We start from the raw sequence: 55,630 nt of genomic DNA on the forward strand, positions 1-55,630 counted from the left end.
CCGGATCTGGAAGGCGGGTAACCGCTGGAGGTGACCGGTACTAATAGGCCGAGGGCTTGTCCATATTTGCTCGCGTCCACTGTGTTAGTTCTGAGGCAACGACCGTGTGTTTTCCGGTCTAATCTCATAGTGTTTCGGTGGTCATAGCGTGAGGGAAACGCCCGGTTACATTCCGAACCCGGAAGCTAAGCCTTACAGCGCCGATGGTACTGCAGGGGGGACCCTGTGGGAGAGTAGGACACCGCCGAACAATTTTTGGGAAAACCCCCGTTCCATTCGGAACGGGGGTTTTTCTGTTTTCGTACTACTGTGGTCGACATGAATTACCTGATTCGGTCCGTCCGCGCTGATGAGTGGTCCGCCGTGAAGGCGTTGCGGCTGGTGGCGCTTCAGGATCCGATTGCACCTCTCGCTTTTCTGGAGACCTATGAGGACGCCGTTGGCCGGCCGGACTCCTTCTGGCAGGAGCGCACGGCTTCCGGCGCGGAAGGGGCACAGGGGGCACAGACGGTTGTCGCCGAGGCACCCGACGGTCGGTTCGTCGGGACGGTGACCGTGCTCATGGAGGAGGCCGGGACCACGGACTGGGCGGGGTTCCCCGTGGAGCGGAAGCAGGGGCATCTCGTGGGGGTCTTCGTGCGGCCCGAGGAGCGGGGCAGCGGGCTCACCGACGTGCTGTTCGACGCCGCTCTGGAGTGGGCGTGGGCGCACGGGGCCGAGCGGGTGCGACTGATCGTGCACGAGGACAACGGGCGGGCGCAGCGGTTCTATCGCAAGGCCGGGTTCGAGCCGAGTGGTGTGGTGGTGCCGCTCGCGGCGGTTCCGGGGCAGTCCGAGCTGGAGTTCGTGCTCGACCGTCCCTGACCGGACGGGGACTGCACGGGGGCTACACGGGCAGTTCGACGTCCGGCCAGCGGGTGCGGGCCTGTTCCCGGGACCGGAGCAGGGCCAGGGTCGGTAGCCCTCGGTCCGCTCCGGTGGCCAGCAGCTCCGGGAGCTGGGGAAGCGGAGCCACGGCTGCGACGTCGTCCAGGACGAGCGTCAGTGGTGGGTCGAGGCGACCGGCGGATGACCGTTCGGCCATGTGCCGGCCACGCTCGACCACGCTGGAGGTGAGGGCCGTCAGGAGGGGCATCGCGCCGGGGTTGGTTCTGGGGTCCTCGATGGATTCCCCCACCACATAAAGCGTGCCCCCTTCGTCGACGAAGGAATCCAAGGCGAGGGCATCATTTCGGTTGGGAGTGCATGCCTCGCGGATGTTGACGGTGAAGAGGGCGGAGAGGGCTCGGGCCGTCAGTTCCTGGGCGATGTCTCTGCGCTCCGGGTGGGCTGTCAGGGCTGCTTCGAGTTCGCCCGCGGCGCCTGGGGATGCCTTCGGGTGGGTGCGGAGGGTTCGTACCGCGTCCTGGATCTGGGTGCCCTGGCACCAGCGGTGGACGTGGCGGATGGTGCGGCCGTCTATGGCGGCAGCGTGGAGGTAGCTGCGGAGGAGGGTTTCCGCTACGTCGGTGACTGCCTGGTCGATTTTTGCGGTGGGGCGGATGGGGGCGAGGAGGGCGGTGGCTCTGGCCTTCGCTGTTTCCTTGTGCTCGCAGCCGGTGGTGGGGGACCAGTGGAGGCGGGCCGGGGTGTCGCAGAGGTGGGTGGGGTCGTAGACGTGGACCGGGCCGAGTTTGGCTCTGGCGTCCTTGGTGTCCTGCCAGATGGTGGGGTTCGAGGTGACTACGAGGGTGGGGCCCTCCGCGTCCCTGATGGTCTGGGTTGCGGTGGGGTGGCGGGTTTCCCTGGGGGCGTAGAGGACCGCGCCTTCGGCGCGTGGTGTTTCCCACCCGCCCACCCGTTCACCCTTGGACAGAGAAGTGGGCAGCTTGGCCGACGTCGCCGTTGCACGGAGTGGCGCAGCCGACTGGGGGAGCCCGGGTGGGTTGCTCGCCACGGGCGGCTGCGGCTGCGGCTCCGGTGCCGGTCTCGGGGCCGGTACCTCATGGGCCGGTGCCTCGTGTGCCGGTGTCTCAGAAGCAGGCGTCGGTTGCGGAGCCCTACGGCGTTCCCGGGCCGCCAGTTTCTCCGCTCTTGTTCTCGCTCGTACCGCTCTCCAGCGGGCCAGGGTTCCCATCACGAAGATGGTCAGGACGGCCAGGATCAGCAGTTGGCCGATGAACAGGCCCCAGACCAGGCCGTAGCCGGAGAGTTGGTCGGTCGGGGTGTCGGGCCAGGCGCCGGGGATGTCCTGGGGGTGGCCGATGAGGTGGCGCATGGCCAGGGGGGTGCGGGTGAAGGTGACGGCTCGGGGCCAGGTGCCGTGGGCGAGGAGGCCCGCGAGGCCCGTCGCCGTCCAGACCAGCAGGGTCATGCCGAGGAGGAAGGCGAGTATGCCGACCAACAGGCCGTCCGGGATGCCTCCCTGGGCGTCCCGAGCGTCCTGTCGGCGGTCGTCCGGTCTCACCACTGCCCGACCCTCCTACCTACGCCACCGTCGACTCGGAGTCGCCCATGTGCTGTTCGACGAAGGCCGCCGCCCTCTCCTCCGCCTCCAACTCGGCGGCGCGCAGGGCGTCGTCGGTCAGTTCGCGGTCCGCGGAGGACTCCGTCATCGCGCGGTCGGTGAAGACCAGCGGGCGTTCCGTCTCGGTGACCAGGTGTTTGACCACCTGGACATTGCCGTTGACGTCCCAGACGGCGATGCCGGGGGTGAGGGACGGGATGATCTCGACCGCCCAGCGGGGCAGGCCCAGGACGCGGCCCGTGGCTCGTGCCTCGTCGGCCTTCTGGGCGTAGATCGTGCGGGTCGAGGCCATCTTCAGGATCGCGGCCGCCTCCTTCGCCGCCGCTCCGTCCACCACGTCGGACAGGTGGTGGACCACCGCCACGAAGGACAGGCCGAGCCGTCGGCCGAACTTGAGCAGGCGCTGGAAGAGCTGGGCCACGAAGGGGCTGTTGATGATGTGCCAGGCCTCCTCGACCAGGAAGATGCGCTTCTTCCGGTCGGGGCGGATCCAGGTGTGTTCCAGCCAGACTCCGACGATCGCCATCAGGATGGGCATGGCGATGGAGTTGCGGTCGATGTGGGACAAATCGAAGACGATCAGCGGCGCGTCCAGGTCGATGCCGACCGTGGTCGGGCCGTCGAACATGCCCCGCAGGTCACCGTCGACCAGGCGGTCCAGGACGAGGGCCACGTCCAGGCCCCAGGCACGGACGTCCTCTATGTCGACGTTCATCGCCTCGGCCGACTCCGGCTCGGGGTGCCGTAGCTGCTCCACGATGTCCGTGAGGATCGGCTGGCGTTCGACGATCGTCTCGTTGACGTAGGCGTGCGCGACCTTCAGGGCGAAGCCGGAGCGCTCGTCGAGGCCGTGGCCCATCGCCACCTCGATGATGGTCCGGAGCAGGGCGAGCTGGCCGGTCGTCGTGATCGCGGGGTCGAGGGGGTTGAGGCGGATCCCCATGTCCAGGGCGGCCATGGGGTCCAGGCGGATGGGAGTTATCCCCAACTCCTGCGCGATCAGGTTCCATTCACCGACGCCGTCCTCGCCCTGGGCGTCCAGGACGACCACTTGGCGGTCGCGGAAGCGCAACTGCCGTAGGACGTAGGTCTTCTCCAGGGCCGACTTGCCGTTGCCGGACTCGCCCAGGACCAGCCAGTGGGGGGCCGGCAGCTGCTGGCCGTAGAGCTGGAAGGGGTCGTAGATGTAGCCCTTGCCGGAGTAGACCTCGCGGCCGATGATCACGCCCGAGTCGCCGAGGCCCGGCGCGGCGGTCGGGAGGTAGACCGCCTGGGCCTGGCCGGTGGAGGTGCGGACCGGCAGGCGGGTCGTCTCGACCTTCCCGAACAGGAAGGACGTGAAGGCGTCGGTGAGGACGGACAGCGGATCCCGCATGCTTGGTCCCCTACTTTCGGATGCCGGTGGCGAACGGAAGCGTGTTCACGAAGGCGCGGTGGTGCTCGCGGTCGCACCACTCCAGCTTCAGGTACGACTTTCCCGCCGAGGCCCGGATGGTCCGCTTGTCGCGGGCCAGGGCCTCGGGGGAGCGGGAGGAGACGGTGATGTAGCCGACCAGGTTCACGCCGGCCGCGCCGCTCGCGAGGTCCTCGCCGCGCTGGTCGAGGCGGGAGTGGGCGGCCACGTCACGGGGGTCGATCGTGCGGTTCATCTTGGCCGCGCGCGAGGCCTCCGCCACGTCGTTGGTCTTCTCGGTCAGCATGCGCTCGATGGCGACCTCGGTGGGTTCGAGGTCCATCGTGACGGCGACCGTGCGGATGACGTCCGGGGTGTGGACGAGGAGCGGTGCCAGGAAGTTGACGCCGACGGGGGTCATCGGCCACTCCTTGACCCAGGCCGTGGCGTGGCACCAGGGCGCGCGGGTGGAGGACTCCCTGGTCTTCGCCTGGAGGAACGTCGGTTCCATGGCGTCGAGTTCGGCCGGCCAGGCGTTGCGCTTGGTCATCGCCTGGATGTGGTCGATGGGGTGGTCCGGGTCGTACATGGAGTGGATCAGCGAGGCGAGCCGGCCCTGGCCGAGCGGCTGGCGGACCCGGATGTCGGCCTCCTGGAGGCGCGAGCAGATGTCGGTCAGCTCGCGGGCCATGACCACCGCGAGACCGGCGTCCCGGTCGAGCTTGCGGCCGGACTGGGGGCGGGCCGCGCGGGCCATCGCCTGGGCCTCGGCGGCCAGTTCGCGGGTGTAGTGCATGCAGGCGACCAGATAGGCGCGGTGCTGCTCGCTGCTGGTCGACACCATCGACTGGAGTTGGTCGTACGACGTCTGGAGCCAGGGCAGCGCCTTGTCGTCCCCGCGTACCGCGACGTCCTTGGCGTGGGCGTCGGGGTCGGCGGGCAGGGTGCGGGCGAGCATCTGGAGGCGGGTGACGAAACCGTCGCCGTTGGCCACGTGCTTGAGGAGGGTGCCGAAGCGGTCGACGAGGGCTTCCTGGTCCTCGGAGTCGCGCAGGCCGACGCCGGGGCCCTCGATCTCGATGGCGGCGGTGACGGTACGGCGGTCCGCGTGCAGCAGTACGGCGATCTCGTCGGGGCCGAAGGGGGCGGCGAGCCAGTTGATCCGGCCGATGCCGGGGGGCGGGCCGACCTCGACCTCGCGGCCGTCGACGTGGGTGCCGGCCTCCATGACGGAGGAGCGGTAGGTGGTGCCCTGGCGCAGGGTGCGCTTGTAACTGCGGTTGATCTCGAACCACTTGTAGAAGGTGCGGCGCTTGTACGGCACGTAGACCGCGGCCAGCGCGACGAGCGGGAAGCCCATCAGGAGCACGATGCGCAGGGAGAGCACCGGGACGAGGAGCCCGCACATCATGCCGAGGAACGCGCCCACGATGATGAGCGCGATCTCGCCGGTCTCACGGTTCCTGCCGACGATCGCGTTCGGCCGGGCGCGGCCGATCAGATATGTACGGCGGGGCGTGACCGTATGCGACACGTGGGACTCGGTCGTCAACGCCCGTCACCTCCTGTGCTGTTGCTACTGCCGTTGCGGGTGTTGCCGGCGTGCGGGGTGTTCACCGGGTTGGCCGCGCGGGGAGCGGGAGCGGCGGAGGGGACAGATCCGCCGCCTCCGTTCGGGGTGCGCGAGCTGTGCGCGGCGACTCCGCCGGACGCCGGGTTGCTCGGGCGGGCGCCCGAGCCTCCGGAGGCCTGACCGTTGTTGTCGGCCCGGGAGCTGTGGGTCTTGATGCCCTGGGCGACGAGGGTCGCGGGGGAGCTGATGACGGCTGCCGCCTTGCCCTCGGCGTTCTGCATGATGCGGTTGTTGCGGGAGCCGGCGATCTCGTCGCCGAAGCCGGGGACGAAGCGGTAGATCATCGCGCTGGCGAAGATGGCGAGCAGGATGATGGCGAGGCCGGAGACGACGGCGGAGAAGGCGTCGGGGCCGTCGTCGGAGGAGAGGGCTCCCGCGAGGCCGAGGACGATGACGATGACCGGTTTGACCAGGATGACCGCGATCATGATGCCGGCCCAGCGGCGGACGTGGCCCCAGAGGTTCTTGTCGACGAGGCCGGCGTAGACGACGGTGCCGAGGAGGGCGCCGACGTAGAGGAGGGCGGCGCGGATGACGAGCTCCAGCCAGAGGACTCCGGCGGCGAGGATGCTGACCAGGGAGACGACGATCAGCATGATGGGGCCGCCGCCGATGTCGTTGCCCTTCTCCAGGGCGCCGGAGAAGGTGCCGAAGAAGGTGTCGGTCTGGTCGCCGGTGGCTTTGGCGAGGACCTCTGAGACGCCGTCGGTGGCGGAGACGACGGTGTAGAGGATGAGGGGGGTGAAGGCGGAGGCGAGGACGGTCAGCCAGAGGAAGCCGATCGCTTCGCTGATGGCGGTGGTGAGGGGGACGCCTCGTACCGCGCGCTTGGCGACTGCGAGCAGCCACAGGAGGAGGGTGAGGATGGTGGAGGCGGCGAAGACGACGGCGTACTGCTGAAGGAACTTCTGGTTGGTGAAGTCGACGTTGGCGGTGTCTTTTACGGCTTCGCTGAGCTTGTCGATGGTCCAGGCGGCGGCTTTGGCGCAGCTGTTGGCCAGGGAGGACATGGGGTCGAGGGTGGTCGTGGGGTCGTCGGTGATCGACCCTCCGCTCGACTTGTTGCTGCGGTCGCTCTCGCACAGAGTCCTCGCGGCGCCGCTGAGGAGACGGCAGGCGTCGTCGCTCGCCGAGGGCGTCGGTGTGGGCGTGGGGGCCGCGAAGGCGCGGGCCGCGAGCAGCACGGTCGCGCTCTGTACGGCCGTGACCGCGGCGGCGGCCTTGAGCACGTAGCGACTACCGGGCATAGGTGAACCCTCCGTACTCGTCGACAGCCTTTGCCATCTCGTCGGCGCTGGAGGCCCGGTCGTCGCCGGGGACGGGCGCCGGGCCTTCCTTCTGGGACTGTGTGGCGACCTTCCAGTCGCCGGAGACCCAGTCGAGCTGCATGGTGATGGTGAACCAGCTGTTGGTGACGGGGTTCGTGGAGTTCTCGCCCGCCATGCCGAGCAGCCCGCTGCACCAGACCTCGACGGTCACGCTGTTCTGGGCGGACGCGGTGACCTTGGTGCCGATGGGACTCGTACGGGATACGAAGGTGTAGCCGGCGGGCGTGGAGCCGTCGTCGTTCAGCCCGACGGTCTTGTTGAAGGCCGGTGTGTAGGCCCGGTCCAGGGTCGACCGGAACCCGTCCAGACGCGCGGGGGCGACGACGGTCTGGAGGATCGCGTCCCGCCTGGCCTTGTCGAACATGTCGGCGGCGCCCAGCGCCACCGCGTAGTTCGCCGCCGCGCTCTGGGCTCCCTGCGGGTCATGCGCGTAGCCGGTGGGAATCGCACCCGAGGTGCCCTGTACCGGTTTGGTCCCGGTCGGGGCCGTGGACGAGCTCTTCGGTTTGTCTCCTGTTCCCGTCGCCGTGGAGTCGGAGGTGTTGTCGCCGCGGTTCGCGAAGGCGATGGCTGCGATCAGGAGGATGATGACGCCCACGACCGTGATGAGGCTTCTGGAGCTGGAGCGGGGGGTGCGGCGGGCGCCGCCGTAGACGTCGCCGGGGCGCTCCGGGTAGCGGGTGCGGGTCTGGCCCGTGCCGCCGTAGCCCTCGTGGTCGTCTCCCGGACTCATGCCGCTCACGCCCCCTCGACGTCGTACGAAAACCCGTAGGAGTACGACGGTAGCCGCGCTGGTTCCCGCGCGGGTGCGGTGTGGTGACTCGACATCAGGGAACGCAACCTCAGCCGGTGGGCACTGCGGACGGGTGGGGTAGGAGGGGGTACCGGGGGTGCCCGGCCGGACTGGAGGTGCGTCGACCGGACGCGACGGCTATACGGCCATGCCGTACACGATGGTGAAGAGGGTGCCGAGCGATCCGATGATGAAGACTCCGGTCAGGCCCGCGATGATGAGGCCCTTGCCCTGTTCCGCGCTGAAGGTGTCCCGCAGGGCGGTGGCGCCGATGCGCTGCTTCGCGGCGCCCCAGATGGCGATGCCGAGGCAGAGCAGGATGGCGACCGCCATGACGACCTGGATCATCGTCTTCGCCTCGGTCCCCAGCGCACCGAAGGGCCCCCAGTCGGGAGCGATCCCGCCGATGATGGTGTTGATGTCTCCCTTGTCGGCCGCAAAGAACATGTAAGTCACCGCCCCTGGTGGGTAGTTCCGCTTCCCCTGCGTGGGCGCAGAGGTCAGGCCTCATTGTCGCCGACAATTCCGCCGTCGTATGTCGACTTGGCGTCATTGGTTGGCGGGTTTCGTACGAATGACTGTCTGGTCACTCTGTGTATCACGGCAGGTCACGCCGGGCAATGAGGCCTGAGCGGAACCTGTCGTGTGGTTCCGTCGTTGACCCCTCTTACGACCTGCGGTGCTTCTGGCACCGATGTTCCCCGGGTGAAGGCTAACCCGGAGCGGCACCGGCATGACGAACGGGCCGCGGGAGGGGAGCCCGCGGCCCGTTCGTTGACGGAGAGTCAGCTGGTGAAGCCGCTGACTCCCTCCGGGGTGCCCCAGCCGGTCGGTCCGTCGTAGCCCGAACCGGCGGTGCAGAAGTAGCTCGTGGCGCAGGTGCCGTTGTTGCCCGAGGTCACGTCGTTGAGGGCGGAGGTGTGCTTGTAGGGGTACTGGGCCGGATAGTCGCTGCTCCCGGGGGTGCCGGCCAGCGCGTAGACGCCGGCGATGATCGGGGCGGAGGCGCTGGTGCCGCCGAAGGTGTACCAGCCGGCGGTGACGCCGTAGGAGTCGTAGACGGAGACTCCGGTGGCCGGGTCGGCGACGGCGGAGACGTCCGAAATCATGCGCTTGCCGCAGCCGGTGTCGGTCTGCCAGGTGGGCTTGGCGTCGTAGGCGGAGCAGCCGGAGCCGGTGCCCTCGGTCGAGCTCGTCTTCCAGACCGTCTCGGTCCAGCCGCGGGCGTTGGAGGCGGTGGCGAGCGCGGTGCCGCCGACCGAGGTCACGTACTTGGAGGCGGCCGGGTACTCGGCGCCGTAGTCCGCGTCACCCGCGCTGACCGTGATGGCGACGCCGGGGTGGTTGAAGTACGAGGAGTCGTACGAGGTGTCCGAGGAGGACTCGGAGCCTCCGTAGGAGTTGGAGACGTACTTGGCGCCCAGGGTGACCGCCTCGTTCACGGCGGTGCCGAGGTTGGCCATGGTCGCCGACTTGGCCTCGACCAGCAGGATGTGGGCGTCCGGGGCGATCGCGGAGACCATGTCGAGGTCGAGGGAGATCTCCTCGGACCAGCCGGCGTCGCTGCGGGGCAGGGAGGTGGTGGAGCCGGTCTGGGAGACCTTCTTGAAGCAGCCGTTGGCGGTGGTGCAGGCGGGCAGGCCGTAGTACGAGCGGTACTGGGCGAGGTCGGCCTCGGCGTTGGGGTCGTTGTAGGCGTCGACGATGGCGATGGTCGCGCCGGTGCCGCCCGAGGCCGCGGCGGAGGTCAGGCCGTAGGCGGAGCGCAGGTCGCTCGGGCCGTAGCCGGTGGGGGTGGCGGCGGAGGCCTTCGGGGTGACGCCGCGGGCCTGCTGGGCCTTCTGGAAGGCCGTGATGCCGCCGGTCACGCGCAGGGAGTTGCAGGCGAGTTCGCCGGCCTTCTTGGGAGTGGCGCAGGGAGTCGCGGTCCAAGTCACCTTGGACGAGGCCGTCGCGTCCGCGTGGACGGCGGTGCCGAGACCGGCGAGGGCGAGGGCGGCCGTGGCGGCCGTGGCGGTGCTGACGCGGCGCCATCTCAGCCGTATGTGGGGGAAGTCGGTACGCAAGGTGCAGCCTCCTGAGGTGGTGGAACAGGGGCGGTGCGGGTGCGTGCCGTCGGTGTGGGTTCCCGGCGGCTGGGGGGCGGCCTGCGACGACGGTCCTCTTGTTGAGGACGTGACAACAAGGGACCCGGTGGATTCCTGACTGACGCCTTACCGAACGGGGTGTCGGCGTTACCCGGCGATGGAAGCTCGTTGGACTGCGGGCGGCGCTCGCTTGACCCGGTGGGCGGAGGTACGGCGAACGGGCCGCGGCCGGATGCCGCGGCCCGTTGCCGTTGTGCCGCCGAGGGGACCCCACGTCCCCCTCTCAAGGGCGGCGCCCCCGTGACCCGACGGGGACGTTCAGAAAGCGGCTCAGCCGCCGAAGGCGCCGAGGCCCTGCGGGGTGCCGAGGCCGGTGGGGCCGTCGTAGCCGGTCCTGGCGGTGCAGAAGTAGCTCGTCGAGCAGGTGCCGTTGTTGCCCGAGGTCACGTCGTTGAGGGCGGAGGTGTCCAAGTAGGGGTACTGGGACGGGTAGTCGCTGCTGCCCGGGGTGCCCGCGAGGGCGTACACCGACGCGATGATCGGGGCGGAGGCGCTGGTGCCGCCGTAGGTGTTCCAGCCGGTGCCGTCGGAGCCGTAGGAGTCGTAGACCGAGACTCCGGTGGCGGGGTCGGCGACGGCGGAGACGTCGGCGATCATGCGCTTGGTGCAGCCGGTGTCGGTCTGCCAGGAGGGCTTGGCGTCGTAGGCGGAGCAGCCGGAGCCGGTGCCCTCGGTGGAGCTGGTCTTCCAGACGCTCTCGGTCCAGCCGCGGCTGGTGGAGGAGGCGGACAGCTTGGTGCCGCCGACCGCGGTGACGTACTTGGAGGCGGCCGGGTACTCGGCGCCGTAGCCCTCGTCGCCGGCGGAGACGGTGATGGCGACGCCGGGGTGGTTGAAGTAGGAGGAGTCGTACGAGGTGTCCGAGGAGGACTCGGAGCCGCCGTAGGAGTTGGAGACGAACGTGGCGCCCAGCTTCACGGCCTCGTTCACGGCGGTGCCGAGGTTGGCCATGCTCGACGACTTGGCCTCGACCAGCAGGATGTCGGCGTTCGGGGCGATGGCGGAGACCATGTCGAGGTCGAGGGAGATCTCACCGGCCCAGCCGCTGTCGGCGCTGGGCAGCGAGGTGGTGGAGCCGGTCTGGGAGACCTTCTTGAAGCAGCCGTTGGCGACTGTGCAGGCGGGCAGGCCGTAGTAGCTGCGGTAGGTGGCCAGGTCCGCGGCGGCGTTGGGGTCGTCGTAGGCGTCGACGATGGCGATGGTCTCGCCGGAGCCGTAGTTCGCGGACGCGTCGGTGAGGCCGTAGGCGTCCTGGAGGTCGCTCGGGCCGTAGCCGGTGGGGGAGGCGACGGAGGCCTTCGGGGAGATCGTCGCGGGCTTGACGCCCTTCCTCGCGGCCTGTGCCTCCTGGAAGGCGGTGGTGCCCCCGGTGACGCGCAGGGCGTCGCAGGACGCGTAGCCCTTCTTCGGGGTGGTGGCGCACGCGCTCGTGTACCGCACGTGGGCCTTGGCGACCGCGGCCGCGATGGCCTTGCCGCTCACCTGGTGGGGCGTGGCCGCGTCGGCGTGCGCGGCGGTGCCGAGGCCGGCGACGAGCAGGGCGCCGGTGGCCGCGGCGGCGGAGCCGATCCGACGCCATCTGCCGGATATGTGGGGGGAGTGGGAAGTACGCAACGTACAGCCTCCTGGGAGTGGTTGCAGAGGCCTGCGGTGGGGGACCACCGGTGAGGTTCCCGGTGGGGGCGGCGACCCGCGTAGACCATCGCCTTGTTGAGTACGTGACAACAAGACACCCGACGGAATCCTGACTTCCGCCTTACTGAAGGGCGTTGCGGGCTTACTGATCAGTGGCGGCCCGATGGGCGGGGGATGGTTCCGGCTTGACCATCCGTCCGCGCCGCCCAGAAGGCCCGCAGGGCGTCGGCGAGCGCCTCGGGGGCCTCTTCGGCCATGTGGTGCCCGGAGTCGACGGGGCCGCCTTCCAGTGGGCCGCCGGCCCAGTCGCGCCAGACGGCCAGGACGTCGCCGTAGAGCTCGGCCATGTCGTCCCGGGTGGCCCACAGGATCTGGAGCGGGCAGCCGATGCGCCGGCCCGACCGCTGGTCGGTGTCGTCGTGCTCCCGGTCGACACCGAGCCCGGCGCGGTAGTCCTCGCACATGGCGTGCACGGTGGCCGGGTCGTGGATGGCGCGGTGGTAGTCCTCGTAGGCCTCGGCGCCCATCTGTTCGGGCGTGGCCGTGTACCAGGCGTCCGGGTCGGCGTTGATGACCCGTTCGGCGGGCTTGGCCGTCTGGCCGAGGAAGAACCAGTGCCACCAGCTGGCGGCGAAACGGGCGTCGCAGCGGCGCAGGGCCTCCCCGATGGGGACGGCGTCCAGGACGCTGAGCGCGGACACCGCCCCGGGGTGGTCCAGGGCGAGGCGGGTCGCCACGTACGCGCCCCGGTCGTGCCCGACGACCGCGAACCGCTCGTGTCCGAGCCCCCGCATCACGTCGAGGCAGTCGCCGGCCATGGCGCGCTTGGAGTACGGGCGGTGCTCCGGGTCGGTCGAGGGCTTGTCGGAGCCGCCGTAGCCGCGCAGGTCGGGGCAGACGACGGTGTGACCCGCCTCGGCCAGCAGCGGGGCGACGCGGTGCCAGGTGGCGTGGGTGCGGGGGTGGCCGTGCAGCAGGAGCACGGCCGGGCCGCTGCCGCCGTGCCGCACCCGCAGCCGGACGCCGTCCCGGCCCTCGCGGTGGGTCAGCTCGAAGCCGTCGAACACACGGGCCTCCTGGGGGTCGGATGTCCGGACCCGACTGCCCAGGGGGGTGCGGTCCACACGCGGTCGGGTGTCCGGACCCCACGGCCCGGGCCTCGCGTCCCACAGGGCCCGTACGCCGGTTGACGCTTTTCTCACCTTCGTACGGAATGCTGGCGTCCGATGAAGCGCACGCCACGTACCGCTCTGTACGCCGTCGTCGTCCTGCTCGCCGTCACCGCGTCCTCCGAGGCGATCGCGGACGACGGGACAGGGCCGTTCGGAGTGACCGAGGTCGCCCCCGCCACCGCGCAGAACGCCATGGTGGGCGCCCTGTTCGACGGCAAGCAGCACATCTGCACCGCCTCCGTCGTCCGCAGCCCGGAGCGGGACCTCGTGGTCACCGCCGCGCACTGTCTCGACGGCGACGACGACCTGGTGTTCGTGCCCGGGTACCGGGACGGGACGGCGCCCTACGGCAGGTGGAAGGTGGGGAGGCGGTATCTGCCCGCGGGGTGGTCCAAGGACCAGGACGAGGACAGCGACCTCGCCTTCGCCACGGTGGACGGAAAGGTCCAGGACCGCGTCGGCGGGAACCGGTTCACGACGGGTACGGCGACCGGGGCCACCGCCGTCACCGTCACCGGGTACCCCTCCTCCCGGGACGTGCCGATCACCTGCACCAACAAGCCGACCGCGCACAGCCGTACGCAACAGCGCATCGACTGCCCGCAGTTCACCGGCGGGACCAGCGGCAGTCCCTGGGTGAACGGGAACGGACAGGTCGTCGGGGTGCTGGGCGGCCACGAGGAGGGCGGGGTGACGCCCGACGTGTCGTACAGCGTGGTGCTCGGGGCGGAGGCGGCCGCGCTCTACCGGGGCGCGGTCTGCTGATCTTTGTGCCGACCCCGCCGAGTACCCCGGTTTCCGTCGGGGAAGCTCATAAACTGGCGCGGGCGGACTCCCGGTCGGTGAGGGGCGGTTGACGGTGCGTAAGGCGTGGCTCGTGACGGGCGCCGTTCTCGGGGCGGGGCTCAGCTTCGTGATGCTGCTCGTCGTGGGGGTCTACGTCGTCGCCGGGAACCTCGCCGGCGGGGTGGGCGGAGCCGGCAAAGCCCTGGCCAAGGGCGCGGTGCCGGCCGCCTACCGGAACCTCGTGCAGAAGTGGGGCAACCTCTGCCCCGCCATCAACCCGGCCCTGCTCGCCGCCCAGCTCTACCAGGAGAGCGGGTTCAACCCCAACGCGCAGAGCGCGGCCGCGGCGCAGGGCATAGCGCAGTTCATCCCCGGGACCTGGGCCACCCACGGCGTCGACGGCGACGGGGACGGCGACAAGGACGTCTGGGACCCCAACGACGCCATTCCGTCGGCGGCTTCGTACGACTGCTCGCTCGCGTCCTACGTGAAGGACGTGCCGGGGAACCTCACCGAGAACATGCTCGCCTCCTACAACGCGGGCGCCTACGCGGTCATCAAGTACGGGGGCGTGCCGCCGTACAAGGAGACCCAGAACTACGTGAAGACCATCACGACCCTGGAGGAGAGCTTCGCCGCGCCGACGAGCCGGGTCGATCCCTCCAAGCAGGCCGCCGGTGCCATCTACTACGCGCAGAAGAAGCTCGGGACGCCCTATTTGTGGGGCGGCACCGGTACGGCCGCGCAGGGCGGGCGCTTCGACTGCTCGGGGCTGACGCAGGCCGCGTACAAGACGGTGGGCATCACCCTTCCGCGCGTCGCCAACGACCAGTACAACGCGGGCCCGCATCCGGCCAGAAGTGAACTGTTGCCGGGGGACCTGGTGTTCTTCTCCAAGGACCCGACAAATTCGCGTGCCATCCACCATGTGGGGATTTATGTGGGCGGCGGATACATGATCGACGCACCGAGAACGGGTGCTGTGATCCGGTTCGACCCGATCGACACTTCTGAGTACTTCGGCGCCACCCGGGTCACCGAAGATGGCGCGAAAGCATTGCCCACCACGGTGTGACCGAGCGTGAAACCCACCCCCTGAGCTGCGGCGATGTGTCTCTCTTCGATAACGTCTGCGTGATCATTCAGTGGAGTGTGGAACGTATTAACGGGAGCCGTGCGTTCCTGGGGCGTAGCCGAGCGCACATGGGTACGCCGGGAAAGACGACGAAGGGGCCGCAGCACCATGGCTGTTCTCGCCGGATCCGGGTCGAACCCCGACGTCGACCTGCTCTACGACATCAACGGCCTGGCCAAGGACGCCCCGCACTGGTTCGACCGGGTCATGGAGTACGTCGGGGAGTACGGGATCCTGCTCGGGATGGTGCTGCTCATCCTGTGGTGCTGGTGGGGCGGGCGCCGGCGCGGGGGTGAGGACGCGGCGTCCTCCGTGGCCGCGCTGGTCTGGGCGCCGCTCGCCGCCGCGCTCGCCGTGCTCGTGAACGTCCCCATAAGGGGGTTCGTCGAGCGGCCCCGGCCGTTCCGGACCCATGAGGGGCTCGAGGTCCTGGTTTCCGGGAAGACCGACTACTCCTTCGTCAGCGACCACGCGACGATCACGATGGCGATGGCCGTCGCGTTGTTCGTGGCGAACCGGAAGTTCGGCGTGGTCGGGATTCTGCTCGCGCTGCTCGAGGGGTTCTGCCGGGTGTACATGGGGGTGCACTATCCGACGGACGTCGTCGGGGGGTTCGCGCTCGGGACGGCTGTGGCGCTGTTGTTGTCGCCGCTTGCGATGGCTCTGCTGACGCCGCTTATGAAGGCGGTCGAGGGGTCGTCCAAAGGCGCGTGGTTGATTCGGGCGCGCGGGAGTGAGCGGGGGGCTTCTTTGATCCCCGGGGCTCGGCGGGGGACTGCGGCTTCCGAGAGGGATCTCGCCGCTTAGATGCCGGGTGCGGCTGCGTTGTGGCTTGTCGCGCAGTTCCTCGCGCCCCTGAGGGGGCGCTACAGCGACTGTGGGTACGAGAAGAACCCTTCCGGGTCGTACTGCTTCTTCACCCTCGTCAGCTTGGTCACCGCGTCGCCGTAGTACGCCTTGCGCCAGTCCTTCAGGGTGGGGTCCGTGTAGTTCTGGTAGGCCGCTCCTGAGGCGTACGGCCTCATCGCGTCGTGGGCCGCGTCCAGCCAGGACCGGGCCGCCGTGCCCGTGGTTCCCGCTCGCCAGGAGCCGATGTACTGGGCCAGCATGCGGGAGCGGCGGTGGACGAAGGCCGTCGCCGTGGGGGAGACCCGGTTGACCGCTCCGCCGAGGGCGGTCAGGGCGATGCTGCCCGAACCGCCCCGGACCGAGGCGATCTGCCGCAGCAGGGTCTGGATGCCCGCGGCGGAGATCGAGCGGTCGAAGAAGTCCGAGTGGGCCGCGTAGGTCTCGCGGCCGAGCGCGCCCTGCGGGTTGCGGTTCGGCGTGGTGCCGGGCAGGTGGCACTTGGCGTCCGTGGCGAAGGACGAGCAGCCCGCGTACGCCTCCATCGCGCTCTCGTAGGAGTGCCGCCGAAGCGTCACACTGCGGGCCGGGGCGCCGACCCGGTCGGCCAGCCGGTCGAGGGCGTTCTGGAGCTCGCCATAGGTGCCCAGGGAGAAGGCCGCGACCGCCACCGAGGGGGAGCCGCCGTTCTCCAGGTGGCAGGAGGACCAGATCTCGTCGGGCTGGTCGGGGCCCCACTCCTGCCAGGCCCTGACCACGGCGGCCGCCCTCGACCACGGCCAGGTCACGTACGCGGTCACACCCTGCGGGGCCGGGTGGGTGCGGAAGTGCAGCTCGGTCACCACGCCGAAGTTGCCGTTGCCCGCCCCGCGCAGCGCCCAGAACAGGTCCTTGTTCGTGGAGGCGTCCGCGGTGAGCTGCTTGCCGTCGGCCGTGATCAGCGTGGCCCCGGTGAGGCTGTCGCAGGTGAGGCCGTAGGCCCGGGAGGCCACGCCGTGGCCGCCGCCCAGCACCAGGCCGGAGACGCCGACGGTCGGGCAGGAGCCCGCCGGGATCGTCACGCCCTTCGCGGTGAGCGCCCGGTAGACGTCGATCAGCTTGGCCCCGGCGCCGACCACGGCGGTGCCGCCCGAGGCGCGGACGCGGTTCAGCTCGGAGACATCGACGATCAGCCGGTTGTTTCCCGAGGACCAGCCGGCGTAGGAGTGGCCGCCGTTGCGGATGGCCACCCGGAGGCGGTGGGCGCGGGCGTAGGCGAGGGTGGTGCGGATGTCGTCCGGGTGTGCCACGTACGCGACCGCGGCGGGCCTGAGCGAGTCGAAGCGGGTGTTGTAGAGCTGGCGGGCGGTCGCCCAGTCGGCGTCGCCGGGGCGCACCAGGGGGCCGTCCAGGTCGCGGGCGAGCGCGGCCCAGTTCGGGGCGGCCGAGGCGGGCGTACGGGAGGAGAGCTGCCGGTCGAGGGTGCTCCGGGCGGCGCCGGCGCTGCCCTTGCCCTCGCACGCGGCGGTGGCGACCGCCGCGATCGCGGCCGCGCCGCCTCCGATGAACGTACGCCGTTCCATGTGTCGTGCCTTTCGTCTGCCTCGCCTACCGTGGAACGAGACGGGGCTGATGAGGCGTGGGTTCCCGTGCAGGTTCCGGAATCACACCGTGCCCTCGACGTAAGCGTTCCGTGACCTCACCGCACCGTCCACAGGGGTTCACCCCCCGTTCACTTCCGGCCATAGGCGCCTTCACCTGATCTGCCTAATTTCGGCCTTACGCGATGCGTGGTGTGCCTCGAATGCACATCCGTATCACCCAGACTTCGCGCACGCCGCCGGATTCAGGACGGCGGCTCCCGGAAGGAACTCAAGTGAAGCTTCAGCGCAAGAACCGGCGGGCCCTCGCCTTCGGTGCTCTCGCCGTCTCCGGCGCCCTGGCCCTCACGGCGTGCGGCTCCGACGACACGAGCAGCGGTGGCGACAGCAGCGCGTCCTCCACGGCCAACGCCAGCAGCATCAAGTGCGACGACGCCAAGGGCCAGCTGCTCGCCGACGGCTCCTCCGCGCAGAAGAACGCGATCGACGCCTGGGTCAAGCAGTTCACGCAGGCCTGTGGCGTGCAGATCAACTACAAGGGCGGCGGCTCCGGCGCCGGTGTGACCGCGTTCAACAACGGCCAGGTCGCCTTCGCCGGTTCCGACTCCGCGCTGAAGCCCGAAGAGGTCACCGCCTCCAAGAAGGTCTGCTCCGGCGGTCAGGGCATCGACCTCCCGATGGTCGGCGGCCCGATCGCCCTCGGCATCAACATCTCCGGCGTCGACAAGCTCACGCTGGACGCGCCGACGATCGCCAAGATCTTCAACTCCAAGATCTCCAAGTGGAACGACCCGGCGATCGCCAAGCTGAACCCGGGCGTCAAGCTGCCGGACCTGAAGATCCAGGCGTTCCACCGCTCGGACGACTCCGGCACCACGGACAACTTCACCAAGTACCTGATCGCCACCGCCAAGAGCGACTGGCCCTACGAGCACGGCAAGACCTGGGTGGCCAAGGGCGGCCAGTCCGCCGCGCAGTCCTCCGGTGTGGCCCAGCAGGTGAAGCAGACCAACGGCGCCATCGGCTACTTCGAGCTCTCCTACGCCAAGGACGGCATCACGCCGGTCAGCATCAACACCGGCGCCTCCGCCGCGGTCGAGCCGACCGTCGAGAACGCCACCAAGGCCATCGCCGACGCCAAGGTCGTCGGCACCGGCTCGGACCTCTCGCTGGAGCTCAACTACGGCACCAAGGCCGAGGGTGCCTACCCGATGGTCCTGGTCACCTACGAGATCGTCTGCGACAAGGGCAACAAGGCCGACACCCTGGCCGCCACCAAGGCGTTCCTGCGCTACACCGCCTCCGAGGACGGCCAGAAGGTCCTCGCGGACAACGACTACGCCCCGATCCCCGAGGACATCATCGCCAAGGTCCGCACCACCATCGAGGGCCTGAGCTGACCTGAGTGTGCGGTCCGGTCCGGGGCCCCGCTTCAAGGGGCCCCGGCCGGCCGCACCGTCCGGTGCACCGCCGCCAGGAGCCGCACCCCGCGTACGGCTCCGCAGACCGGAGAACCCGATGGACACCACACAGATAACCGACGCACCTCCCCCGACTCCCCAGCCGACCCAGGCCGAGCAGAAACGCGCGGCCCGTGGCGCCACCCGACCCGGTGACCGGATCTTCCTCGGTCTCTCCCGCGGGTCGGGCATCCTGCTGCTGGTGATCATGGCCGCGATCGCGGTCTTCCTCACCTACCGCGCCTCGATCGCGATCAGCAAGGACGAGGCCAACTTCTTCACCGCGTTCGAGTGGAACACCCAGCTGATACCGCCGAAGTTCGGCATCGCGGTGCTCGCCTTCGGCACGATCGTCTCCTCGATCATCGCCATGGCCATCGCCGTCCCGATCGCGGTCGCCATCGCGCTGTTCCTCACGCACTACGCCCCGCGCAGGCTGAGCGGCCCGATCGCCTATGTGATCGACCTGCTCGCCGCCGTGCCGTCCATCGTGTACGGCCTGTGGGGCGCCCTGATCCTCGTCCCGCACATGAACGGCCTGTACGGCTGGCTGAACGACTACCTCGGCTGGACCGGCATCTTCTCCTGGCAGCAGGGCGCGCCGCGCTCCATGCTGACCGTCGGCATCCTGCTCGCGATCATGATCCTGCCGATCATCACCAACGTGAGCCGCGAGGTCTTCCGCCAGGTCCCGCAGATGCACGAGGAGGCGGCCCTGGCGCTCGGCGCCACCCGCTGGGAGGTGATCCGCATGGCGGTCCTCCCCTTCGGCCGCTCCGGTGTGATCTCCGCGTCGATGCTCGGCCTCGGCCGCGCGCTCGGCGAGACGATGGCCGTCGCCACCGTGCTCTCGCCCTCCTTCGACATCCAGGCCAGCCTGCTCGACCCGGGCGGCGGCACCTTCGCCCAGAACATCGCCAGCAAGTTCGGTGAGGCCAGCGAGCTGGGCCGGGACGCGCTGATCGCCTCCGGTCTGGTCCTGTTCGTCATCACCCTGCTGGTCAACGGCGCGGCCCGCATGATCATCGCCCGCCGCAAGGAGTACTCGGGGGCCAACGCATGAGCACCGCAGCCACCGCCAGCACCCTGAAGGGTGCCCGCCTGCCCAAGTGGTCGCCGTACGCGATCGCCGCGGGCTCCGTCGCCCTCGGGCTCGGCATCAGTTTCACCGCCGGCCTGGAGAGCAGCATCCAGTGGGCGTTGATCGCCGGGCTGCTCTTCGTCCTCGGCACGTATGTCATCGCCGCCCGGGTGGAGGGCCGCCGCCAGGCCAAGGACCGGATCGCGACCTCGCTGGTCTGGGTCGCCTTCCTGCTCGCCGTCGTCCCGCTGGTCTCCCTGGTGTGGTCGACCGTCTCGCGCGGGCTGAAGGTCCTCGACTTCTACTTCCTGACCCACTCGATGGGCCTGGTCGCCGACTCCGAGCCGGGCGGCGGCATCTACCACGCCATCCTCGGCAGCCTGGAGCAGGTCGCCCTGGCCACCGTGATCGCGGCGCCGATCGGTGTGCTCACCGCGATCTACCTGGTCGAGTACGGACGCGGCCGGCTCGCCAAGGCCGTCACGTTCTTCGTCGACGTCATGACCGGCATCCCGTCGATCGTGGCGGGTCTGTTCATCCTCAGCATCATGCTGATGTTCGACATGGAGCCCTTCGGCTTCGCCGGCTCGCTCGCGCTCGCGATCCTGATGATGCCGGTCGTCGTCCGCTCCACGGAGGAGATGCTCAAGCTCGTCCCGAACGAGCTGCGCGAGGCCTCCCTGGCGCTGGGCATCCCGAAGTGGCGGACGATCCTGAAGGTGGTCATCCCGACCTCCATCGGCGGCATCACCACCGGCATCATGCTGGCGGTCGCCCGTATCGCCGGTGAGACGGCGCCGGTGCTGCTCCTGGTGTGGGGCAACTCGCTCATCAACGCCAACCCCTTCGAGGGTGCGCAGCAGTCGCTGCCGCTGTACATCTATCAGCAGTACGCGAACAGCGCGGGCGCCGGTGCGGCGTACGACCGAGCGTGGGCGGCGTCGCTGACGCTGATCGCCTTCGTGATGATCCTGAACCTGGTGGCCCGCGGCATCGCCCGCTGGAAGGCCCCGAAGACCGGTCGCTGACGCGGCCCATCGGCGACTGATCTGGAAGTGAAGTAGACATGGCCAAGCGAATCGACGTAAGCGGGCTCACCGCCTACTACGGCTCCCACAAGGCGATCGAGGACATCTCGATGACCGTCGAGCCCCGCTCGGTGACGGCCTTCATCGGCCCCTCCGGCTGCGGCAAGTCGACGTTCCTGCGCACGCTCAACCGGATGCACGAGGTCACCTCCGGTGGCCGGGTCGAGGGCAAGGTGCTCCTCGACGACGAGGACCTGTACGGCCAGGGCATCGACCCCGTGTCGGTCCGCCGCGAGGTGGGCATGGTCTTCCAGCGCCCGAACCCGTTCCCCACGATGTCGATCTTCGACAACGTGGCGGCGGGCCTGCGCCTGAACGGCTCGTACAAGAAGTCGGAACTGACCGACGTCGTCGAGAAGTCCCTCAAGGGCGCGAACCTGTGGAACGAGGTCAAGGACCGGCTGAACAAGCCCGGCTCGGGCCTGTCCGGCGGTCAGCAGCAGCGGCTGTGCATCGCCCGCGCGATCGCGGTCGAGCCGAAGGTGCTGCTCATGGACGAGCCCTGCTCGGCCCTCGACCCGATCTCCACCCTCGCCATCGAGGACCTGATCGGGGAGCTGAAGGAGCGCTTCACGATCGTCATCGTGACGCACAACATGCAGCAGGCGGCCCGGGTCTCGGACCGTACGGCGTTCTTCAACCTGGCCGCCGTCGGGCAGCCCGGCAAGCTGATCGAGATCGACGAGACGGAGCGGATCTTCTCCAACCCGTCGGTCCAGGCCACGGAGGACTACATCTCCGGCCGCTTCGGCTGAGCCGGACCGGCTTCGGCCGGCCGGTCTCCTGAAGACCCCTCGCGGTGCTGCATGGCGGTGCCACCGCGAGGACACAGAGGGCCCGCCCCCGGATTCCGGGGGCGGGCCCGTTGTCGTACCGGGGCCGTCCCTACAGGAACAGCAGGTTCACGATTCCGTAGGAGCACGCGGCCACGATCGCCGCGGCCGGCATGGTGATGAACCAGCCGAGGATGATGTTCTTGGCGACGCCCCAGCGGACCGCGTTGACGCGCTTGGTGGCGCCGACGCCCATGATCGCCGAGGTGATGACATGGGTCGTGGAGACCGGCGCCTTGAACAGGTAGGCGGTGGTGAACATGATCGCCGCACCGGTGGTCTCCGCGGCGAAGCCCTGCGGGGGGTCCAGCTCGATGATCTTCCGGCCCAGGGTGCGCATGATGCGCCAGCCGCCCGCGTAGGTGCCCAGCGACAGCATCACCGCGCAGACGATCTTCACCCAGACCGGGATCGGGTCGCCGTAGGTCTCGTGGCCCGAGATCACCAGGGCCATCACCACGACACCCATGGTCTTCTGGGCGTCCTGGAGACCGTGGCCGAGGGCCATGCCGGCCGCGGACACGGTCTGCGCTATCCGGAAGCCCCGCTTGGCCTTGTGCGGGTTGGCCCGCCGGAAGATCCACATGATCGCGGTCATCACCAGGTAGCCGGCGATCAGGCCGACGACCGGGGAGACGAACATCGGGATGACGACCTTGTCGAGCACGCCGTTCCAGATCACCTCGGTGCCGCCCGCGAGTGCGGCGCCCACCATGCCCCCGAACAGCGCGTGCGAGGACGAGGAGGGCAGCCCGAAGTACCAGGTGATGAGGTTCCAGGTGATCGCGCCGACCAGTGCCGCGAAGAGGATGCCCATCCCCTTCGAGCCCTCCGGCGTCTCGATCAGGCCCTCACTGACGGTCTTGGCTACCCCGGAGCCCAGAAAGGCACCTGCCAGGTTCATGACCGCTGCCATCGCGAGCGCGGCCCGGGGCGTGAGCGCCCGCGTGGACACCGAGGTCGCGATGGCGTTCGCGGAGTCGTGGAAGCCGTTGGTGTACGTGAAGAAGAGCGCGACCAGGATGGTCACGACCAGAGCGAAGGTGTCCATGAAGGGGTCAGGACTCCTTGACGGCGATGGTCTCCACCGTGTTCGCCACGTGCTCGAAAGCGTCCGCGGCCTCTTCCAGCACGTCCACGATCTGCTTGAGCTTGAGCACCTCGATGGCGTCGTACTTGCCGTTGAAGAGGGTGGCGAGCAGCTTGCGGTGGATCTGGTCGGCCTGGTTCTCCAGACGGTTGACCTCGATCCAGTACTCGGTGAGGTTGTCCATGGTCCGCAGGTTCGGCATGGCCTCGGCGGTGAGCTCGGCCGCCCGCGCGAGGACCTCGATCTGCTGCTCGACGCCCTTGGGGAGATCCTCGACGTTGTAGAGGACGACCAGGTCGACGGCCTCCTCCATGAAGTCCATGATGTCGTCGAGGGAGGACGCCAGGTTGTAGATGTCCTCGCGGTCGAACGGCGTGATGAACGAGGAGTTCAGTTGGTGGAAGATCGCGTGCGTGGCATCGTCACCGGCGTGTTCCGCGGCCCGCATGCGCTCTGCGATCTCGGCCCGGCCGGCGGTGTCCGCCCCGAGCAGTTCCATCAGGAGCTTCGAGCCCGTGACGATGTTGTCCGCGGAGGCGGCGAACATGTCGTAGAAGCTCGTCTCCCTGGGGGTCAGACGAAAGCGCACAAGGGGTCCTCGGGGTGCATCGGTTTCGGTCAGGCTGATGCTAAGTGCATCATCCGGCCACGGCTAATGGGCCGTCCCCCAGTGTCGCCCATCGGGCACAGTGGTTGGCACGGGGGCCGTCCGCAGGCCCTATACCCGGGAAACTTCGGTACGATATACCCAGGAGGGGTATAGGAATGCCCCTTGTTGTGGAGGACGCGATGACGACGACCGAGACCGGCGCCTCGGCGCCCTCCGAGACGGTGACCGAAAACACCACCCACGGCTACCACAAGCAGAAGGACGAGCACCTCAAGCGCCTGCGCCGGATCGAGGGCCAGATCCGCGGCCTTCAGCGGATGGTCGACGAGGACGTCTACTGCATCGACATACTCACGCAGGTCTCCGCCTCCACCAAGGCGCTCCAGTCCTTCGCCCTCCAGCTCCTGGAGGAGCACCTGCGGCACTGCGTCGCCGACGCGGCCGTCAAGGGCGGCGCCGAGATCGACGCGAAGGTCGAGGAGGCCACGAAGGCGATCGGCCGCCTGCTGCGCACCTGACCTGAGACCGGTCCGACGCTACGACGGGACGGGCGCCCCCGGCGGCTCACGCACCGGAGCCGGGGGCGCCCACCCGTTCCTCGGCCACTTTCAGCACCTCGTCGATGCTCTCCAGGCTGAGCCGGTCGTCCGCGGCCGAGGCCGCGATGATCAGCTCCCCGCACAGTTCGATCTCGGCGAGGGCCACGTGGTCCTGAACCGCCGTACCGCCGACCGGAGCCACGCGCATCACCTCTTCTCTGCCGTTACCGACTTCCTAGAGTAGGGAGCGGCCTACACACCGCGCATGGCACGGAAGGGCTAGTCCTTGACGCCCGGCACGGCCGCTCACCCCTCGGCGATCTTGCCGGCGTAGATGTCCCGGGCGGCCGGCAGCCGTACGTCCGCGGCCGCCCCGAAGTCGTACAGCAGCGTCGTCGAGGCCACCGCGACGGTACCCTGCTGCCGCCCGTTGACGAAGCTGAAGCGGTGCCGGACCTTGCGGATGCGGCCCTGGTCGTCGAGGTAGACGTCGAACGGCACCGCGGCCGTGGCGAACCCTTTCGCCGCCGCGGCGAGCACACCCCGGTTGGCGCCGGAGGCGCTCCTGGCCGCCGCGGCGAGGTCCGCGGTCCCCCGGTAGTGGCGCACCTCGGTCCCGGCCAGCTCGGTCACCCCGACGTACGTCGCCGTCCTGGTCCCGCGCAGCACCTCGGCGGCGGCGAGCGGGTCGGTGGCGCCGCCGGTGACGAGGTTGCCGTCGGTCAGACCCGCGGTGTCCACGCGCACCCACTTGTCGGCGGGCACCCCGGCGCCCCGGTTCTTCATGAACAGGGCTCCGGGGGCGAGGAGTTCGGTGATGGGCCGGTGCTCGCTGGTGCCCGCCGGGTCCTGCGGCAGCAGCACCCGCAGCCGGCCGAGCTGCCCGCGGTAGTCGTACACACCCTCGCCGCGGATGGTGACCCGGGTGCCGCCGGTGGCCATCTCCATCGAGGTGCTGGCCTTCGAACTGCCCGTGTCCACCAGGGTGTCGGGGGCCCGGCGCAGGGTTCCCACCGGGTCGGCGGCGAGCGCGTCGTCCGGGCCCCCGCCGCCCGAGCAGCCGGTGGCACAGGCGCCGGCCAAGAGCACCGCCACGACGACCGCCCCGCGGGCCTGCCTGTGCTGCCGCTCCGCCATCGCCGCCAACCCCCAGCCGATACGTCCGTCAAGGACCCGTGTCGTTCCGCTTAACGACGGCTGGGTGGGCCCGTCACGCGCACACCCGCCGTTTACCCGGGGTGGGTATCGTGGTCGGTGTGGCCCAGCAGGACAGGATCCCCCCACCTCCCCCCGACGCACCGGCCCACCGGACGCAGATGGTCGAACAAGGCCGCTTCTGCCTGGCCCGGTGCACCTGCGGCTGGCGCGGCCCGGCCCGCAGAGCCAGAAGCCAGGCCCGCGCGGACGCGGCGGGGCACGCCGACGGAGGCCTGGGCGTTCCGGCGGACAGCCCCTAGAGCGGCAGCAGTTCGTCGATCAGGGTGCGGTCGCGGTACTGCGTGAGGCGGCTGCGGGCCGCGGCCGGGGAGAGCCACAGGATGCGGTCCACCTCGTCGTTCGGGGTGAAGTGGCCGCCGGTGGCCTCGGCGGCCCAGTAACGGACCCGCTTGGGGCGGCCGTTGGCCATGTAGCGGACGGTGGCGAGCTCGGTTCCGGGCTCGGCGGAGTAGCCCGTCTCCTCCTCGACCTCGCGCAGCGCGGCGGTGAGGGCGTTCTCCGCGCGCTTCAGCTTGCCCTTGGGGTGCGACCAGTCGTCGTACTTCGGCCTGTGCACCAGGCAGATCTCCAGGTCTCCGTCGATCGGAGAGCGGCGCCACAGGACGCAGCCGGCTGCCTGGACGACCGGGTCGTGGAGGTCACCGGGACCGGTCATGTGCTCACCGTCTGCTTCTGCCAGCACTGCTGGAAGGCGAACCGGGCCGCCTCCACCTCGTGGCGCTGGTCGGCGTGCAGGACGCCGAGGGCGTACGCGGTGGCCGGGGCGATACGGGGGGTGCGGGCCGCCGAGGCGGCCGCCGCGGCCGCCTCCGAGGCGTCCCGGTGGCGGTCCAGGCACTGGCTCGCGGTCAGGAGCCGTACGTCCACCGCGGGGGTCAGGACCTCGCGCGCGTAGCGGTGCAGGCGCAGCAGCAGGCGGACCTGGTGCCACGGGGCGTCCTGGGGGTGGGGGGAGGGGTCGGGGGAGAGGCCGTGGATGAGGGCCTCCGCGTTGTAGGGGTGGCCCGCGGTGACGAGGGGCAGGGCCGCCGCCGCGTCGTCCAGGCGTTCCTGGGCCGCCGCGGCCAGGGGGTGCAGATCCGTGGCGGTGGCGCTCTTGACCAGCGGGACCTCGCTGGCCAGCACGGCGATGTTGTCGGCGACCGCGTGGAAGCGGGAGGAGCCGAGGGCCTGGAGCGCGGTGGAGTGGGCCCGGGTGCGGGCGAGGGTGAGCTGGCGGTCCAGGAGGGCGCCCGCCTTCGCCGCGCCCACGGTCAGGTTGCCGCGGTCGGGGACGGGGACGGGGGCGGGCGCGGGGGCGGGTTGGGCCGTGGGGACCGCCGTGGGGACCGTCCCCTGGACCGGGAACACCGCGCCCGAGAGCCGGTGCAGGGCCAGCAACAGCCGCTCCAGCCGGGACTCGTAGGCGTGCTCCATGCCCAAGGTGCCCGACAGCCAGGCCAGTTCAGGGCGCAGGGACTCCGACCAGTCGGTGTCCAGGAGGGGGCGGAAGGTGTGGAGGCTGGCGCTGATGCGGCGGACCGAGCGGCGCAGGGCCCGGGCCGCGTCCGCGGGGTCCTCCGCGCCCGCCGCCGTACCGCCCGACTCGCGGTGCTGGCGGAGAGCGCGGAGGAACTCCGTGGCCTGGGACCGCAGATAGCCCGCGAGGGCGTCCCCGGTCACGGTGCCGACGTGCCCGGACAGGGGTTCCGTCGGTTCAAGGTGTTGCTGTGCCACGCCGGCGCCTCCGGGCGTCTATGAGCATCTCCTGGACGTTGCGCAGGGGTTGGCCGTCCGCGTCCGTGGCGTGCCGGGTCCACTCGCCGTCCGGGCCGAGGTGCCAGGACGCGGTGGTGTCCGACATGCCGGTCTCCAGCAGCCGGTTGAGGGCGGCCCGGTGGGCCGGGTCGGTGACCCGGACCAGTGCCTCTATCCGGCGGTCGAGGTTGCGGTGCATCATGTCGGCGCTGCCGATCCAGACCTCGGGCTCGCCGCCGTTGCCGAAGGCGAAGACCCGGGAGTGTTCGAGGAACCGGCCGAGGATCGAGCGGACCCGGATGTTCTCCGACATGCCCGCGACGCCGGGGCGGATCGCGCAGATGCCGCGCACCCAGACGTCGACCGGCACACCGGCCTGGGACGCACGGTAGAGCGAGTCGATGAGCGCCTCGTCCACCATCGAGTTGACCTTGATGCGGATGAAGGCCGGACGTCCTGCGCGGTGGTGCTGGACTTCCTTGTTCACACGGGAAATGAGGCCGTCGCGAAGGGACTTGGGGGCCACCAGGAGGCGGCGGTAGGTCTCGCGGCGGGAGTATCCGGACAGCCGGTTGAAGAGGTCGGAGAGGTCCGCGCCCACCTGCGGGTCGGCGGTGAGCAGGCCGAGGTCCTCGTAGAGCCGTGCCGTCTTCGGGTGGTAGTTGCCGGTGCCGACGTGGCTGTACCGCCGCAGCGTGTCGCCTTCCTGACGGACCACCAGGGACAGCTTGCAGTGGGTCTTCAGGCCGACCAGGCCGTAGACGACATGGCAGCCCGCCTCCTCCAGTTTGCGCGCCCACTTGATGTTGGCGTGCTCGTCGAAGCGGGCCTTGATCTCGACCAGGACGAGGACCTGCTTGCCGGCCTCGGCGGCGTCGATGAGGGCGTCGACGATCGGGGAGTCGCCCGAGGTGCGGTACAGGGTCTGCTTGATGGCGAGGACGTCCGGGTCGTCGGCGGCCTGCTGGAGGAAGGCCTGGACGGACGTCGAGAAGCTGTCGTAGGGGTGGTGCAGCAGGACGTCACGGGTGCGCAGGGCGGCGAAGATGTCCGGTGCGGACGCCGACTCGACCTCGGCCAGGTCGCGGTGGACGCCGGCGATGAACTTGCGGTACTTCAGCTCCGGGCGGTCCAGGCCGGCGATCCGGAAGAGGCCGGTGAGGTCGAGCGGGCCGGGCAGCGGGTAGACCTCCGCCTCGGAGATCTTCAGCTCGCGCACGAGGAGGTCCAGCACCTCGCGGTCGATGGACTCCTCGACCTCCAGGCGCACCGGCGGGCCGAAGCGGCGCCGCATGAGCTCCTTCTCCAGGGCCTGGAGGAGGTTCTCGGCGTCGTCCTCCTCGACCTCCAGGTCCTCGTTGCGGGTGACCCGGAAGGTGTGGTGCTCCAGCACCTCCATGCCCGGGAACAGCTCCTCCAGGTGGGCGGCGATGACGTCCTCGATGGGGACGTAGCGGCCGGGGGAGGACTCCAGGAAGCGGGACAGCAGCGGCGGGACCTTGACCCGGGCGAAGTGGCGGTTGCCGTTGACCGGGTTGCGCACGATCACGGCCAGGTTCAGGGAGAGGCCGGAGATGTACGGGAAGGGGTGCGCCGGGTCGACCGCGAGGGGGGTGAGGACCGGGAAGATCTGGTGCCGGAACAGGGTGAACAGGCGGGCCTGCTCCTTCTCCTGGAGCTCGTTCCAGCGGACCAGGTGGATGCCCTCCTCGGCGAGCGCGGGGGCGACGTCCTCGTGGTAGCAGGCGGCGTGCCGGGCCATCAGCTCGCGGGAGCGGGCCCAGATCATCTCCAGCACCTCGCGGGGCTGGAGGCCGGAGGCGGAGCGGGTGGCGACGCCGGTGGCGATACGGCGCTTCAGTCCGGCCACCCGGACCATGAAGAACTCGTCCAGGTTGCTGGCGAAGATGGCGAGGAAGTTGGCGCGCTCCAGCAGGGGGGTGTTCGGGTCCTCGGCGAGTTCCAGGACCCGCTCGTTGAAGGCGAGCCAGCTGCGTTCCCGGTCGAGGAAACGACCCTGCGGGAGCTGGGCGGCACCGTCGACCGGGATCTCCTCGTACGCGTCGAGATCGGCGTCGAGGTCGGGCTCCAGATCGGAGACGGTGGCCGACACGGTGTGCGGGCGGTGCGCGGCTATGGAGCCCACGGAGGGCTGCACGTGCTGGACCTCTGCCTGAGTGTTCGACTGGCTCATGGCCCCATTCTTCCGCGCCAGGAGCGAAACGGGCGCGTCGGAGGCGGCTATCGGCAGCGCGGCGATGCGCTCCGCGGCGGCGAGCGGGAGCACGGCGGCGACGTGGGGCACGACCGGGACGCTCCCGTCCCCCCGGTCGCCCTCGGGCGGCGGCGAAGGCTCTGGCACGACGGGCTTCATCCACTGAGCCTCGCAAGCCTGTCTGAACCAACGGTTACGGCGACATGGCGTTAGGGAAATCGCGCCGCGACTGCGGGGGGAGGGGTCGTGGGGGTGGGGGTGGCGCAGTCCGGGGTGGGGAGGGGCGTGCCTGTGGTGGAGCGGGGTGTTTGGGGCGGTGGGTGGGGTGCTTGAGCGGGTGGGGAGGGGCGTGCTCGTGGTGGTGGGTGGTGTGCCTGAGGGCGGGGAGCGTGGTGCTCGGAGGCGGTCAGGGGTGTGCGCGTGGCGGAGGGGGCGCGCCTGGGGGCGGGTGTTGCGCATCGTGGCGGTGGGCTGTGCGCCTGGGGCGGTGGGCGTTGAACCCGGGGGTGGAATGGGGCGCACCCGGAGTGGGGGCCTTCCACCCGGAGGTGGAACGGGGCGCACACGGGGCGTGGGGTTCCGCGCTCGGAGGATGAGCGTGCCGCACACGGGGTGGAGGGCTGTGTGGGGGCGGCGGGCCCAGGGCGCGGTCCGACGCCCTGCACCGGTTCGCCGCCGTGCTCGCCGACCGTGCCGAGGACTTCGCCCGCGCGGCCCGAAGGTCAGGGAGTGCTGCGGTGCAGGTGCCAGAAGGCTGTTGCTGTTGCCAGGGCTGTGATGGTGAGGACGGTGGCCGTTTCGGTGAGGTGGGTCGGCCAGAAGGCGGAGGTGGGCAACGGGTCGGGGCGGTTGTGCTCCAGGGTGCGGTTCAGGACGGTCGTCAGGGTGATCGCCAGGGCCAGGGCGGGGAGCGGGCGGGCCAGCAGGAGGCCGGTGAGGGTGCCGACGGCGAGGGCGCACAGGCCGTACGCCACCACCAGCGGGCCGTGGTCGGCGAACACGTCGTTGAAGATCAGGGAATCCCCCCTCAGGTCCCGGTGTGCCGACCAGGCCCAGCGGTAGACCGGCACGAACACCGCCCCGCCGAGGACCAGCGCCGCCGCGGGCAGCGCCAGCTTGGCGGCCAGCCAGCGGGCCGGCGACACGGACTGCGACCAGGCGAGCCGCGCGGTGCCGCTCTCCAGCTCGCGGCCGATCAGCGCACCACCCGCCCAGGCGGCCACCGCCCAGTAGCTGTAGTACATGAAGGTGCTGATCCAGCCCATCGACATGTCGTAGGTGTACGAGGCCCCGAGCTCGCAGGCTCGGCCCCTGGGACAGGCGTCCAGGCTCGCGTACGCGGAGTCGGCGCCGGCCTCGGTCAGCCACACCAGGTAGCCCACCGAGCCGAGCACGAACGCGGCCCACACGATCAGCGCCGTGCGGTGCAGCCGCAGCAGGGTCCGGGGGAGCCCCCGCCGGGGCAGGGCCGGCGCGCTCATCCGGCCGCCGCCCGCCTGCGCAGGAGGCCGAACGCGAGGGCGACGGCCACGGCGGTCAGGGCGAGCAGGACGCCGGTCTCCAGGAGCTGGCGGGGCCAGTAGTCGGGAGAGGGCAGGTACTCGCGGCCGAAACGGACGATGTCGTGCTTCGCGAGGCAGGCCTTGTCGTCGTAGCAGCCCGGGTCGCCGACCCGGGCGCCGTCGGAGGTGATCGCCCAGCTGCGGGAGTGCAGTTCGGGCTGCTCGTAGCGGCCCTGGAAGGGCCAGTGGTTGCCGCGGAAGGCGTAGACGAGGAAGGAGGCGAACCCGCTGAAGGCCAGCGCGGGCAGGGTGCGGCGGACCGCGAGGCCGATCAGGGCCCCGAGGGCGAGTCCCAGCAGCGGGGCGGCGACGGTGGCCGGGCCGAGGTGGAAGTACAGGGCGCGGGGCTGGATGCCGGCGATCAGCAGGTTGGCGTGGGCGGACCAGAGCTGGTGGTACAGCAGGGTGAGCAAAGTCGTGCCCACGACGACGAAGGCGGCCGGTACCGCGAGCTTCACCGCGAGCCAGCGGGCCGGGGACACCGACTGGGTCCAGGCCAGCTGGGCGGTGCCGCTCTCCAGTTCCCGGGCGGTCAGCGGGCCGCCGGCGAACAGGGCGACGGCGAAGGAGCCCAGGGTGAGCAGGGTGTCGGGGTAGGCGAACCGGCTGCTGTACTCGTCCGCCGAGCCCGTCGCCATGAGGAGCCCGGAGTAGCCGTAGGTCTCCAGCGCGTGCCGGGCGGTGTCGGCGCCGGGGCCGAGGAGCCAGAGCAGCAGACCCGCGGTGCCGGCCGTGAACGCGAGCCAGATCCACAGGGCGGTGCGGTGCAGCCGCAGGACCGTGCGGACCAGGCCGCGCGGTGCCGGTCGTACGGTCTGCGGGGCCGTCCCGATCGAGGGGGTCGTCGTGGTCATGCCGTCACCGCCTCGGGGGCCGCCGTGGTGCCCGGGGTGAGCAGGGCCGGGGCGTCGGGGGCGCGCAGGTGGGCGAGCAACAGCTCCTCCAGCGAGGGGTCCTCGGTCGCCCAGCCCTCGCCGACCGGGCCGTCCCGGCGGATCAGGGCGGTCAGGCCGCGGCCCGCCGTACGGGACTCGATCACGGTGTGGCCGCTCCTCGTGAGGTCGTCGGGGGTGCCGCGGCCGGTCACCACGGTGTGGGCGGCGAGCAGGTCGTCGATGCCGCCGCCGAGCCGGATCCGGCCGCCGCCCAGGAGCAGCAGGTGGTCGCAGGCGTCGGCGAGCTCGGCGACGATGTGCGAGGACATCAGCACGGTGGTGCCGTGCTCGGCGGCGTCCGCCATCAGGGTGCCCATCAGTTCGTGCCGGGCGAGCGGGTCGAGGTCGGCCATCGGCTCGTCGAGGAGCATCAGCTCGGGCCGCTTGCCGAGCGCGAGGGCGAGTGCGACGCGGGTGCGCTGGCCGCCGGAGAGACGGCGGATCCGGGACTTCGGATCGAGGTCGCCCTGCTGGACGATCCGGGCCGCGCGGGCGGCGTCCCAGCGGGCCGGGTTGAGCTCGGCGCCCATCCGCAGGGTCTCGGCGATGGTCAGCTGGGGGTAGAGCGGCTTGTTCTGGGCGAGGTAGGCGACCCGGTCGCGGGTCTCGCCGGGCGCCGCGCCGAGGACGGTGAGCGTGCCGGAGGTGGGCCGCAGCAGGCCGGCGGCGATCGCGAGGAGGGTGGACTTCCCGGCGCCGTTGGGTCCGACCAGTGCGCTGATGCGGCCCGCGGGCAGCCGGAAGGAGCAGCCGTCGAGGGCGGCGCCGCGTCTGCCGTACCGCTTGGCCAGGCCGCACGCCTCCAGGGCGACGGCCGGGGCGGTGCTGGTGGAGCTCACTGGTCCCCCTTCGGGAAGTGTTCATCGAGTACGGCGGTGAGGAGCGCGTCGACGTCCTCGCGCCCCAGGCCCGCCGACCGGGCGCGCTCGGCCCAGTCGTCGAGCTCGGCGCGCAGGGGGGTGTCGGCGGCCTGGGCAGCGGCGCCGAGGGTGCGGCGGACGAAGGTGCCGAGACCGCGGCGGGCCTCGACCAGGCCCTCCCGCTCCAGTTCGCGGTACGCCTTGAGCACGGTGTTCGGGTTGATGGCGGTGGCCTCCACGACCTCGCGGGCGGTGGGGAGCCTGTCGCCGGGTTCGAGGAGGCCCAGTCGCAGGGCCTGCTTGGTCTGCTGGACGATCTGCACGTAGGTGGCGACGCCGGAGCGCCGGTCGATGCGGTACTCGACCACGCGGACAACCACCCTTTCACTAATTGAGTAGTGAAAGGGTGGTGGAAGGGGTCCGGGAAAGTCAAGCGTCGCGGTACCGGCCGCCTTCGTTGTTTCGCGGGCACGACCCTGCTCGCCCGGCTGTACCACCAGCTGTGGTCCGCCCGCGGCAACCTGCTGATCGCCGGAATCCAGCCCCGCGCCCTGTACTTCCACCTCGGCCCGGCCACCGTCGCCGCCCCGCCGCTGGGACTCGCCCTCAGCACCCCGCGCTCGCCTTCACCGGGCTCGCTGTGGTTTTTTCGGGAGCCGCGTGAACCGGTCTGTGGGGGTCGTGCGATGAAGGGGTGTGAGGGAAACGAGAAGCGACGGGGAGCTGCTGCGGGCCATCGCCGCGGACGGGGACCGGCGTGCCTTCGAGGAGCTGTACCGGCGCTACGCACCCTGGCTGCTGGCCCGGCTGCGCGGCCGGTGCGCCGATCCGGGCCTGGTCGACGACGTCGTGCAGGAGACCTTCCTCGCGGTGTGGCGGGGGACCGCCAAGTACCGCGAGGAGGGCGACGTGGCCGGGTGGCTGTGGCGGATCGGGTCGCGGCGGCTCATCGACGCGCTGCGCGGTGACGGGGCGCGGGGGCGGCTCAGGCAGGCCCTGTCCCGGATCCGGCACCGCGACGAGGAGTCCGCGGAGGAACGCGTGCTCGCGGGGGTGGAGCACGGGGACCTCGCCGGCGCCCTCGTCCGGCTCTCGCCGGAGCTGCGGGCGGTCCTTCAGGCGACGGTCATCGACGGGCTGACCACCCGCGAGGCCGCCGTCCTGCTGGGCATCCCGGCCGGCACCGTCAAGACCCGGGCGATGCGGGCCCGCAAGCAGCTGCGGGAGGCACTGGCATGAGCACGAACACCCCCGAGGGAGGTGGCGGCATGACCTGGCATGTGGCCGAGGAAGATCTACGGGCGTACGCCCAGGGCGAGTTGACGGCCCCCCTGCTCTGGTCCGCCGACACCCACCTGACCGCCTGCGCCGAGTGCCGGGCGGCACTGGCCGGCGTCACCGACCCGGTCGCGCTGGACGCCGGCTGGGAGCGGCTGGACGCCGAGCTGGACGCGCCCCGGCCGGGCCGGCTCGAGTCACTGCTGACCCGGGTCGGGGTCGCCGACCACACCGCGCGGCTGCTCGCGGCCACCCCGGTGCTGCGGCGGTCCTGGCTGGCCGCCGTGGTGTTCCTGCTGCTGGCCACCGTGGGCGTGGTGCACACGGCCGGCTCACCGACCCTGTTCCTGGTCCTCGCCCCGCTGCTGCCCCTGGCCGGCGTCTCGCTGTCCTACGGCCCGGCGCTCGACCCGACGTACGAGATGGCCGTCGTCGCGCCCCTGCACGGCTTCCGGCTGCTGATGATCCGCACGCTCGCCGTGCTGGCCGCGGGTCTCGGCCTCAACGGCCTGGCCACCCTCGCCCTGCCCGGCTACGGGCTGCGCGCGCTCGCCTGGCTGCTGCCCGCGCTCGCGCTCACCGCGACCGGCCTCGCCCTCACCCCACGGCTCGGGCCGGTCCTCGCGCCGTCCCTGGTCGGCGGCGCCTGGGTCGCCGTCCTGCTGGCCGCGGAGGCCGCGCGGCAGCAGGACGCCGGTTCGCTCGCACCGTTCACCGCGGCCGGCCAGGGCGTGGCCGCGGCCGTCGCCACGCTCGCCGCCGGACTGCTCTTCCTGCTCCGTGACCGCTTCGACCTCTTCAACGGGGGTGCGGAGTGACGGCGGGCCGGGGGCGCCGGACGGCGGGGTTCGGCGGGGCGGGTCGGGGCGCTTACGGGCGCGGCCACGGGGGCCGCCGCATGCGGTGTGCGGCGGGCCGACCGTGGCGTGCCGGCGACTCCGATCCCGGCGACCGCATGACCGACTTCGATACCGCATGACCGACTTCGATCGCGGCGACCGCTCGGCCGCCTTCACTCACGGCGACCGCATGGCCGCCTTCACTCAGGGGGACCGCATGACCGACAGCCACGGGAGCGTCGTATGACCACCACCGTCTCCGCCTCGGGGCTCAGCCTCCGGTACGGCGGCACCCGCGCCCTCGACGACGTGTCGCTGCGGCTCACGCCCGGCGTGACCGGGCTGCTCGGGCCCAACGGCGCCGGGAAGACCACGCTGCTCCGGGTGCTCGCCACCGCCGTGCCCGCCGACCAGGGCTCCTTCACCGTGCTCGGCCACGACCCCGGCAGCTCGCGCGGCCGCCACCAGGTCCGCCGCTCGCTCGGCTATCTGCCCCAGACCCCGGGCCTGCACCCGGACTTCAGCGCCTTCGAGTTCGTCGACTACGTGGCGATCCTCAAGGAACTCACCGACCGCTCCGCACGCCACCGCGAGGTGCGCCGCGTGCTGGAGGAGGTCGACCTGGGGGACGTACGCGGCAAGCGCATCAAGAAGCTGTCCGGCGGGATGCGGCAGCGGGTCGCGCTGGCCGCCGCGCTCGTCGGTGACCCCGGCTTCCTCGTCCTGGACGAGCCGACCGTCGGCCTCGACCCCGAACAGCGCATGCGGTTCCGGGAGTTGATCGCCCGGGCCGGAGAGGGCCGGACGGTCCTGCTGTCCACCCATCAGACCGAGGACGTGGCGATGCTCTGCAACCGCGTCCTGGTCATGGCCCGCGGCCGCATCCTCTTCGAGGGCACCCCCGCCGAACTGACCGCCCGCGCGGCCGGCCGGGTGTGGAGCAGCACGGAACGCGCCCCGGGCGCGAAGGCGGGCTGGCGCACCGGCACCGGCTCCTTCCGCAACGTCGGCGACCCGCCCGCGGACGCCGAGCTCCTCGAACCGACCCTGGAGGACGGCTACTTGCTCACCCTGGACGACGTGAGCGCGGAGGCGGCGGCGTGAGTGTGCTGACGAAGACGGCGGCCGACACCGCCGTAACCGAAGCGGATCCGCGGCGCTCGTGGGCGGCCGTGATCGCGCTCGCCCGCTTCGAGGCGCGGGACCTGCTGCGCTACCTCCCGGTCGCGGCGACCCTGCTGCTGTACATCGGCCTGACCGCCTGGACGCTGTTCCGGTCCAAGGACGGCATGGACGCCTTCCCGGCCCTCCAGGACGTCGACCGGAACACCCAGACCGGGCCCCTGCTGCTGGGGATCGCCCTGTTCGTGTGCGTCAACCGGTGCACACTGCGCTCCCGCCGGCGCGGCACCGACCGGCAGTTCGACGTGCTGGTCATGGAGCCGTGGCGGCGGACGGTCGCGCACGTGCTGTCGGTGGTGCCCTACGCGGTCCTCACCGCGGTGGTCGTGCTCGGGGAGTTCACCCGGCAGGCCCTCAGGCCCGGTGCGGCGGGCCATGGCTCGCCGGCCGAACTGGCCGTCGGCCCGCTGTACGTGCTGCTGTGCGGGGCACTCGGGGTGCTGCTCGCCCGGCTGGTGCCGAGCGTGTTCGCGGCGCCGGTCGCCGTGGTCGGCCTCTTCGTCCTGAGCGTGTTCGTCTCCGTGGGCACCGGCGGTGCGCAGTGGTCGCGGTGGCTGTCGCCGATCGTGGACGAGGTGAGCGGCGCCACGGTCTTCCCCTCGGACCTCATCGGCCGCCCGGCCGCCTGGCACGCGCTGTATCTGGCGGGCCTGATCCTGCTGTTGGCGCTCGGCGCGGTGCTGGCGAGCGGGGGCCGCGGGCGGTATGTGCAGATCGGCGCGGCGGGGGCGCTGGTGCTGACGCTGGTCGGGGCGGTGGCCCAGTCCGCGGGCGTGTCACCGGAGTTGGCGGCGGCGCGGGAGCGGGCCTCGGTCGCCCCGCAGCGGGACCAGTCGTGCGTGGAGCGGGCCGGCTCGACGTACTGCGCCTTCCCCGAGTGGACCGGCCGGGCGGACGACTGGGCACAGGTCGTGGACCGCGTCCGGTCCCAGGCCGGGGGTATGGCGGCCCGGCAGCCCCTTCTCGTACGGCAGCGGATCGAGGCACGGTACGGCCTCAGCGTCGACTCGGCGATCTCTCCGCTCACCACGCCGGGGCAGGTGACCGTGGGTGCGCGCTGGGGTGGCAACCGGGTTCCCGAGTTCGCGGTCGGGGTGGCGTCCGTGCTGGTCACCGGGGTCGAGTCGAAGGGCGGTGAGCTGTGCGACGGGCGGGTGGTCACCGTGATGTGGCTCGTCCTGGGCGGGTCCGCCCACCCGCTGGCCGACTTCGCGGACGTCCGCCTCGACGACAGCGTCACCGGCTCGGCCTACGTCCTCGCCCCGACCGACGGACTGTCCATGTCGGCGGCCCAGACCGAGGTCGTACGACACCTGCTGGACCGCCCCCGTGCCGAGATGACGGCAACCGTGAAGCGGAACTGGAACGCCCTGACGGCACCCGGGGTCACCACGACCCGGGTGGCACAACTGCTGGGGGTCAAGGAGCCGAAGGGGGCGAAGGACTGTGCCGAGGAGTGACGGACGAGGTGAGCGGGGGCGCGCGGGGGAGCGGGCTCGGACGGGCCGTGGGGATGCGGCGACTGGGGGGCGGTGGCGGGGAGTTCGGCGGATTGTGGACGGGAGCGGGGCCGGGGGAGCGCCGGTGGTCGAGGACGGGGCGCGGGGTCGGACGGGCCGGGAGGCTCGGCGGGTGGCCGTGGTCGAGGACGGCCGGCCGGCGGCGCGGACGGTTCGCCGGGATGCGGTCGGCGGCGCGCGGTGGCGGGGGTTCGGGGTGAGGCGGGGGTTGGTCGTGGCTGTGGGGCGCCTGCTGCCCTGGCGGGCGGTCGGTGCCGGTGCGGTCGGCGGGCTGCTGGTCGTCGGGGTGCCGCGGTGGCTCTCCGGGGAGGTGGACCCATGGCTCGGGCTCAACCTGCTGCGGGCCGCCGCGCTCGTCTTCGCGCTCGGGCTGGCCTTCCTCCTGGACGATCCGGCCCGGCAGCTCACCACCCCCGTACCCACCCGGCGTTGGGCCCGGACGGGACTGCGCGTCGCGCTGGTGGCCCCGGTCGCCGCGGTGTGGTGGACGGCCGCGCTGCTCCTCGTACCGGCGGGGGCCCGCCCCCCGCTCGGCCCGGTCACCCTGGAGGCCGGGGCCACGGTCGCCCTCGCCCTGGCCGCCGCGACCGCGGCCGTCCGCTTCACGCAGGAGCCCGAGCCGGGTCCCTCGGTGGCCGCGGGCCTGCTGACCCTCGCCCTCCTCGCCCCGGCCCTGATCCCGTCCCGCTGGGACCTGTTCGTCCCGCCCGGGGATCCCGCCTGGGCGGCGGCACATGTGCGGTGGGCCGTGGTCCTGACGACCGCGGTCCTGATGGGAGCGGCCTGTGCACCGGAACCGGTGCGCGGCCTGCGGTGGAGACGCGCGGTGTCGTGAACGGGGCTGAGGGGCGCCCGGGGTGACGCGCACTCAGATGCTCAGGCCGACGGCCATGCCGTGCTCGTCCCTCAGCAGTACCTCCAGCGTCACCGGTTCGCTCAGCCGCAGCCGGCTCACGTCTCCGTGCGGTACATCAGGTCCGTCTCGTACGTCGTGAAACCGAGCCGTTCGTAGACCGACACCGCCGCCTGGTTGTCGGCGTCGACGTACAGCATCGCCGTGGGCAGGCCCTTGTCCGCGAGATGGCGGAGCCCGATCGTGGTGAGGGCCTTGCCGAGGCCGCCGCCCTGGGTGCCGGGGCGGACGCCCAGGACGTAGACCTCGCCGAGTTGTTCGGCCGTGTGGACCTTGGTCCAGTGGAAGCCGACGAGTTCGTCGCCGCGGAAGGCCAGGAAGAAGCCCGCCGGGTCGAACCAGGGCTCCGCCTTGCGGTCGTCGAGGTCGCGCTGGGTCAAGGAGCCCTGTTCCGGATGGTGGGCGAACGCGGCCGCGTTCACCGCGAGCCAGTCGGCGTCGTCCTCGCCGGGCACGAAGGCACGGACCGTCACGTCGGCGGGCAGCACCGGGTCGGGCAGCTCCAGGCCGGCCAGGGGGCGCCGCATCTGCCGTAGCTCACGGAAGAGGGTCAGGCCGAGGACCTGGGCGAGATGCCGGGCGGCGCTGCGGCCGCCGTGGGCCCACACCCGCAGCCGCTTGCCGGAGGCGGCGAGGAGGGCGGAGCCCAGTGCGCGGCCGTGGCCGTGGCCGCGGTGGGAAGGGTGGACGACCAGCTCCGCGGCCGGCGCCTCCACCGGGTCGGTGTCCTCCAACTGCGCGTAGCCGGCCAGTTCGTCGCCGACGTACAGCAGCAGATGGGACACGCCCTCGCGCGCGCCGCCCCGCAGTTGCAGCCGGCCCTGCTCGGACACCGCCTGCTGGCCGTCGGCCCGCGCGGCCTCGGCGAGGAGCGCGAGAACGGCCTCGGTCTGGTCCGGCGAGAGCGCCGAAAGGGTCTCGATGGAACGGGCGATGCCGGGGTGTGCGATGTCGTCGCTGGTCATGGCTACGAGGGTAAGGGGAGGTCCGGGCAAAGCGGCGGCAAAGAAGCAACCAGGATGTAACCACGAAACCTCTGTTGCGCTACGCGCGTTGACCCTAGGCTGCGCCGGACGGGGCCACTTTCACATCCGGATCTCAGGGGGGCGTATGCCAGCCATGTCCCAGCAGCAACCGCGCCACAGACGTACGTACCGACTCCTGGCCGCGGCCGCCGGTCTCGCCACCGTCGGCGCCCTCGCCGCCGCGCTGCCCGCCGGCGCGCACGACGGCTCGCACGGCAAGCCGCTGCCCAGCCGCTACCAGGACGTCCAGCTGCTGTCCTTCAACGACCTGCACGGCAACCTGGAACCGCCGTCCGGCTCCTCCGGCCGGGTCACCGAGCTCCAGGCCGACGGGACCACGAAGACCATCGACGCCGGCGGTGTCGAGTACCTCGCCACCCATCTGCGGGAGGCGCGCAAGGGGAACGCGTACTCCGTCACCGCCGCCGGTGGTGACATGGTCGGCGCCTCGCCCCTCATCTCGGGTCTCTTCCACGACGAGCCGACCATCGAGGCGCTCAACAAGCTCGACCTGGACGTGACGAGCGTCGGCAACCACGAGTTCGACGAGGGCGCGGTCGAGCTCGGCCGGCTCCAGAACGGCGGCTGCCACCCCACCGCCGGCTGCTACACGGACAAGACGTTCGAGGGCGCCGACTTCCCCTACCTCGCGGCCAACGTCCTGAACGAGAAGACCGGTCGGCCGATCCTCAAGCCGTACTGGGTGTGGAAGAAGAAGGACGTCAAGATCGGCTTCATCGGCGTCACGCTGGAGGACACCCCGGGTGTCGTCTCCGCCGAGGGCGTCAAGGGGCTGAAGTTCAAGGACGAGGTCGAGACGATCAACAAGTACGCCCGTGTGCTCCAGAAGCAGGGCGTGAAGTCGATCGTGGCCCTCATCCACGAGGGCGGCCAGCCGGCCTCGGGCTCCTACAACTACAACTGCGACTCCCCGGGCCCGGGCGACGGCATCTCCGGCCCGATCGTCGACATCGCGAAGAACATCTCGCCGTCCGTGGACGCGCTGGTCACCGGCCACACCCACGCCGCGTACGTGTGCACGATCCCCGACCCCTCGGGCAGACCCCGCATGGTCACCTCGGCCGCCTCCTTCGGCCGTCTCTACACGGACACCACGCTGACGTACGACCGCTTCACCGGCGACATCGCCCGTACGTCCGTCAAGTCGGCGAACCACGTGGTCACCCGGACCGTCCCCAAGGCGCCGGACATGACCGAGCTGATCGGCAAGTGGAACACGCTCGCGGCGCCCATCGGCAACCGGGCGATCGGGTACATCTCCGCCGACGTCCCGAACACCGGCACCGAGTCGCCCATGGGTGACCTGATCGCCGACGCCCAACTCGCCTACGGCAGGAAGCTCGACGCCGGGACCGACCTCGCGCTGATGAACCCGGGCGGGGTCCGCGCGGGCCTCACCTACGCGGCCAAGGGGACCGAGGGCGACGGCGTGGTGACCTACGCCGAGGGCTTCATCGTGCAGCCCTTCTCCAACACCGTGAACCTCCAGGACTTCACCGGTGCCCAGCTGATCAAGGTGCTCCAGGAGCAGGTGAGCGGGTCGAACGCGGCCTCGCCGAAGATCCTTCAGCCGTCCTCCGGTCTCACGTACACGCTCGACCTGACGAAGAGCGGTGCGGACCGGATCGTCGTCGACTCGGTGAAGCTGGACGGCACGGCCATCGACCCGGCGGCCACCTACCGTGTCGCGACCAACAGCTTCCTCGCGGGCGGCGGTGACGGCTTCACCACCCTGGGCCAGGGCACCAACGACCTCGTCGGCGGCGACGACCTGGCCGCGCTGGTGGACTACCTCACGGCCAACTCCTCGGCGACCACCCCGATCACACCGCCGGCGGCGAACCGGATCACGGTCGTCAAGTAGCCCGTGAACTGACGGCCCCGCCGAACCACCGCCGCAGTCGCCGGCGCCCTCGGCGGGGCCGCTTCGCGGTGAGAGCGGCCGTCTCAGCCGCCTCCGTCCGTGACCCTGCCCCGTCAGTCCCGCCTCGGGCCGGTGATCGCCTCACCGATCACGAAGCCCTTGGCGGGGCCTTCGGGAATGGTGACCTCGGTGCCGTAGGGAACACGGTGGATGTCCTCCCAGTCGGCCTTGTCGGGACGCGGGCCGGTGAAAAGGGTGACGGCGCCCTGACCGTCGTGGTCGTCGATGAGGACGTACACGGGGATGCCGGCGCGGGCGTACTCGCGGCGCTTCTTGACCCGGTCGCGGTCCTGGTTGCGGTTGCCGGGGGAGACGACCTCGACGACCAGCTGGAGCACCTTGGCGTTGACGCCCACGCCGTCCTCGTCCGCGTAAGGCTCCAGGTCTTCCGGAGCGACGAAGGCGTCCGGGATCCAACCCCTTCGTTTGTGCACGACATTGGTGTCCTGGTGACAGGCGTACTCGCTGCCGTCCAGGAACTTGTCCAGCGCCCGGCGCAGACGATTGGCGATCTGGGCATGGGACACACGACCGGTCGGCGACACCTCGATGGCTCCCTCGATGATCTCAGCGCGGTAGCCCTCGGGGAGTTCCATGGCCTTCCATGCCTGCCACAGGACCTCGTCCAGGTCGGGTCCGTTCAGGAAATCAGGCTGAGCCTCGGACATGGTCTTAGGCCTCTCGTGCGCGAGAGCGGTCAAGGGGGCACCTCCTCATCAAGTGTGGGCTGGGTGTGGGCGGGGCACAAGCAACGCGATCACGCTAGGCAGGGCCGTATGGCTGACCAGCGGGAACGACCCCGGTTCACCCGTTCGAGCGAGGGTCACCCGTCCGGGATCAGAACGGCTCCGCCGCTCTCAGGATCCGGTCCGGCAGGTACGGCGATCGGACCCTGATCTCCCAGCCCCTTCGGCGGGCATGGCAGGTCAGGGCCAGTAGGTCGACGGTGAGGGCGGCGTCGGGGGTGGTCGCGCGGTCCGCGACGGCGTAGTGGTCGCGGTGGGTCGCGAGCGCGTCCAGGAGGGCCAGGTTGAAGCTCTCCGCGTCGCCCTCCACCAACTGGGAGAACAGGACCGCGGGCGGCGGCAGGACCCCCTGGTCACGGGCCTTCTCGGCGTCCCGCAGCGCCTGGTCCGTGGCCGGCTCGGGATCCTCGCCGCGCAGATACGCGTGCAGCGCCCGCCGGTAGGAGGCCGTCAGGGACCGGTCCGGCCCGACCCGCTCCGGCCCCGCCAGCACCAGCGGCGCCAGATGCTCCCGCCGGCCCGTGATCAGCGCGAGGTGCACCGCCCGGTGCCACGCCCCCGCCCCCGCGTCCTCGTCCCGGCAGGCGGGGAACGTCACGGTCGCCCCGTCGATCGTCACCGCCACCTCGGTCCCCGGCTCCGCCAGCGTGGTCCGGAACAGCGCCGCCGCCAGCTCGGCGGCCAGCCGCAGGTTCTCCAGCTGGGCGTCGCTCGCGTCGGCCGCCTGCCCGGCGCGGGCCTTGAAGAGCAGCTCCTGGTAGATGACGGCGTACGCCAGCTCGAAGGTGTCCAGCGACTTGCCCGGCCCCGGTGTGACGGCGTCCCGCGTGTACCGCTCGAACTGCTCCTCGCTGTCCGGATCCAGCGGCCGCGGCATCGGCGCCCGCCCGAACTCCACCACCCCGGCGGCGAGTTCGGCCACCGCGTCCGGACGCCGGTCCCGGCCGTAGGGGCCCACCCGGGGCGGCGCGGCCGCGAAGCCGGTGATCAGCGCGTCCGGCAGATAGTCGCTGTCGGCGGCCGGCGGCCACCCCTGGTGCCGGTACGCCAGCGCCGTCAGCGCGATCGGCAGCAGTGGGAGCAGACTGCCCGGCCGCGCTCCGGGCCCGGAGGTCTCGGACAGCGGCCGCAGCAGTCGTACGACCGCGTCGCCGAACCCCTCCCGGTCGCCCGCGGCGAGCGCGCGCAGCGCCTGGAGCCCGATGCCGTACGGCTCCTCGGCGAGCTGTGCGCCGGTCCCCGCGGCGAGGGCCCGGACCCGGTCGAGTGCCGCGTCGAGCGCGGTGAGCCTCTGCTCGGGTGAGGGCGGAAAGGTGGTGTCCTCGTCGGCGGTGTCGCCGACGACGTACGCCATGAAGCCGTTGATCAGCTCGGCGTCGGGCCGCCCCGAGCGGCCCTGTTGAGCTGCCTCGCGGGCGAAGTGAAAGGCCTCGCCGTGCCATTGGGTCTTCTCGACGAGGATCGCAAGGCAGAAGGCGTCCAGCCAGGTGTCCGCCGAGACCGGCTCGGGGGTGCCGCCGGGTTCGCGGTCGTAGACGATGCCCCAGTTCGGGTAGGTGAGGAAGACCTCGAAGTGGTCGCGCGGGAAGTACGCCGCGTAGGCCACCGCGCCGGCCGCCGCCTCCGCCGCGTCCTCCAGGACCGCCTTCGCCTCGGGGGAGCGCAGGTCGGGTGTCCGCACCGAGAGCGCGCCGAGGTACTCGACGAACTCCTGGGAGATCAGCCGCCACTCCCACGCCGTCACCGGGCCGGCCTTGGCCAGGGAGTGGACCTGCGAACCGATCCTGTTCGCGAAGTCCTCCCGCACCGCCGAGACGGCCGCCTCACCGACCCGATGCCTCTCGATACGCACCATGTCCCGCTCCCCCGTCGGACCCCTCGATCTACGGAAACCAGCGTAGATCGAGGGTCTGACAGAGGCGTGAAGGTGTGGAGACCGGCAGGTCAGGAAGGGCTCGGGGGCCAGACCGCGAGCACGGAACGTCGCCGCGCGAAGTCGCCTACTTGGCGCAGGACTTCGGGTCGAGGTTCTCCTGCCACTTGTCCTCACGGCCGTCCGGCTGGCCGTTGGGCAGGAGCTTGTCGGAGACGCCGTCGATGTAGTAGCCGTACGAGTAGACGGTCTTCCAGCTCGCGTCCCGGCCGCGCCAGGTGTGCGTGGTGACCTCGCCGTCGCCCTTGTTCCACTGGTAGTCCTCGACGTAGAACACCGGGTTCACGCGGACCACCCGCTGGTACGGCGTCCAGGTGGTCGCCACCTGGGTGCACGGCGGTATCGACTTCTCGCTGCGCCGCTCGAAGGACGAGGTCTTCTCCCAGCCCCACTCGTAGCCGGCGCTGCCGCCCAGGCTGCCGGAGAAGATGCTCTTGGCCAGCGAGAGGCTGATGTTGGCGCCGACGCTCTTCTTCGCGAAGGTCTTGGTGCTGTAGCCGCTGACGAAGGTCACCTTGTCCTCGGTCGTGCCGTGGTTGCCGGTCCACTCCGAGGTGCGCACCGGCTCGCCCTTCACCGACCAGGTCGAGGCCTGGGCGTACCCGCACCAGCCGCGGAACAGCTCCCACGGCCCGGCGGGGACCCACAGCCCGACCACGTCCCGCAGGTACTCGTCCCGCGTCTTGAACTCGCCGGTGTCGACGTTGAGCGCGCCGTACACCCCGGTCAGGCTGGTCTCCTGGCCGCACAGCCGGTCCAGCATGACGTCGGTGTTCCCGGGGTCCACGCCCCGGACGTTCTGGGCCCCGCCGGGACCGGCGGCCTGCGCGGTCCCCGAGCCGGCCAGCACACCGGCCAGCGCGAGGGCGGCGGAGGCGGCGGCGAGGGCTGTTCTCTTCAGAGGTGACGTACGGATGAGTCGCATGGGGGTTGGCTCACTCCCGAGTGCTGAGCACAGATGCGTGGGGCACCTGTCTGACAGCCCTGGAAGATGGCAGAGAACCCGTGAGTAGGGTCGAGATCGCGGGAGGGATGACAGGACATTGACAGCGGGCGGACCGCTGTTGTCGTCCTTTGCCCGGTTACGGGGCCGGGCTCTCCGGTGGGGGGATCGGGGCCCCCGGCAGCCGTACGGTCGCGATGGTGCCGCCGCCGTCCGCGTGGTCCAGGGCGACCTGACCGCCGGCCTGCTCGACCGTGCGGGCCACGATGGACAGACCGAGGCCGGAGCCGGGCAGTGCGCGGGCCGACGGGGAGCGCCAGAAGCGGTCGAAGACGTGCGGGAGTTCCTCGGCGGGGATGCCGGGGCCGTGGTCGCGGACGGTGAGGACGCCTTCGCTGAGCCGGACCTCGATGGTGCCGGCCTCGGGGCTGAACTTCACCGCGTTGTCGAGGATGTTGACGACGGCCCGCTCCAGCGCGGACGGCTCGGCCCGGGTGTACCAGGGCTCCAGCGAGGCGTTGATGGTCAGCTCGGGTCCGCGCAGCCGCGCCCGGCGCAGGGCCGCCTCGACGGTGTCCTCCAGGGAGACCACCTGCACGCGTTCGCCGCGCTGGCCCTGCGAGCGGGACAGCTCCTGCAAGTCGCCGATCAGGGAGGCCAGTTCGGTCATCTGCGCCTTCACCGAGGCGAGCAGGGCCTTGCGGTCGGCCTCGGGGAGGGGGCGGCCGGTCTCCTCGCTGCGGGTGAGGAGCTCGATGTTGGTGCGCAGGGAGGTGAGGGGGGTGCGCAGCTCGTGACCGGCGTCGGCGATCAGCTGCTGCTGGAGTTCGTGGGAGTTGGCGAGGGAGCTGGTCATCGAGTTGAACGACCGCGACAGCCGGGCGACTTCGTCCTCGGCGTCGTCCTCGACGGGGATGCGGATGCTGAGGTCCTCGGTGCGGGCCACTTCCTCCACGGCCTCGGTGAGCTTGTCGACGGGGCGGAGACCGGCACGGGCGACGGCGAGGCCGGCGGCTCCTGCGCCGAGGACGCCTACGCCGGAGACGAGGAGGAGGATGAGGGCGAGTTCGTTGAGGGTGGACTGGGTCGTCTTCAGGGGGACGGCCACGGTGAGCGCGGCCTCGGTGTAGAGCTGGGGCTGCGAGCCCGGCCCCTGACTGACGTACAGAGGTGTCGTCAGCACGCGTACGGCGTTGCCCTTCGAGTCGGTGCCGTTGCGCAGGAGTCCCCTTTTGCTGATCGCGTTCCTGACCACGTCCTCGTCGCCGCCGGTGGTCTTCACCCTGCCCAGGGAGTTCGACGAGACGCACGCCTTGCCGTCCGCCTGCACCAACTGGAGGTAGACCTCGTCCCGGATCCGGAAATCGCCGTAGCTCTCCACCGGCGTCTGGGGGCACTCGGTGAGGGTGGCCACGACCGCCTGCGCCTGCTGTGGCCGCGCCGAGTTCTGCAGATCCTCGTCGAGCTGGTCGTACAGCTTCCCCTGCACGATGAACCAGCACGTCACCGACACCGCCGCCACCGCGAACGCCACCGCCGCCGCCACCAGCAGGGCCAGGCGGGACCGGATGGGGAGGGACCGGAAACGGCGTTGCAGCCTGTTCACTCGGCGCCGCCCTGTCGGAGCACGTACCCCACACCCCGCACCGTGTGCACGAGACGCGGCTCGCCGCCCGCCTCCGTCTTGCGGCGCAGGTACATCACGTACACGTCCAGCGAGTTCGACGACGGCTCGAAGTCGAAGCCCCAGACCGCCTTCAGGATCTGCTCCCGCGTCAGCACCTGCCGCGGGTGGGCCATGAACATCTCCAGGAGCGTGAACTCCGTGCGGGTCAGTTCCACCGGCCGCCCCGCCCGGGTGACCTCGCGCGTCGCCAGATCCATGCGGAGGTCCGCGAAGGTGAGCGCCTCGTCGTCCTCGGCGGCCGCCGCCCCGGCCGCCGCCGCGTAGGAGGACCGCCGCAGCAGCGCCCGGACCCGGGCGAACAGCTCGTCCAGTTCGAACGGCTTGACCAGGTAGTCGTCGGCGCCCGCGTCGAGCCCGGTCACCCGGTCGCCGACCGTGTCGCGGGCCGTCAGCATCAGGATGGGGGTGGTGTCGCCCGCGCCGCGGATGCGCCGGGCCGCCGTGAGCCCGTCCATGCGGGGCATCTGGATGTCGAGGACGACCAGGTCGGGCCGGTACGCGGTCGCCTTGTCGAGGGCGTCGGCCCCGTCCACGGCGACCTCCGTGTCGTAGCCCTCGAAGGCGAGGCTGCGCTGGAGTGCTTCGCGCACCGCCGGCTCGTCGTCGACGATCAGGATGCGCTGGGGGTCACGGTCGCCTTCGGCGGGGCTCATGGCTTCGGATTCCTCGGGTGCGGTGGGGACGGCAGGGAGCTGAAGGGTGAACGTTTTCAGCCTCGCACGGTTCCCGGCCGGTGCGAGAGGGGCACGGGGTCAGCGGGCGGCACTGCGGCGCCGGGCGCGGCCCGCGCCCGCCCCGCGGCGGGCCACCGCCGGGGAGGCCACCTCGGGCGCCCGCGGCACCGGGGCGTGCAGTTCGTGGGCCACGTCGAGGGCCAGGGCGAACCCGGCCGGGTCGGTGCCGGACACCGTGTGCGAGACCTGCTTGATCATGACGTACTCCCTACGGGGTGGGATGAAGCTCAGTTGTCGCTGCCGCCGGCCCGCAGCGTGGCCAGGTCGGACTTGACGGTGTTGATCGGGATGGAGAACCCGAGGCCCGCGCTGCCGGCCGTCGAGGAGTCCGAACTGGCCGAGTACATCGCCGAGTTGATGCCGATGATGTTGCCGTTCATGTCGATCAGGGCGCCGCCGGAGTTGCCCGGGTTCAGCGAGGCGTCGGTCTGGATCGCCTTGTACGTCGTCGTCGAGGAGCCGGTGTCGCCGTTGAACTGCTGGCCGCCGAACTCGAACGGCCACTGGCCGTTGCCGCCGCCGCCCTGGCCCTGGTTGCCCTGCTGCTGGCCCTCGTCGGTGGAGACGGTGACGTCCCGGTTGAGCGCGGAGACGATGCCGCTGGTGACGGTGCCGGTCAGGCCCTCGGGGGAGCCGATCGCCACGACCTGGTCGCCGACCTGGACGCCGTCGGAGTTGCCGAGGGTGGCCGGGCTCAGACCGGAGGCGTTCTCCAGCTTGATCAGGGCGAGGTCCTTCTTGCTGTCGGTGCCGACGACCTTCGCGGTGTAGGTCTTGCCGTCGCTGGTGCTCACCTTGATGGAGGAGGCGCCGGAGATGACGTGGTTGTTGGTGATGATCTCGCCGTCACTGGTGATGATCACGCCGGAACCGGTGGACTCACCGGCGTTCGAGCTGGCGTTGATCTCGACGATGCTCGGGCTGACCGCCTTGGCGACCCCGGCGACCGTGCCCTTGGCGGAGGACGGCACCACGTTGGTGCTGGTGCTGCTGGAGGCGACCGTGTCGTTGCCGGTCAGCTCCTGGATGCCGTAGGCGGTGCCGCCGCCTATCGCCGCGGCGACGATCGCGACGGCGGCGAGGAGGGCGAGGGGGCCCCGGGTACGCCGCTTGGGGGTGGGGGCGGGCTCGGCGGGGGGCGCGGCGAGAAGAGCGGTTCCACCACCGTTGCCGTCGCCGCCGTAGGAACCGTCGCCGCCGTAGGAACCCGCGCCGCCGGAGGCGAAGGCGGCCGGCTGCTGGACCGGCGTCGTGGGCCGGCTGTCCTGCGCGGCCGGAGCCGGCTGCGCGGGCGGCTGGGTCGGCGGGGGCGGCCACTCCGGGTTCACGGGCGACGAAGCATGCTGCTGCTGGGCGCCCTGGTGGGGGTTGTCGTACTGCTCGTACTCGCCGTCGCGGCGGAAGCTCTCGGTCATGTCAAAAAGCTTGTCGCGCGACCATGAGAGCTTCCTGAGTGCTCCCTGAGAAGCCCGGCAGAACCTCGTATGCCCGATATAAGGCCGTCGCTGGCCCTCCGGCCAGGCGCTCTCAGACGGTCCTCAGAAACTCACTCGCACCCGCAGGACCGCCGTACGACCAGACGGGAGGGGAACACCTTCACCCGCTCGCGACGGGAGCCCGCCACCCGCAGCCCGTCGTCCAGGACCAGGTCCACCGCGGCCCGGGCCATCGCCGAGCGGTCCGAGGCGATGGTCGTCATCGGCGGATCGGCGAGCGCGGCTTCCTTGATGTCGTCGAAGCCGATGACCCCCAGCTCGCCCGGCACGTCGATGCGCAGCTCGCGCGCGGCCCGCAGCAGGCCGATCGCCTGGTCGTCGGTGGAGCAGAAGATCGCGGGCGGGCGCCGCGGCCCGGCGAGGATCTCCAGGCCCACCTGGTAGGCGTCGTAGCGGTTGTACGGCGCCTCGAAGAGCCGTCCCTCGGTGGGGAGCCCGGCCGCGTCCATGGCCTGCCGCCAGCCCTCGACGTGGTCGGAGACCGGGTCGCCGACGGAGGGGGTCTCGGCGGTGCCGCCCATACAGGCGACGTAGGGGTAGCCGTGGCCCAGCAGATGCTCGACCGCGGTCTTCGCGCCGGTGACGTCGTCGAGGACGACGGCGACGTCGTCGATCGCCTCCGGCCGTTCGTGCAGCAGGACGACCCGGGCGTCCCAGGCCTCGATCTCGGCGGCCGCGTTGTCGTTCAGCGCGTGCGAGACCAGGATCAGCCCGGACACCCGCATCCCGAGGAACGCCCGCAGATAGTGGACCTCGCGCTCGCCGATGTAGTCGGAGTTCCCGACGAGCACCATCTTCCCGCGCTCGGACGCGGCCTGTTCGACCGCGTGCGCCATCTCCGCGAAGAACGGCTGGCGCGCGTCCGGCACGATCAGGCCTATGAGATCCGTGCGCCGGGACGCCATCGCCTGGGCGACCCGGTCCGGCCGGTACCCCAGCTCCTTGATCGCGGCGAGGACACGCTCGCGCGTGGCCGGGGCAACCGGCCGGGGTCCGTTGTTGATGACATAGCTGACCACCGCGGTGGACGTCCCCGCGAGTCTTGCCACGTCATCCCTGGTTACCTTGGCCACGCGCGGAGTCTACGCGGATGGACCCGCTCTGGGCAGGGCGTGAAGGAGGTCCCTGTACCCCCGCGAGAGGCTCGCGGGCGTGCGTCGGTACGGGAGCCCTGCCCAGGTGCGGAACGCGCTACGCCTCTACGTCCTCAAGGACGACACTCTCGTCCACATTGTCCGCCTTTGCCGGTTCCGCCTTGACCTTCGCCTCGTCGGGGATCCGGTCGCCCTTCTCGGGCGTAACGAATCGATAACCGACGTTCCGGACGGTCCCGATCAGCGACTCGTGCTCGGGGCCGAGCTTGGCGCGCAGCCGTCGTACGTGCACGTCGACCGTTCGGGTGCCGCCGAAGTAGTCGTAGCCCCAGACCTCCTGGAGCAGCTGCGCGCGCGTGAAGACGCGGCCCGGGTGCTGGGCGAGGTACTTGAGGAGCTCGAACTCCTTGAAGGTCAGGTCGAGGACCCGGCCCTTGAGCTTCGCGGAGTAGGTGGCCTCGTCGACGGACAGGTCGCCGTTGCGGATCTCCATGGGGGAGTCGTCGTTGACGATCTGCTGGCGGCCCATGGCGAGCCGCAGTCGCGCCTCGACCTCGGCCGGTCCGGCGGTGTCGAGGAGCACGTCGTCGATGCCCCAGTCGGCGGTGACGGCGGCGAGGCCGCCCTCGGTCACCACGAGGATGAGCGGACATCCCGGCCCGGTGGAGCGCAGCAGCTGGCACAGGCTGCGCACCTGGGGCAGGTCACGGCGTCCGTCGATCAGGATGACGTCGGCACCAGGGGTGTCGACGAGTGCGGGGCCTTCCGCCGGAGCCACACGCACGTTGTGCAGGAGCAGGCCGAGGGCCGGAAGCACCTCCGTCGACGGCTGGAGGGCGTTGGTCAGGAGCAGCAGAGAACTCATACGTCTGGTTCCTCCTCGGTCCCGGCGAGGTCACGGCTTTCGTATACGGGGGGTATCCGAAAGCACGAAAGGACCCGGGGGCTGCGTTGCCCGAGTCCTCTTCCGACGAGAATAGCCCACATGAGCATTGATCCGGCAGGTCGTGTGGCACGTTCCACGGCTCGTCCGCACTCTGAGACGCGCAGACACGCACCTATACGGACGTTTCTGCACAGCGCCGACGGCGTGACGATCGATTCCGTATACGATCCGCCCGCTTTCGTATACGACGCCTCCCCGCCACCCTCCCGTGACCTCGTGTTCGTCATCGCGCACGGTTTCACCGGCGACGTGGATCGTCCTCATGTTCGCCGGGTGGTGGAAGCCCTCACCCGGTACGGCGCCGTGGTCACCTTCTCCTTCCGCGGCCACGGGGCCTCCGGCGGGCGCTCCACGGTCGGTGACCGCGAGGTGCTGGACCTGGCCGCCGCGGTGGCGTGGGCACGCGAACTCGGCCACACGTGCGTGGCGACCGTCGGCTTCTCCATGGGCGGCTCGGTGGTGCTGCGGCACGCGGCGCTGTACGGGCGGGAGAGCGGCGCCCACGCGGACGCGGTGGTCTCGGTCAGCGCACCGGCCCGCTGGTACTACCGCGGTACGGCCCCGATGCGCAGGCTGCACTGGCTGGTGACCCGCCCCGCCGGCCGCCTGGTGGGCCGCTACGGATTCCGTACCCGCATCCACCACCGGGAGTGGGACCCGGTCCCGCTCTCCCCGGTGGACGCGGTCCCGGCGATCGCCCCCACCCCCCTCCTGATCGTCCACGGCGACCGCGACGGCTACTTCCCCCTCGACCACCCGCGGATGCTCGCGGAGGCCGCCGGCGACCACGGTGAGCTGTGGATCGAGCCCATGGGCCACGCCGAGCACGCGGTCGGCGACGAGCTGCTGGGCCGGATCGGGGACTGGGCTGTCACAGCGGGCGGCTAGCCTGGGCCCCGTACATCACCGATCGATTGAGGAAGCGGATGCCAAAGGTCACGGTGCGCTACTGGGCCGCCGCGAAGGCCGCGGCCGGGATCGCCGAGGAGCCGTTCGACGCGGCCACGCTCGCCGAGGCGCTGGACGCGGCGCGTGAGCGACACCCCGGTGAACTCGTGCGCGTCCTGCGGCGATGCTCGTTCCTCGTCGACGGTGACCCCGTGGGCACCCGCGGACATGAGACGGTACGGCTGGCCGACGGCGGCACGGTCGAGGTGCTCCCGCCGTTCGCAGGAGGCTCACGATGACAAACCAGCCGAACCAGCCGAACCAGCCGAACCAGCCGTACGAGGGCTACGACCAGTACCCGCAGCAGGGCTGGCCCGCCCACGCGGACCAGGGCTACGACCGGGGCTACGACCAGGGCTACGAGGACCCGGCGTCCGCCCAGCAGCACACCCAGCAGTGGCAGGGCCGGACCTGGGAGACCCAGCTCCACACCCCGCTCCAGCAGCCCGCCCCGGAGACGGCGTACCTGCCGCAGCAGGGGTACGAGGGCGATCCCCAGGGCTACGGCACGGCGCCCACCCCACCCGGCCCCGCCCCGACACCTCCGCACGCCGGTCCGTACGTCTCCGCACCGGCCGCGGACCCCTCGGCGTACGGCCAGGTCGCCCAGCCGCACCCCGGCGCGGCCCCGCAGGCACCCGGGCCCGCCCCCGCCGGCTACGGGCCCGCCACCCTCGCCGGGAACTCCCGGGTCACCGACGCCCAGCGTGCCCGGCTCGAAGGCCGGTCCCCGATCATCGAGCCCGGCATCCAGCCGGCCGGGCTCACCGCGCTGCTCGGCCTGCTGCTGTCCGGTACGGCGGCCGTCGGGTCGTACGCCCTGCTCGTACCCCTCGTCCTCCTCCAGGCGGTCACCGCGGCCGGCTGGTTCCGGCTGAACGGCATGTGGCCCGCCCGCCAGGGCATCGCGCTGGCCTTCCTCGGCGCGCTGGTCGCGGACGCGGTGCTGCTCGTGGCGGGCCGGTCCAACGGCCCCGCCGCGATCCTCGGCACCCTCGGCGTGTGGGTCCTGCTCAGCCTGGTGCTTCAGCTGCGCTCGCACGCCGACCCGGACGAGCGGATGTACGGCCTGATGGCGACCGTCGCCTCGGCGGCGCTGGCGATCGTGGCGACCGGGTATCTCGCGGCCGACCCGGACGCGGTGTCGGTCGGCGCGGCCGCGGTGGCCGTGGCCGTCCTGGCCCGCGCGCTGCCCCTGCCGACCCCGGCCTCGGTGGTCGTCGCGCTGCTCGCCGCGGCGGGCGCGGGCATCGCGGTGGGCGGGATGACGGGCCTCGGCGCGAAGGGCGCGCTGCTCGGCGCGGGCGCGGCGGTGTGCGCGCTGATCGGCCACCGGGTCGCGAGCTACGACTACCCGTCCCGCTTCGTGCACTTCACCGCGGGCGTGGCCCTGCCGCTGGCGGCGGCGGCTCCGGCGGTGTACGTCCTGGGCCGGGCGATCAGCTAGGCGTCTCGGTCCAGAGACAGAAGGGGTGCCCGGACGGGTCGTACAGGACCCGTACGTCGTCCTGCGGCTGGTGGTCGGCGAGCCGCGCCCCCTCCGCCACGGCCCGCGCGACCTCGGCCTCCAGGTCGTCCACCTCGATGTCCAGGTGCAGCATCATCTGCTGGTCGCCGGGCTTCCGGGTGGGCCAGACCGGCGGGACGTACTCGGGTTCGGTCTCGAAGGCGAGGGACGTGCCCGCGGTGCCGGGCGGCGGGCCGATGAGCACCCAGTGCGGTTCCTCGGCGCGCACCACGTAGCCGAGCAGGCGCTGGTAGAAGGCGGCGAGCTCATGGGCGTCGTGGGCGTCGAGGACGACGGTGGACAGCCTCGCGGAGGAGGGTGCGGGGGCCTGCCCGCTGCTCTCGGAAGAGGACATGCACGCCTTCCTACTGGCGCCGCTTCTTCCCGTCCAGCTCGTCCCACCACTCGTCGGACTTCGGGTCGCCGGAGGGGTCGTCCCACCAGCGGTCGTCGGGGCCGCGCCGGTTGGCGACCATCGCTGCGAGCGGCGGGATCACCATGGCCACCACGCACATCCCCACGGCCACCGGGATCGACCAGAGCCGCACGACTCCCCAGGCCAGGACGAACAGGCCGATGCAGGTGCCCATCATGGCGAAATAGACATGCCGTCGTCGCGCCAACATGCCTCAAGCGTAGGCCCGCACAGGCCGAAGGGCCGCACCCCGGGGGGTACGGCCCTTCCACTGCTCAGGCGCCTCAGACCGCGATCGCGACCTCGGCGAGACCGCCCTGCTGGGCGACGACCGTACGGTCCGCGGTGCCGCCCGGAACCAGGGCGCGGACGGTCCAGGTGCCCTCGGCCGCGTAGAAGCGGAACTGGCCCGTCGCGGAGGTCGGGACCTCCGCCGTGAACTCGCCGGTCGAGTCCAGGAGGCGGACGTAGCCCACCACAGGCTCGCCGTCACGCGTCACCTGTCCCTGGATCGTGGTCTCACCGGGCTTGATCGTCGAGGCGTCCGGGCCGCCGGCCTTCGCTCCACACATGTCTTTCTCCAAAAAGGGGTCTGACCGGAAGGAAGGCCGGTCGGGTGGGACTGATCTGCTTACTTGTTGGCGCCGAGCTCGATCGGAACACCGACCAGGGAGCCGTACTCGGTCCAGGAGCCGTCGTAGTTCTTGACGTTCTCGACACCGAGCAGCTCGTGCAGCACGAACCAGGTCAGGGCCGAGCGCTCACCGATACGGCAGTACGCGATGGTGTCCTTGGCGAGGTCGACCTGCTCCTCGGCGTAGAGCTCCTTGAGCTCCTCGTCCGACTTGAAGGTGCCGTCGTCGTTGGCGTTCTTCGACCACGGGATGTTGCGCGCGGACGGGACGTGACCCGGACGCTGCGACTGCTCCTGCGGCAGGTGGGCCGGGGCCAGGAGCTTCCCGGAGAACTCGTCGGGGGAGCGCACGTCGACCAGGTTCTGCGAACCGATGGCCGCCACCACGTCGTCACGGAAGGCACGGATCGAGGTGTCCTGGGCCTTGGCCTTGTAGTCGGTCGTGGGACGCTCGGGCACGTCCTCGACCAGCTCGCGGGCGTCCAGCTCCCACTTCTTGCGGCCACCGTCGAGCAGCTTGACGTTCTCGTGGCCGTACAGCTTGAAGTACCAGTAGGCGTAGGACGCGAACCAGTTGTTGTTGCCGCCGTAGAGGATCACCAGGGTGTCGTTGGCGATGCCCTTCGCCGACAGGAGCTTCTCGAAGCCCTCCTGGTCGATGAAGTCACGGCGGACCGGGTCCTGCAGGTCCTTCGTCCAGTCGATGCGGATCGCGTTGCGGATGTGGTTCTTCTCGTAGGCGGACGTGTCTTCGTCCACCTCCACGATCGCGATGTTCGGGTCGTCGAGGTTGGCCTCGACCCAGTCGGCGTCGACCAGGACGTCGCTGCGGCTCATGCTCTTTCTCCTCCGGGGCAGTTGCGGCGGGGCGTGCGGAAGGGTGCGCGAGGCGCACGGATGCCCTGGGGGCGCCAGGGCAAGGGGATGCGGAGGTCGATGCCGTCCGCTCAGAAGGGGCGACAGAGCATGGCGGCGACGCGGCACAGGTCTACTGCCCGCCGCTTCGTGAGATCCGCCTGTCGCTTCATGGTGTCGATCGTAGGGACGGACATACCGGCATGTCACCGGTGTGTCGCATGCTGAGATGCGATCGTCCGGAATGTGGGACCAGTGACGCGCCCGGGCCGTGCCCGTACGGCTCCCGGGCGGATGCGGCCGTCATCGCATCTACGGTACGGACGTCACCGTCTCGCCTGTCGGACGGCCGGGGTCCGGTCCGACGCGAGTCCTACCCGGCGAGCTTGACGTTCGAACCCTTGACGGCGATCTCCACACCGTTCTTCCCCGGTACGACCTTGTCGAGCCCGATGCCGCCCGGCAGCCCCTCGATCTTCTGGTCGAAGTCGGCGATCGAACGGAAGTCGGTGTCCGCGAGGGTGATGCTGCCGAAGCTGGGGATCGAGTCGGCGTGCACCCGGACGGTGTTCCCGTCGACGACGCTGACGCTGCTGAGCACGGAGACCGGCTCCTTCAGGGCGCTGATGTCGATGTCGACCTTGATCTTCCCGTCGCCTCCGTCGGAGAGGCCGACGACCCGCGCGGTGATGCCCAGCGGCAGCCGGGTCTCCTGCGACTTGGCCGCCTTCAGCAGCTGGTCGTAGGCGATGGTCGCGGTGCCGGAGGCCGTGGAGGCGGTGGCGGAGCTGTAGTCGCCGGAGAACGC

At 71.0% G+C, this 55,630-nt stretch carries 55 protein-coding genes and 1 rRNA gene (1 of these 56 cut by a window edge); 19 read left to right on the plus strand and 37 right to left on the minus strand.

Features of this window, described 5'->3' with window-relative positions; translation table 11 throughout:
- Window positions 1-133: 133 nt before the first annotated feature.
- Both rrf and ACFULQ_RS25445 read left to right on the plus strand, forming a co-directional pair.
- A 5S ribosomal RNA gene (rrf, locus tag ACFULQ_RS25440) occupies window positions 134-250 on the plus strand.
- 68 nt (window positions 251-318) lie between these two features.
- Window positions 319-864 (plus strand): GNAT family N-acetyltransferase, encoded by a 546-nt coding sequence (locus ACFULQ_RS25445; RefSeq protein ID WP_383547482.1) that lies wholly within the window; start codon window positions 319-321, stop codon window positions 862-864.
- Between the two features lie 22 nt (window positions 865-886).
- Here ACFULQ_RS25445 and ACFULQ_RS25450 read toward each other — a convergent pair whose 3' ends face one another.
- From ACFULQ_RS25450 to ACFULQ_RS25490, 9 genes are all read right to left on the minus strand, one after another.
- Window positions 887-2,446: a type VI secretion protein gene (locus ACFULQ_RS25450; protein WP_383547655.1), complete on the minus strand. Its 1,560-nt coding sequence runs from the start codon at window positions 2,444-2,446 to the stop codon at window positions 887-889.
- 19 nt (window positions 2,447-2,465) lie between these two features.
- Entirely contained in the window at window positions 2,466-3,881 is a 1,416-nt protein-coding gene (locus ACFULQ_RS25455) for an ATP-binding protein (RefSeq protein WP_383547485.1), read from the minus strand.
- 10 nt (window positions 3,882-3,891) lie between these two features.
- Complete coding sequence (locus ACFULQ_RS25460; protein ID WP_383547488.1) at window positions 3,892-5,451, minus strand: SCO6880 family protein; 1,560 nt, start codon at window positions 5,449-5,451, stop codon at window positions 3,892-3,894.
- Window positions 5,448-6,779, minus strand: a complete 1,332-nt coding sequence (locus ACFULQ_RS25465) for a hypothetical protein (protein WP_383547491.1) — start codon at window positions 6,777-6,779, stop codon at window positions 5,448-5,450. The genes ACFULQ_RS25460 and ACFULQ_RS25465 overlap by 4 nt, the downstream gene beginning before the upstream one ends.
- Window positions 6,769-7,593, minus strand: a complete 825-nt coding sequence (locus ACFULQ_RS25470) for a hypothetical protein (RefSeq protein ID WP_383547494.1) — start codon at window positions 7,591-7,593, stop codon at window positions 6,769-6,771. Before ACFULQ_RS25470 ends, ACFULQ_RS25465 begins: the two co-directional genes overlap by 11 nt.
- 198 nt (window positions 7,594-7,791) lie before the next feature.
- Entirely contained in the window at window positions 7,792-8,100 is a 309-nt protein-coding gene (locus ACFULQ_RS25475; RefSeq protein WP_123761709.1) for a hypothetical protein, read from the minus strand.
- A 338-nt stretch (window positions 8,101-8,438) separates the two neighbouring features.
- Window positions 8,439-9,719: a peptidase S8 gene (locus ACFULQ_RS25480; protein ID WP_383547497.1), complete on the minus strand. Its 1,281-nt coding sequence runs from the start codon at window positions 9,717-9,719 to the stop codon at window positions 8,439-8,441.
- 351 nt (window positions 9,720-10,070) lie between these two features.
- Window positions 10,071-11,414 carry a peptidase S8 gene (locus ACFULQ_RS25485; protein WP_383547500.1) on the minus strand — a complete coding sequence of 448 codons (1,344 nt, stop codon included), beginning with the start codon at window positions 11,412-11,414 and terminating at the stop codon, window positions 10,071-10,073.
- A gap of 170 nt (window positions 11,415-11,584) precedes the next feature.
- Window positions 11,585-12,502 (minus strand): alpha/beta fold hydrolase, encoded by a 918-nt coding sequence (locus tag ACFULQ_RS25490; RefSeq protein WP_383547503.1) that lies wholly within the window; start codon window positions 12,500-12,502, stop codon window positions 11,585-11,587.
- Between the two features lie 159 nt (window positions 12,503-12,661).
- Between ACFULQ_RS25490 and ACFULQ_RS25495 the strand changes: the two genes are divergently transcribed.
- The 3 genes from ACFULQ_RS25495 to ACFULQ_RS25505 all read left to right on the plus strand — a co-directional run bounded on the left by ACFULQ_RS25495 (window position 12,662) and on the right by ACFULQ_RS25505 (window position 15,335).
- Window positions 12,662-13,372 (plus strand): trypsin-like peptidase domain-containing protein, encoded by a 711-nt coding sequence (locus ACFULQ_RS25495; RefSeq protein ID WP_383547506.1) that lies wholly within the window; start codon window positions 12,662-12,664, stop codon window positions 13,370-13,372.
- Between the two features lie 88 nt (window positions 13,373-13,460).
- On the plus strand, window positions 13,461-14,468 hold the full coding sequence (locus ACFULQ_RS25500; protein WP_383547509.1) for an NlpC/P60 family protein: 1,008 nt from the start codon (window positions 13,461-13,463) through the stop codon (window positions 14,466-14,468).
- Between the two features lie 168 nt (window positions 14,469-14,636).
- A complete protein-coding gene (locus ACFULQ_RS25505) occupies window positions 14,637-15,335 on the plus strand; it encodes a phosphatase PAP2 family protein (RefSeq protein WP_383547512.1) in 699 nt (232 codons plus the stop codon).
- Between the two features lie 59 nt (window positions 15,336-15,394).
- Here ACFULQ_RS25505 and ACFULQ_RS25510 read toward each other — a convergent pair whose 3' ends face one another.
- On the minus strand, window positions 15,395-16,936 hold the full coding sequence (locus ACFULQ_RS25510) for an FAD-binding oxidoreductase (RefSeq protein WP_383547515.1): 1,542 nt from the start codon (window positions 16,934-16,936) through the stop codon (window positions 15,395-15,397).
- Between the two features lie 293 nt (window positions 16,937-17,229).
- Between ACFULQ_RS25510 and pstS the strand changes: the two genes are divergently transcribed.
- The 4 genes from pstS (at window position 17,230) to pstB (ending at window position 21,338) form a co-directional block, all read left to right on the plus strand.
- Window positions 17,230-18,354: a phosphate ABC transporter substrate-binding protein PstS gene (gene pstS / locus ACFULQ_RS25515; RefSeq protein ID WP_383547518.1), complete on the plus strand. Its 1,125-nt coding sequence runs from the start codon at window positions 17,230-17,232 to the stop codon at window positions 18,352-18,354.
- Between the two features lie 118 nt (window positions 18,355-18,472).
- A complete protein-coding gene (gene pstC / locus ACFULQ_RS25520; RefSeq protein WP_383547521.1) occupies window positions 18,473-19,477 on the plus strand; it encodes a phosphate ABC transporter permease subunit PstC in 1,005 nt (334 codons plus the stop codon).
- Window positions 19,474-20,523, plus strand: coding sequence for a phosphate ABC transporter permease PstA (gene pstA / locus ACFULQ_RS25525; RefSeq protein ID WP_383547524.1), 1,050 nt, complete (start codon window positions 19,474-19,476; stop codon window positions 20,521-20,523). Before pstC ends, pstA begins: the two co-directional genes overlap by 4 nt.
- Window positions 20,524-20,561: 38 nt before the next feature.
- Window positions 20,562-21,338 (plus strand): phosphate ABC transporter ATP-binding protein PstB, encoded by a 777-nt coding sequence (gene pstB / locus ACFULQ_RS25530; protein WP_381300261.1) that lies wholly within the window; start codon window positions 20,562-20,564, stop codon window positions 21,336-21,338.
- 130 nt (window positions 21,339-21,468) lie between these two features.
- Here pstB and ACFULQ_RS25535 read toward each other — a convergent pair whose 3' ends face one another.
- A complete protein-coding gene (locus ACFULQ_RS25535) occupies window positions 21,469-22,467 on the minus strand; it encodes an anion permease (protein WP_383547528.1) in 999 nt (332 codons plus the stop codon).
- 7 nt (window positions 22,468-22,474) lie between these two features.
- On the minus strand, window positions 22,475-23,095 hold the full coding sequence (locus tag ACFULQ_RS25540) for a DUF47 domain-containing protein (RefSeq protein WP_381300259.1): 621 nt from the start codon (window positions 23,093-23,095) through the stop codon (window positions 22,475-22,477).
- Between the two features lie 200 nt (window positions 23,096-23,295).
- On the opposite strand from ACFULQ_RS25540, the gene ACFULQ_RS25545 reads away from it, so the two are divergent.
- Window positions 23,296-23,634 (plus strand): metal-sensitive transcriptional regulator, encoded by a 339-nt coding sequence (locus tag ACFULQ_RS25545; RefSeq protein ID WP_383547531.1) that lies wholly within the window; start codon window positions 23,296-23,298, stop codon window positions 23,632-23,634.
- A 46-nt stretch (window positions 23,635-23,680) separates the two neighbouring features.
- Here ACFULQ_RS25545 and ACFULQ_RS25550 read toward each other — a convergent pair whose 3' ends face one another.
- From ACFULQ_RS25550 to ACFULQ_RS25590, 9 genes are all read right to left on the minus strand, one after another.
- Complete coding sequence (locus ACFULQ_RS25550; protein WP_383547534.1) at window positions 23,681-23,863, minus strand: hypothetical protein; 183 nt, start codon at window positions 23,861-23,863, stop codon at window positions 23,681-23,683.
- Between the two features lie 98 nt (window positions 23,864-23,961).
- Window positions 23,962-24,792, minus strand: coding sequence for a hypothetical protein (locus tag ACFULQ_RS25555; RefSeq protein WP_383547537.1), 831 nt, complete (start codon window positions 24,790-24,792; stop codon window positions 23,962-23,964).
- A gap of 316 nt (window positions 24,793-25,108) precedes the next feature.
- Entirely contained in the window at window positions 25,109-25,528 is a 420-nt protein-coding gene (locus tag ACFULQ_RS25560) for an NUDIX hydrolase (RefSeq protein ID WP_383547540.1), read from the minus strand.
- Window positions 25,525-26,589, minus strand: a complete 1,065-nt coding sequence (locus tag ACFULQ_RS25565; RefSeq protein WP_383547543.1) for a CHAD domain-containing protein — start codon at window positions 26,587-26,589, stop codon at window positions 25,525-25,527. Before ACFULQ_RS25565 ends, ACFULQ_RS25560 begins: the two co-directional genes overlap by 4 nt.
- Window positions 26,570-28,804: an RNA degradosome polyphosphate kinase gene (locus tag ACFULQ_RS25570; protein WP_383547658.1), complete on the minus strand. Its 2,235-nt coding sequence runs from the start codon at window positions 28,802-28,804 to the stop codon at window positions 26,570-26,572. Before ACFULQ_RS25570 ends, ACFULQ_RS25565 begins: the two co-directional genes overlap by 20 nt.
- Window positions 28,805-29,547: 743 nt before the next feature.
- Window positions 29,548-30,306 carry a hypothetical protein gene (locus ACFULQ_RS25575; RefSeq protein ID WP_383547546.1) on the minus strand — a complete coding sequence of 253 codons (759 nt, stop codon included), beginning with the start codon at window positions 30,304-30,306 and terminating at the stop codon, window positions 29,548-29,550.
- Window positions 30,303-31,241, minus strand: coding sequence for a hypothetical protein (locus ACFULQ_RS25580; RefSeq protein WP_383547549.1), 939 nt, complete (start codon window positions 31,239-31,241; stop codon window positions 30,303-30,305). Before ACFULQ_RS25580 ends, ACFULQ_RS25575 begins: the two co-directional genes overlap by 4 nt.
- A complete protein-coding gene (locus tag ACFULQ_RS25585; RefSeq protein WP_383547552.1) occupies window positions 31,238-32,161 on the minus strand; it encodes an ABC transporter ATP-binding protein in 924 nt (307 codons plus the stop codon). The genes ACFULQ_RS25580 and ACFULQ_RS25585 overlap by 4 nt, the downstream gene beginning before the upstream one ends.
- On the minus strand, window positions 32,158-32,550 hold the full coding sequence (locus ACFULQ_RS25590) for a GntR family transcriptional regulator (RefSeq protein ID WP_383547555.1): 393 nt from the start codon (window positions 32,548-32,550) through the stop codon (window positions 32,158-32,160). The genes ACFULQ_RS25585 and ACFULQ_RS25590 overlap by 4 nt, the downstream gene beginning before the upstream one ends.
- 328 nt (window positions 32,551-32,878) lie before the next feature.
- On the opposite strand from ACFULQ_RS25590, the gene ACFULQ_RS25595 reads away from it, so the two are divergent.
- From ACFULQ_RS25595 to ACFULQ_RS25615, 5 genes are all read left to right on the plus strand, one after another.
- The gene (locus ACFULQ_RS25595) at window positions 32,879-33,421 is read left to right on the plus strand and encodes an RNA polymerase sigma factor (protein ID WP_383547559.1); all 543 of its coding nucleotides are present in this window, start codon (window positions 32,879-32,881) and stop codon (window positions 33,419-33,421) included.
- Window positions 33,422-33,450: 29 nt separating this feature from the next.
- Window positions 33,451-34,278, plus strand: a complete 828-nt coding sequence (locus ACFULQ_RS25600; RefSeq protein ID WP_383547661.1) for a zf-HC2 domain-containing protein — start codon at window positions 33,451-33,453, stop codon at window positions 34,276-34,278.
- 264 nt (window positions 34,279-34,542) lie between these two features.
- Complete coding sequence (locus tag ACFULQ_RS25605) at window positions 34,543-35,403, plus strand: ABC transporter ATP-binding protein (RefSeq protein ID WP_383547562.1); 861 nt, start codon at window positions 34,543-34,545, stop codon at window positions 35,401-35,403.
- On the plus strand, window positions 35,400-36,941 hold the full coding sequence (locus tag ACFULQ_RS25610) for an ABC transporter permease (RefSeq protein WP_383547565.1): 1,542 nt from the start codon (window positions 35,400-35,402) through the stop codon (window positions 36,939-36,941). The genes ACFULQ_RS25605 and ACFULQ_RS25610 overlap by 4 nt, the downstream gene beginning before the upstream one ends.
- Before the next feature lie 268 nt (window positions 36,942-37,209).
- A complete protein-coding gene (locus ACFULQ_RS25615; RefSeq protein ID WP_383547568.1) occupies window positions 37,210-37,836 on the plus strand; it encodes an ABC transporter in 627 nt (208 codons plus the stop codon).
- 116 nt (window positions 37,837-37,952) lie between these two features.
- On the opposite strand, the gene mshD is transcribed toward ACFULQ_RS25615, so the two are convergent.
- Entirely contained in the window at window positions 37,953-38,879 is a 927-nt protein-coding gene (gene mshD, locus ACFULQ_RS25620; RefSeq protein WP_383547571.1) for a mycothiol synthase, read from the minus strand.
- A 145-nt stretch (window positions 38,880-39,024) separates the two neighbouring features.
- On the opposite strand from mshD, the gene ACFULQ_RS25625 reads away from it, so the two are divergent.
- A complete protein-coding gene (locus ACFULQ_RS25625; RefSeq protein WP_383547574.1) occupies window positions 39,025-40,824 on the plus strand; it encodes a bifunctional metallophosphatase/5'-nucleotidase in 1,800 nt (599 codons plus the stop codon).
- A gap of 113 nt (window positions 40,825-40,937) precedes the next feature.
- On the opposite strand, the gene ACFULQ_RS25630 is transcribed toward ACFULQ_RS25625, so the two are convergent.
- From ACFULQ_RS25630 to ACFULQ_RS25670, 9 genes are all read right to left on the minus strand, one after another.
- Window positions 40,938-41,585, minus strand: a complete 648-nt coding sequence (locus ACFULQ_RS25630) for a Uma2 family endonuclease (protein ID WP_383547577.1) — start codon at window positions 41,583-41,585, stop codon at window positions 40,938-40,940.
- 136 nt (window positions 41,586-41,721) lie between these two features.
- Window positions 41,722-43,485 (minus strand): immunity 49 family protein, encoded by a 1,764-nt coding sequence (locus tag ACFULQ_RS25635; protein ID WP_383547580.1) that lies wholly within the window; start codon window positions 43,483-43,485, stop codon window positions 41,722-41,724.
- 145 nt (window positions 43,486-43,630) lie between these two features.
- The gene (locus tag ACFULQ_RS25640; protein WP_383547583.1) at window positions 43,631-44,488 is read right to left on the minus strand and encodes a hypothetical protein; all 858 of its coding nucleotides are present in this window, start codon (window positions 44,486-44,488) and stop codon (window positions 43,631-43,633) included.
- 157 nt (window positions 44,489-44,645) lie between these two features.
- Window positions 44,646-46,112 carry an ATP-binding protein gene (locus ACFULQ_RS25645; RefSeq protein ID WP_383547586.1) on the minus strand — a complete coding sequence of 489 codons (1,467 nt, stop codon included), beginning with the start codon at window positions 46,110-46,112 and terminating at the stop codon, window positions 44,646-44,648.
- Window positions 46,109-46,846 carry a response regulator transcription factor gene (locus ACFULQ_RS25650; RefSeq protein ID WP_280850711.1) on the minus strand — a complete coding sequence of 246 codons (738 nt, stop codon included), beginning with the start codon at window positions 46,844-46,846 and terminating at the stop codon, window positions 46,109-46,111. The genes ACFULQ_RS25645 and ACFULQ_RS25650 overlap by 4 nt, the downstream gene beginning before the upstream one ends.
- A 99-nt stretch (window positions 46,847-46,945) precedes the next feature.
- Window positions 46,946-47,125, minus strand: coding sequence for a hypothetical protein (locus ACFULQ_RS25655; protein WP_383547590.1), 180 nt, complete (start codon window positions 47,123-47,125; stop codon window positions 46,946-46,948).
- A 29-nt stretch (window positions 47,126-47,154) separates the two neighbouring features.
- The gene (locus tag ACFULQ_RS25660; RefSeq protein ID WP_383547593.1) at window positions 47,155-48,342 is read right to left on the minus strand and encodes a S1C family serine protease; all 1,188 of its coding nucleotides are present in this window, start codon (window positions 48,340-48,342) and stop codon (window positions 47,155-47,157) included.
- Window positions 48,343-48,473: 131 nt separating this feature from the next.
- Window positions 48,474-49,496 (minus strand): LacI family DNA-binding transcriptional regulator, encoded by a 1,023-nt coding sequence (locus tag ACFULQ_RS25665; RefSeq protein WP_383547596.1) that lies wholly within the window; start codon window positions 49,494-49,496, stop codon window positions 48,474-48,476.
- 118 nt (window positions 49,497-49,614) lie between these two features.
- Window positions 49,615-50,382, minus strand: coding sequence for a response regulator transcription factor (locus ACFULQ_RS25670; RefSeq protein ID WP_383547599.1), 768 nt, complete (start codon window positions 50,380-50,382; stop codon window positions 49,615-49,617).
- Window positions 50,383-50,502: 120 nt separating this feature from the next.
- On the opposite strand from ACFULQ_RS25670, the gene ACFULQ_RS25675 reads away from it, so the two are divergent.
- The 3 genes from ACFULQ_RS25675 to ACFULQ_RS25685 are packed head-to-tail and all read left to right on the plus strand — an operon-like array spanning window position 50,503 to window position 52,858.
- The gene (locus ACFULQ_RS25675) at window positions 50,503-51,351 is read left to right on the plus strand and encodes an alpha/beta hydrolase (protein ID WP_383547602.1); all 849 of its coding nucleotides are present in this window, start codon (window positions 50,503-50,505) and stop codon (window positions 51,349-51,351) included.
- 38 nt (window positions 51,352-51,389) lie between these two features.
- Window positions 51,390-51,650 carry a MoaD/ThiS family protein gene (locus ACFULQ_RS25680; protein ID WP_020140204.1) on the plus strand — a complete coding sequence of 87 codons (261 nt, stop codon included), beginning with the start codon at window positions 51,390-51,392 and terminating at the stop codon, window positions 51,648-51,650.
- Window positions 51,647-52,858, plus strand: a complete 1,212-nt coding sequence (locus ACFULQ_RS25685) for a hypothetical protein (protein WP_383547605.1) — start codon at window positions 51,647-51,649, stop codon at window positions 52,856-52,858. Before ACFULQ_RS25680 ends, ACFULQ_RS25685 begins: the two co-directional genes overlap by 4 nt.
- On the opposite strand, the gene ACFULQ_RS25690 is transcribed toward ACFULQ_RS25685, so the two are convergent.
- The 6 genes from ACFULQ_RS25690 to ACFULQ_RS25715 all read right to left on the minus strand — a co-directional run.
- Window positions 52,851-53,273 carry a VOC family protein gene (locus ACFULQ_RS25690; protein ID WP_383547609.1) on the minus strand — a complete coding sequence of 141 codons (423 nt, stop codon included), beginning with the start codon at window positions 53,271-53,273 and terminating at the stop codon, window positions 52,851-52,853. The genes ACFULQ_RS25685 and ACFULQ_RS25690 overlap by 8 nt on opposite strands.
- Before the next feature lie 10 nt (window positions 53,274-53,283).
- Entirely contained in the window at window positions 53,284-53,544 is a 261-nt protein-coding gene (locus ACFULQ_RS25695; RefSeq protein WP_383547612.1) for a DUF3099 domain-containing protein, read from the minus strand.
- A gap of 73 nt (window positions 53,545-53,617) precedes the next feature.
- Window positions 53,618-53,905 carry a DUF1416 domain-containing protein gene (locus ACFULQ_RS25700; protein ID WP_007382995.1) on the minus strand — a complete coding sequence of 96 codons (288 nt, stop codon included), beginning with the start codon at window positions 53,903-53,905 and terminating at the stop codon, window positions 53,618-53,620.
- Between the two features lie 59 nt (window positions 53,906-53,964).
- Window positions 53,965-54,804 carry a sulfurtransferase gene (locus tag ACFULQ_RS25705; RefSeq protein ID WP_383547615.1) on the minus strand — a complete coding sequence of 280 codons (840 nt, stop codon included), beginning with the start codon at window positions 54,802-54,804 and terminating at the stop codon, window positions 53,965-53,967.
- A 110-nt stretch (window positions 54,805-54,914) separates the two neighbouring features.
- Window positions 54,915-55,019, minus strand: coding sequence for a putative leader peptide (locus ACFULQ_RS25710; RefSeq protein ID WP_383547619.1), 105 nt, complete (start codon window positions 55,017-55,019; stop codon window positions 54,915-54,917).
- A gap of 176 nt (window positions 55,020-55,195) precedes the next feature.
- Window positions 55,196-55,630: the 3' portion of a DUF2993 domain-containing protein gene (locus ACFULQ_RS25715; RefSeq protein ID WP_383547622.1), read on the minus strand. The gene runs 294 nt beyond the window's last position; the window shows 435 of its 729 coding nt (coding positions 295-729); its start codon lies off the right edge, out of view — the gene reads right to left on this strand; its stop codon occupies window positions 55,196-55,198.

The organism is Streptomyces sp. NPDC057253 (assembly GCF_042669125.1).
Lineage (GTDB): Bacteria > Actinomycetota > Actinomycetes > Streptomycetales > Streptomycetaceae > Streptomyces.

Excerpts from the sequence above, each read along its gene's own strand:
- ACFULQ_RS25445 (WP_383547482.1), top strand. The coding sequence starts at position 319 with ATGAATTACCTGATTCGGTCCGTCCGCGCTGATGAGTGGTCCGCCGTG.
- ACFULQ_RS25455 (WP_383547485.1), bottom strand. The coding sequence starts at position 3,881 with ATGCGGGATCCGCTGTCCGTCCTCACCGACGCCTTCACGTCCTTCCTG.
- ACFULQ_RS25465 (WP_383547491.1), bottom strand. The coding sequence starts at position 6,779 with ATGCCCGGTAGTCGCTACGTGCTCAAGGCCGCCGCCGCGGTCACGGCC.
- ACFULQ_RS25470 (WP_383547494.1), bottom strand. The coding sequence starts at position 7,593 with ATGAGTCCGGGAGACGACCACGAGGGCTACGGCGGCACGGGCCAGACC.
- ACFULQ_RS25475 (WP_123761709.1), bottom strand. The coding sequence starts at position 8,100 with ATGTTCTTTGCGGCCGACAAGGGAGACATCAACACCATCATCGGCGGG.
- ACFULQ_RS25495 (WP_383547506.1), top strand. The coding sequence starts at position 12,662 with ATGAAGCGCACGCCACGTACCGCTCTGTACGCCGTCGTCGTCCTGCTC.
- ACFULQ_RS25505 (WP_383547512.1), top strand. The coding sequence starts at position 14,637 with ATGGCTGTTCTCGCCGGATCCGGGTCGAACCCCGACGTCGACCTGCTC.
- ACFULQ_RS25510 (WP_383547515.1), bottom strand. The coding sequence starts at position 16,936 with ATGGAACGGCGTACGTTCATCGGAGGCGGCGCGGCCGCGATCGCGGCG.
- pstC (WP_383547521.1), top strand. The coding sequence starts at position 18,473 with ATGGACACCACACAGATAACCGACGCACCTCCCCCGACTCCCCAGCCG.
- pstA (WP_383547524.1), top strand. The coding sequence starts at position 19,474 with ATGAGCACCGCAGCCACCGCCAGCACCCTGAAGGGTGCCCGCCTGCCC.
- pstB (WP_381300261.1), top strand. The coding sequence starts at position 20,562 with ATGGCCAAGCGAATCGACGTAAGCGGGCTCACCGCCTACTACGGCTCC.
- ACFULQ_RS25535 (WP_383547528.1), bottom strand. The coding sequence starts at position 22,467 with ATGGACACCTTCGCTCTGGTCGTGACCATCCTGGTCGCGCTCTTCTTC.
- ACFULQ_RS25545 (WP_383547531.1), top strand. The coding sequence starts at position 23,296 with ATGACGACGACCGAGACCGGCGCCTCGGCGCCCTCCGAGACGGTGACC.
- ACFULQ_RS25550 (WP_383547534.1), bottom strand. The coding sequence starts at position 23,863 with ATGCGCGTGGCTCCGGTCGGCGGTACGGCGGTTCAGGACCACGTGGCC.
- ACFULQ_RS25555 (WP_383547537.1), bottom strand. The coding sequence starts at position 24,792 with ATGGCGGAGCGGCAGCACAGGCAGGCCCGCGGGGCGGTCGTCGTGGCG.
- ACFULQ_RS25560 (WP_383547540.1), bottom strand. The coding sequence starts at position 25,528 with ATGACCGGTCCCGGTGACCTCCACGACCCGGTCGTCCAGGCAGCCGGC.
- ACFULQ_RS25570 (WP_383547658.1), bottom strand. The coding sequence starts at position 28,804 with ATGAGCCAGTCGAACACTCAGGCAGAGGTCCAGCACGTGCAGCCCTCC.
- ACFULQ_RS25575 (WP_383547546.1), bottom strand. The coding sequence starts at position 30,306 with ATGAGCGCGCCGGCCCTGCCCCGGCGGGGGCTCCCCCGGACCCTGCTG.
- ACFULQ_RS25580 (WP_383547549.1), bottom strand. The coding sequence starts at position 31,241 with ATGACCACGACGACCCCCTCGATCGGGACGGCCCCGCAGACCGTACGA.
- ACFULQ_RS25600 (WP_383547661.1), top strand. The coding sequence starts at position 33,451 with ATGACCTGGCATGTGGCCGAGGAAGATCTACGGGCGTACGCCCAGGGC.
- ACFULQ_RS25605 (WP_383547562.1), top strand. The coding sequence starts at position 34,543 with ATGACCACCACCGTCTCCGCCTCGGGGCTCAGCCTCCGGTACGGCGGC.
- mshD (WP_383547571.1), bottom strand. The coding sequence starts at position 38,879 with ATGACCAGCGACGACATCGCACACCCCGGCATCGCCCGTTCCATCGAG.
- ACFULQ_RS25625 (WP_383547574.1), top strand. The coding sequence starts at position 39,025 with ATGCCAGCCATGTCCCAGCAGCAACCGCGCCACAGACGTACGTACCGA.
- ACFULQ_RS25635 (WP_383547580.1), bottom strand. The coding sequence starts at position 43,485 with ATGGTGCGTATCGAGAGGCATCGGGTCGGTGAGGCGGCCGTCTCGGCG.
- ACFULQ_RS25640 (WP_383547583.1), bottom strand. The coding sequence starts at position 44,488 with ATGCGACTCATCCGTACGTCACCTCTGAAGAGAACAGCCCTCGCCGCC.
- ACFULQ_RS25650 (WP_280850711.1), bottom strand. The coding sequence starts at position 46,846 with ATGAGCCCCGCCGAAGGCGACCGTGACCCCCAGCGCATCCTGATCGTC.
- ACFULQ_RS25655 (WP_383547590.1), bottom strand. The coding sequence starts at position 47,125 with ATGATCAAGCAGGTCTCGCACACGGTGTCCGGCACCGACCCGGCCGGG.
- ACFULQ_RS25660 (WP_383547593.1), bottom strand. The coding sequence starts at position 48,342 with ATGACCGAGAGCTTCCGCCGCGACGGCGAGTACGAGCAGTACGACAAC.
- ACFULQ_RS25670 (WP_383547599.1), bottom strand. The coding sequence starts at position 50,382 with ATGAGTTCTCTGCTGCTCCTGACCAACGCCCTCCAGCCGTCGACGGAG.
- ACFULQ_RS25675 (WP_383547602.1), top strand. The coding sequence starts at position 50,503 with ATGAGCATTGATCCGGCAGGTCGTGTGGCACGTTCCACGGCTCGTCCG.
- ACFULQ_RS25680 (WP_020140204.1), top strand. The coding sequence starts at position 51,390 with ATGCCAAAGGTCACGGTGCGCTACTGGGCCGCCGCGAAGGCCGCGGCC.
- ACFULQ_RS25685 (WP_383547605.1), top strand. The coding sequence starts at position 51,647 with ATGACAAACCAGCCGAACCAGCCGAACCAGCCGAACCAGCCGTACGAG.
- ACFULQ_RS25690 (WP_383547609.1), bottom strand. The coding sequence starts at position 53,273 with ATGTCCTCTTCCGAGAGCAGCGGGCAGGCCCCCGCACCCTCCTCCGCG.
- ACFULQ_RS25695 (WP_383547612.1), bottom strand. The coding sequence starts at position 53,544 with ATGTTGGCGCGACGACGGCATGTCTATTTCGCCATGATGGGCACCTGC.
- ACFULQ_RS25700 (WP_007382995.1), bottom strand. The coding sequence starts at position 53,905 with ATGTGTGGAGCGAAGGCCGGCGGCCCGGACGCCTCGACGATCAAGCCC.
- ACFULQ_RS25705 (WP_383547615.1), bottom strand. The coding sequence starts at position 54,804 with ATGAGCCGCAGCGACGTCCTGGTCGACGCCGACTGGGTCGAGGCCAAC.
- ACFULQ_RS25710 (WP_383547619.1), bottom strand. The coding sequence starts at position 55,019 with ATGTCCGTCCCTACGATCGACACCATGAAGCGACAGGCGGATCTCACG.